At 64.5% G+C, this 55,072-nt stretch carries 55 protein-coding genes, 3 pseudogenes and 1 riboswitch (2 of these 59 running past the window's edge); of the genes and pseudogenes, 33 read left to right on the top strand and 25 right to left on the bottom strand.

Annotation, left to right across the window (positions count from 1 at the left end):
- Both LOY54_RS10770 and LOY54_RS10765 read left to right on the top strand, forming a co-directional pair.
- A protein-coding gene (locus tag LOY54_RS10770) for a hypothetical protein (RefSeq protein ID WP_045201278.1) crosses the window boundary here: on the top strand, positions 1 to 261 show its 3' portion. The gene continues 51 nt to the left of window position 1, outside the view; 261 of the gene's 312 nt are visible here — the last part of the coding sequence; the start codon falls outside the window, past its left edge; it ends in the stop codon at positions 259 to 261.
- A gap of 3 nt (positions 262 to 264) precedes the next feature.
- Complete coding sequence (locus LOY54_RS10765) at positions 265 to 447, top strand: DUF1289 domain-containing protein (RefSeq protein ID WP_045201277.1); 183 nt, start codon at positions 265 to 267, stop codon at positions 445 to 447.
- A 4-nt stretch (positions 448 to 451) separates the two neighbouring features.
- Here the strand turns inward: LOY54_RS10765 and LOY54_RS10760 are convergent.
- The 4 genes and pseudogenes from LOY54_RS10760 to LOY54_RS10745 all read right to left on the bottom strand — a co-directional run.
- A pseudogene (locus LOY54_RS10760) lies at positions 452 to 547 on the bottom strand (LysR family transcriptional regulator); the annotation flags it as partial.
- Positions 548 to 582: 35 nt separating this feature from the next.
- On the bottom strand, positions 583 to 1,677 hold the full coding sequence (locus LOY54_RS10755) for a carboxylate-amine ligase (protein WP_258610364.1): 1,095 nt from the start codon (positions 1,675 to 1,677) through the stop codon (positions 583 to 585).
- Positions 1,674 to 2,624 (bottom strand): class I SAM-dependent methyltransferase, encoded by a 951-nt coding sequence (locus LOY54_RS10750; RefSeq protein WP_258610363.1) that lies wholly within the window; start codon positions 2,622 to 2,624, stop codon positions 1,674 to 1,676. Before LOY54_RS10750 ends, LOY54_RS10755 begins: the two co-directional genes overlap by 4 nt.
- Positions 2,625 to 2,636: 12 nt before the next feature.
- Positions 2,637 to 3,980 (bottom strand): iron-containing redox enzyme family protein, encoded by a 1,344-nt coding sequence (locus LOY54_RS10745; RefSeq protein WP_408980572.1) that lies wholly within the window; start codon positions 3,978 to 3,980, stop codon positions 2,637 to 2,639.
- A 158-nt stretch (positions 3,981 to 4,138) separates the two neighbouring features.
- Between LOY54_RS10745 and LOY54_RS10740 the strand changes: the two genes are divergently transcribed.
- Positions 4,139 to 4,861, top strand: coding sequence for a GNAT family N-acetyltransferase (locus LOY54_RS10740; protein WP_258610362.1), 723 nt, complete (start codon positions 4,139 to 4,141; stop codon positions 4,859 to 4,861).
- On the opposite strand, the gene LOY54_RS10735 is transcribed toward LOY54_RS10740, so the two are convergent.
- Positions 4,858 to 5,745 carry a LysR family transcriptional regulator gene (locus LOY54_RS10735; RefSeq protein ID WP_213601704.1) on the bottom strand — a complete coding sequence of 296 codons (888 nt, stop codon included), beginning with the start codon at positions 5,743 to 5,745 and terminating at the stop codon, positions 4,858 to 4,860. The two genes, LOY54_RS10740 and LOY54_RS10735, sit on opposite strands and share 4 nt — an antisense overlap.
- 111 nt (positions 5,746 to 5,856) lie before the next feature.
- On the opposite strand from LOY54_RS10735, the gene argC reads away from it, so the two are divergent.
- On the top strand, positions 5,857 to 6,789 hold the full coding sequence (gene argC / locus LOY54_RS10730) for an N-acetyl-gamma-glutamyl-phosphate reductase (RefSeq protein ID WP_258610361.1): 933 nt from the start codon (positions 5,857 to 5,859) through the stop codon (positions 6,787 to 6,789).
- 62 nt (positions 6,790 to 6,851) lie between these two features.
- Here the strand turns inward: argC and LOY54_RS10725 are convergent.
- Positions 6,852 to 6,956: pseudogene (locus tag LOY54_RS10725) on the bottom strand (IS110 family transposase); the annotation flags it as partial.
- Between the two features lie 183 nt (positions 6,957 to 7,139).
- On the opposite strand from LOY54_RS10725, the gene LOY54_RS10720 reads away from it, so the two are divergent.
- On the top strand, positions 7,140 to 9,791 hold the full coding sequence (locus tag LOY54_RS10720; protein WP_258610360.1) for an excinuclease ABC subunit UvrA: 2,652 nt from the start codon (positions 7,140 to 7,142) through the stop codon (positions 9,789 to 9,791).
- A gap of 58 nt (positions 9,792 to 9,849) precedes the next feature.
- On the top strand, positions 9,850 to 11,292 hold the full coding sequence (locus tag LOY54_RS10715) for a SulP family inorganic anion transporter (protein WP_258610359.1): 1,443 nt from the start codon (positions 9,850 to 9,852) through the stop codon (positions 11,290 to 11,292).
- A gap of 6 nt (positions 11,293 to 11,298) precedes the next feature.
- On the opposite strand, the gene LOY54_RS10710 is transcribed toward LOY54_RS10715, so the two are convergent.
- Positions 11,299 to 12,150 carry a CAP domain-containing protein gene (locus LOY54_RS10710; protein WP_258610358.1) on the bottom strand — a complete coding sequence of 284 codons (852 nt, stop codon included), beginning with the start codon at positions 12,148 to 12,150 and terminating at the stop codon, positions 11,299 to 11,301.
- Between the two features lie 134 nt (positions 12,151 to 12,284).
- Between LOY54_RS10710 and LOY54_RS10705 the strand changes: the two genes are divergently transcribed.
- A complete protein-coding gene (locus LOY54_RS10705; RefSeq protein WP_045201268.1) occupies positions 12,285 to 12,899 on the top strand; it encodes a cell wall hydrolase in 615 nt (204 codons plus the stop codon).
- Between the two features lies 1 nt (position 12,900).
- On the opposite strand, the gene LOY54_RS10700 is transcribed toward LOY54_RS10705, so the two are convergent.
- Together LOY54_RS10700 and LOY54_RS10695 are read right to left on the bottom strand one after the other, a co-directional pair.
- Positions 12,901 to 13,596 (bottom strand): DUF1963 domain-containing protein, encoded by a 696-nt coding sequence (locus LOY54_RS10700; RefSeq protein ID WP_258610357.1) that lies wholly within the window; start codon positions 13,594 to 13,596, stop codon positions 12,901 to 12,903.
- A gap of 96 nt (positions 13,597 to 13,692) precedes the next feature.
- Entirely contained in the window at positions 13,693 to 14,283 is a 591-nt protein-coding gene (locus tag LOY54_RS10695) for a TetR/AcrR family transcriptional regulator (RefSeq protein WP_258610356.1), read from the bottom strand.
- 89 nt (positions 14,284 to 14,372) lie between these two features.
- Here LOY54_RS10695 and LOY54_RS10690 point away from each other — a divergent pair, with 89 nt between their 5' ends.
- The gene (locus LOY54_RS10690; protein WP_258610355.1) at positions 14,373 to 14,972 is read left to right on the top strand and encodes an NAD(P)H-dependent oxidoreductase; all 600 of its coding nucleotides are present in this window, start codon (positions 14,373 to 14,375) and stop codon (positions 14,970 to 14,972) included.
- 6 nt (positions 14,973 to 14,978) lie between these two features.
- Here LOY54_RS10690 and LOY54_RS10685 read toward each other — a convergent pair whose 3' ends face one another.
- Positions 14,979 to 15,488: an Rrf2 family transcriptional regulator gene (locus LOY54_RS10685; protein WP_045201334.1), complete on the bottom strand. Its 510-nt coding sequence runs from the start codon at positions 15,486 to 15,488 to the stop codon at positions 14,979 to 14,981.
- A gap of 192 nt (positions 15,489 to 15,680) precedes the next feature.
- On the opposite strand from LOY54_RS10685, the gene LOY54_RS10680 reads away from it, so the two are divergent.
- Positions 15,681 to 16,886, top strand: coding sequence for an NAD(P)/FAD-dependent oxidoreductase (locus LOY54_RS10680; RefSeq protein WP_258610354.1), 1,206 nt, complete (start codon positions 15,681 to 15,683; stop codon positions 16,884 to 16,886).
- A 5-nt stretch (positions 16,887 to 16,891) separates the two neighbouring features.
- On the opposite strand, the gene LOY54_RS10675 is transcribed toward LOY54_RS10680, so the two are convergent.
- On the bottom strand, positions 16,892 to 17,785 hold the full coding sequence (locus tag LOY54_RS10675; RefSeq protein ID WP_258610353.1) for a GNAT family N-acetyltransferase: 894 nt from the start codon (positions 17,783 to 17,785) through the stop codon (positions 16,892 to 16,894).
- Between the two features lie 164 nt (positions 17,786 to 17,949).
- On the opposite strand from LOY54_RS10675, the gene LOY54_RS10670 reads away from it, so the two are divergent.
- The 3 genes from LOY54_RS10670 to LOY54_RS10660 all read left to right on the top strand — a co-directional run bounded on the left by LOY54_RS10670 (position 17,950) and on the right by LOY54_RS10660 (position 21,973).
- Complete coding sequence (locus LOY54_RS10670) at positions 17,950 to 18,456, top strand: sigma-70 family RNA polymerase sigma factor (protein ID WP_045201262.1); 507 nt, start codon at positions 17,950 to 17,952, stop codon at positions 18,454 to 18,456.
- Positions 18,453 to 19,436 (top strand): FecR domain-containing protein, encoded by a 984-nt coding sequence (locus tag LOY54_RS10665; RefSeq protein ID WP_093384414.1) that lies wholly within the window; start codon positions 18,453 to 18,455, stop codon positions 19,434 to 19,436. Before LOY54_RS10670 ends, LOY54_RS10665 begins: the two co-directional genes overlap by 4 nt.
- An 86-nt stretch (positions 19,437 to 19,522) precedes the next feature.
- Positions 19,523 to 21,973 carry a TonB-dependent receptor gene (locus LOY54_RS10660; RefSeq protein WP_045201260.1) on the top strand — a complete coding sequence of 817 codons (2,451 nt, stop codon included), beginning with the start codon at positions 19,523 to 19,525 and terminating at the stop codon, positions 21,971 to 21,973.
- Positions 21,974 to 22,063: 90 nt separating this feature from the next.
- Here the strand turns inward: LOY54_RS10660 and thpR are convergent, their stop codons facing one another.
- A complete protein-coding gene (gene thpR, locus LOY54_RS10655) occupies positions 22,064 to 22,603 on the bottom strand; it encodes an RNA 2',3'-cyclic phosphodiesterase (RefSeq protein WP_258610352.1) in 540 nt (179 codons plus the stop codon).
- A gap of 245 nt (positions 22,604 to 22,848) precedes the next feature.
- On the opposite strand from thpR, the gene lpxO reads away from it, so the two are divergent.
- The 4 genes from lpxO to LOY54_RS10635 all read left to right on the top strand — a co-directional run bounded on the left by lpxO (position 22,849) and on the right by LOY54_RS10635 (position 27,442).
- Positions 22,849 to 23,748, top strand: coding sequence for a lipid A hydroxylase LpxO (gene lpxO / locus LOY54_RS10650; protein WP_045201333.1), 900 nt, complete (start codon positions 22,849 to 22,851; stop codon positions 23,746 to 23,748).
- Between the two features lie 166 nt (positions 23,749 to 23,914).
- Positions 23,915 to 24,259: a carboxymuconolactone decarboxylase family protein gene (locus LOY54_RS10645; RefSeq protein WP_045201258.1), complete on the top strand. Its 345-nt coding sequence runs from the start codon at positions 23,915 to 23,917 to the stop codon at positions 24,257 to 24,259.
- Positions 24,260 to 24,351: 92 nt separating this feature from the next.
- Positions 24,352 to 24,909 (top strand): GNAT family N-acetyltransferase, encoded by a 558-nt coding sequence (locus LOY54_RS10640; protein ID WP_258610351.1) that lies wholly within the window; start codon positions 24,352 to 24,354, stop codon positions 24,907 to 24,909.
- Between the two features lie 76 nt (positions 24,910 to 24,985).
- A riboswitch (cobalamin riboswitch) is annotated at positions 24,986 to 25,192 on the top strand.
- Between the two features lie 108 nt (positions 25,193 to 25,300).
- Entirely contained in the window at positions 25,301 to 27,442 is a 2,142-nt protein-coding gene (locus LOY54_RS10635; RefSeq protein WP_258610350.1) for a TonB-dependent siderophore receptor, read from the top strand.
- A gap of 60 nt (positions 27,443 to 27,502) precedes the next feature.
- Here LOY54_RS10635 and LOY54_RS10630 read toward each other — a convergent pair whose 3' ends face one another.
- Positions 27,503 to 28,414, bottom strand: coding sequence for a LysR substrate-binding domain-containing protein (locus LOY54_RS10630; RefSeq protein WP_045201255.1), 912 nt, complete (start codon positions 28,412 to 28,414; stop codon positions 27,503 to 27,505).
- A gap of 99 nt (positions 28,415 to 28,513) precedes the next feature.
- Between LOY54_RS10630 and LOY54_RS10625 the strand changes: the two genes are divergently transcribed.
- The 7 genes from LOY54_RS10625 (at position 28,514) to LOY54_RS10595 (ending at position 37,202) form a co-directional block, all read left to right on the top strand.
- On the top strand, positions 28,514 to 29,605 hold the full coding sequence (locus LOY54_RS10625) for a tartrate dehydrogenase (protein ID WP_045201254.1): 1,092 nt from the start codon (positions 28,514 to 28,516) through the stop codon (positions 29,603 to 29,605).
- A 196-nt stretch (positions 29,606 to 29,801) separates the two neighbouring features.
- Entirely contained in the window at positions 29,802 to 31,400 is a 1,599-nt protein-coding gene (locus tag LOY54_RS10620) for a BCCT family transporter (protein WP_052676557.1), read from the top strand.
- Positions 31,401 to 31,588: 188 nt separating this feature from the next.
- Entirely contained in the window at positions 31,589 to 32,710 is a 1,122-nt protein-coding gene (locus tag LOY54_RS10615; protein WP_045201252.1) for an aromatic ring-hydroxylating dioxygenase subunit alpha, read from the top strand.
- Between the two features lie 51 nt (positions 32,711 to 32,761).
- Positions 32,762 to 34,210: an NAD-dependent succinate-semialdehyde dehydrogenase gene (locus LOY54_RS10610; RefSeq protein ID WP_258610349.1), complete on the top strand. Its 1,449-nt coding sequence runs from the start codon at positions 32,762 to 32,764 to the stop codon at positions 34,208 to 34,210.
- Between the two features lie 57 nt (positions 34,211 to 34,267).
- Positions 34,268 to 35,239, top strand: coding sequence for a PDR/VanB family oxidoreductase (locus LOY54_RS10605; RefSeq protein WP_093384445.1), 972 nt, complete (start codon positions 34,268 to 34,270; stop codon positions 35,237 to 35,239).
- Positions 35,240 to 35,398: 159 nt separating this feature from the next.
- A complete protein-coding gene (locus LOY54_RS10600) occupies positions 35,399 to 36,481 on the top strand; it encodes a helix-turn-helix transcriptional regulator (protein ID WP_093384448.1) in 1,083 nt (360 codons plus the stop codon).
- Positions 36,482 to 36,512: 31 nt separating this feature from the next.
- Positions 36,513 to 37,202: a YoaK family protein gene (locus LOY54_RS10595; RefSeq protein ID WP_045201248.1), complete on the top strand. Its 690-nt coding sequence runs from the start codon at positions 36,513 to 36,515 to the stop codon at positions 37,200 to 37,202.
- Between the two features lie 6 nt (positions 37,203 to 37,208).
- Here the strand turns inward: LOY54_RS10595 and LOY54_RS10590 are convergent, their stop codons facing one another.
- A complete protein-coding gene (locus tag LOY54_RS10590) occupies positions 37,209 to 37,559 on the bottom strand; it encodes a DUF2322 family protein (protein WP_045201247.1) in 351 nt (116 codons plus the stop codon).
- Positions 37,560 to 37,778: 219 nt separating this feature from the next.
- Between LOY54_RS10590 and LOY54_RS10585 the strand changes: the two genes are divergently transcribed.
- The gene (locus tag LOY54_RS10585) at positions 37,779 to 37,934 is read left to right on the top strand and encodes a YceK/YidQ family lipoprotein (RefSeq protein ID WP_176794274.1); all 156 of its coding nucleotides are present in this window, start codon (positions 37,779 to 37,781) and stop codon (positions 37,932 to 37,934) included.
- Positions 37,935 to 37,946: 12 nt separating this feature from the next.
- Here LOY54_RS10585 and LOY54_RS10580 read toward each other — a convergent pair whose 3' ends face one another.
- The 3 genes from LOY54_RS10580 to LOY54_RS10570 are packed head-to-tail and all read right to left on the bottom strand — an operon-like array spanning position 37,947 to position 40,377.
- Complete coding sequence (locus tag LOY54_RS10580) at positions 37,947 to 38,771, bottom strand: methyltransferase domain-containing protein (protein ID WP_258610348.1); 825 nt, start codon at positions 38,769 to 38,771, stop codon at positions 37,947 to 37,949.
- Positions 38,772 to 38,797: 26 nt separating this feature from the next.
- Complete coding sequence (locus LOY54_RS10575; protein WP_195883694.1) at positions 38,798 to 39,160, bottom strand: DUF1641 domain-containing protein; 363 nt, start codon at positions 39,158 to 39,160, stop codon at positions 38,798 to 38,800.
- 26 nt (positions 39,161 to 39,186) lie between these two features.
- Positions 39,187 to 40,377 carry an FAD/NAD(P)-binding oxidoreductase gene (locus LOY54_RS10570; protein WP_258610347.1) on the bottom strand — a complete coding sequence of 397 codons (1,191 nt, stop codon included), beginning with the start codon at positions 40,375 to 40,377 and terminating at the stop codon, positions 39,187 to 39,189.
- 200 nt (positions 40,378 to 40,577) lie between these two features.
- Here LOY54_RS10570 and LOY54_RS10565 point away from each other — a divergent pair, with 200 nt between their 5' ends.
- A complete protein-coding gene (locus LOY54_RS10565; RefSeq protein WP_195883692.1) occupies positions 40,578 to 40,997 on the top strand; it encodes an RDD family protein in 420 nt (139 codons plus the stop codon).
- 1 nt (position 40,998) lies between these two features.
- Here the strand turns inward: LOY54_RS10565 and LOY54_RS10560 are convergent, their stop codons facing one another.
- A complete protein-coding gene (locus tag LOY54_RS10560; RefSeq protein WP_258610346.1) occupies positions 40,999 to 41,397 on the bottom strand; it encodes a hypothetical protein in 399 nt (132 codons plus the stop codon).
- Between the two features lie 139 nt (positions 41,398 to 41,536).
- Between LOY54_RS10560 and LOY54_RS10555 the strand changes: the two are divergent.
- A pseudogene (locus LOY54_RS10555) lies at positions 41,537 to 43,365 on the top strand (SLC13 family permease).
- Here LOY54_RS10555 and LOY54_RS10550 read toward each other — a convergent pair.
- Complete coding sequence (locus tag LOY54_RS10550; RefSeq protein ID WP_258610345.1) at positions 43,337 to 44,044, bottom strand: DUF3313 domain-containing protein; 708 nt, start codon at positions 44,042 to 44,044, stop codon at positions 43,337 to 43,339. The pseudogene LOY54_RS10555 and the gene LOY54_RS10550 sit on opposite strands and share 29 nt — an antisense overlap.
- Before the next feature lie 2 nt (positions 44,045 to 44,046).
- Positions 44,047 to 44,358 carry a hypothetical protein gene (locus LOY54_RS10545; RefSeq protein ID WP_258610344.1) on the bottom strand — a complete coding sequence of 104 codons (312 nt, stop codon included), beginning with the start codon at positions 44,356 to 44,358 and terminating at the stop codon, positions 44,047 to 44,049.
- 120 nt (positions 44,359 to 44,478) lie between these two features.
- Between LOY54_RS10545 and LOY54_RS10540 the strand changes: the two genes are divergently transcribed.
- Genes LOY54_RS10540 through LOY54_RS10530 form a run of 3 tightly spaced genes read left to right on the top strand, consistent with a single transcriptional unit; the run spans position 44,479 to position 46,981 of the window.
- Positions 44,479 to 45,231 (top strand): response regulator, encoded by a 753-nt coding sequence (locus tag LOY54_RS10540; RefSeq protein ID WP_093384480.1) that lies wholly within the window; start codon positions 44,479 to 44,481, stop codon positions 45,229 to 45,231.
- Positions 45,228 to 46,559 (top strand): cell wall metabolism sensor histidine kinase WalK, encoded by a 1,332-nt coding sequence (locus tag LOY54_RS10535; RefSeq protein ID WP_258610343.1) that lies wholly within the window; start codon positions 45,228 to 45,230, stop codon positions 46,557 to 46,559. Before LOY54_RS10540 ends, LOY54_RS10535 begins: the two co-directional genes overlap by 4 nt.
- Positions 46,556 to 46,981 carry a hypothetical protein gene (locus LOY54_RS10530; RefSeq protein ID WP_258610342.1) on the top strand — a complete coding sequence of 142 codons (426 nt, stop codon included), beginning with the start codon at positions 46,556 to 46,558 and terminating at the stop codon, positions 46,979 to 46,981. Before LOY54_RS10535 ends, LOY54_RS10530 begins: the two co-directional genes overlap by 4 nt.
- 216 nt (positions 46,982 to 47,197) lie before the next feature.
- Here LOY54_RS10530 and LOY54_RS10525 read toward each other — a convergent pair whose 3' ends face one another.
- From LOY54_RS10525 to LOY54_RS10515, 3 genes are all read right to left on the bottom strand, one after another.
- On the bottom strand, positions 47,198 to 48,463 hold the full coding sequence (locus LOY54_RS10525) for a DUF4303 domain-containing protein (protein ID WP_258610341.1): 1,266 nt from the start codon (positions 48,461 to 48,463) through the stop codon (positions 47,198 to 47,200).
- A gap of 3 nt (positions 48,464 to 48,466) precedes the next feature.
- Positions 48,467 to 48,595: a hypothetical protein gene (locus LOY54_RS10520; RefSeq protein ID WP_258610340.1), complete on the bottom strand. Its 129-nt coding sequence runs from the start codon at positions 48,593 to 48,595 to the stop codon at positions 48,467 to 48,469.
- A gap of 145 nt (positions 48,596 to 48,740) precedes the next feature.
- Positions 48,741 to 49,910 carry a PAS domain-containing sensor histidine kinase gene (locus tag LOY54_RS10515; RefSeq protein ID WP_258610339.1) on the bottom strand — a complete coding sequence of 390 codons (1,170 nt, stop codon included), beginning with the start codon at positions 49,908 to 49,910 and terminating at the stop codon, positions 48,741 to 48,743.
- A gap of 250 nt (positions 49,911 to 50,160) precedes the next feature.
- Here LOY54_RS10515 and LOY54_RS10510 point away from each other — a divergent pair, with 250 nt between their 5' ends.
- The gene (locus LOY54_RS10510) at positions 50,161 to 50,403 is read left to right on the top strand and encodes a hypothetical protein (RefSeq protein WP_052676555.1); all 243 of its coding nucleotides are present in this window, start codon (positions 50,161 to 50,163) and stop codon (positions 50,401 to 50,403) included.
- A gap of 46 nt (positions 50,404 to 50,449) precedes the next feature.
- Positions 50,450 to 50,866: a glycine zipper domain-containing protein gene (locus tag LOY54_RS10505; protein WP_093384495.1), complete on the top strand. Its 417-nt coding sequence runs from the start codon at positions 50,450 to 50,452 to the stop codon at positions 50,864 to 50,866.
- Between the two features lie 51 nt (positions 50,867 to 50,917).
- Here the strand turns inward: LOY54_RS10505 and LOY54_RS10500 are convergent, their stop codons facing one another.
- Positions 50,918 to 51,646, bottom strand: coding sequence for an aspartate/glutamate racemase family protein (locus LOY54_RS10500; protein ID WP_258610338.1), 729 nt, complete (start codon positions 51,644 to 51,646; stop codon positions 50,918 to 50,920).
- A 22-nt stretch (positions 51,647 to 51,668) separates the two neighbouring features.
- Positions 51,669 to 53,186 (bottom strand): NCS1 family nucleobase:cation symporter-1, encoded by a 1,518-nt coding sequence (locus LOY54_RS10495; RefSeq protein ID WP_258610337.1) that lies wholly within the window; start codon positions 53,184 to 53,186, stop codon positions 51,669 to 51,671.
- 515 nt (positions 53,187 to 53,701) lie between these two features.
- On the opposite strand from LOY54_RS10495, the gene LOY54_RS10490 reads away from it, so the two are divergent.
- Positions 53,702 to 54,388 (top strand): GntR family transcriptional regulator, encoded by a 687-nt coding sequence (locus tag LOY54_RS10490; RefSeq protein ID WP_045201229.1) that lies wholly within the window; start codon positions 53,702 to 53,704, stop codon positions 54,386 to 54,388.
- Between the two features lie 121 nt (positions 54,389 to 54,509).
- Positions 54,510 to 55,072: the beginning of an amidohydrolase family protein gene (locus LOY54_RS10485; protein ID WP_258610336.1), read on the top strand. It continues 637 nt past the right edge of the window; the window shows 563 of its 1,200 coding nt (coding positions 1-563); it begins with the start codon at positions 54,510 to 54,512; the stop codon falls past the right edge of the window.

The following is a 55,072-nucleotide window of genomic DNA, read 5'->3' as shown; positions in this document are numbered from 1 at the left end:
ACCCTGACCGAAGCTTGCGAGACCGCCAAGGCCGAAATCGTCGGTTTTGCCTGGCTCACCCACCTGGTCGATTACACACGCTTCCCTTCCAGTTTGCAGGTGATCTGGGTTTTCGAAACCCGGGCTGCCAAGGAACACGCCCTGGCCAGCGGACAAGGTGAGCGGATGATCGAGCTGACGGCCTTGGCTTTGCAAGAAGCCGACGTCGAATTGCATCCGCTCGCACCTCACGTGCAGTTCGACATCGAACAGCGCGGCTGACACATGGCCAAGGACATCGAAAACCCCTGCATCGCCGTGTGCCAGTTGAGCGGCGACCTGTGCCTGAGCTGCGGCCGCAGCAAGGACGACATCCGCAAATGGAAGCGCATGAAACGCCCGGAAAAAATGGCTGCCGTGCAGCGCGCCAAGCAGCGGATGAAAAGCCTGAAAAAAGCCAAGGGCTAGCGTTTCAGCCAGCCGCATCCTGAATCAGGAAATCAATAAAGGCCCGCACCCGCAGCGGCACATGCCGGGCGTGGGGGTAGAGCAAAATGAACGGCCGAGCGGCGGTGCGACGCCTCGACTTGACCCGCGATGGCGTCAACACGATTTGACCTCTTGCAACAACCCCTGCACCACCGCCAACATCCCCTGCTGCGCCATCGCCAATTGCCGGTCGGCACTGCTCCCCTGGGCAACAATCACCTGCGCCCGGGCAAAGCTGCGATCACCGTCAACCCCCTGCAGCGCATCGGCAAACACCGCTTGCGCCCGCGCCAGCCACTGCCCGGCGCTACCCTGCCCTTCATCCTCCAGGCAAATGAACTGCCCATGGCGGCCATGGCGCATGGCCCGCCAGTAGTTCTCCCGGGCAAGCCAGTGGGCCTCGCGGCTCAGGTGCACGGCGGTACGTGGATGCGCCAGATAATGCTCGACCATGCAGCGAAACAACCCGGCAATGCACAGCGCATCTTCAAGGTTCGGGCAAGCATCAGCGATGCGCAGCTCCACCGTCGGAAAGCGCCGCGACGGGCGGATCGCCCACCAGCCGTCATCTCCCTCGCGCAACGAACCGGTGCGTCGCAACAAGGCGAGGTAGCGCTGGTATCCCTGCCAGTCGCTCAAGCGTTCCGGCAGGCCCATGTGCGGCCATTCCCCGCAGGCTACCTGGCGATAGCTCATGTAGCCGGTCACCTGGCCTTCCCAGAACGGCGATGAAGTACTGAGCAGCAACAGCAGCGGCAACCAGGGTAGCAACTGGTTGATCAGCTGGATGCGGTCGTGCCCGGGCGGCACCCCGACGTGCACATGCAGGCCGCACAACAGGCTGCGCCGGGCCACCTGCTGGTAGTCGGCGAACAACTGGCGAAAGTGTTCGTCGTCAGCAGGCTGCTGCTTGCGCCAGCCGCCCAGGGGGTGACTGCCGGCGCTCAACAGGCCGATGCCTTCCTCGGCCAGTACCTGTGCCAGTTGCATGCGACTGCCGGCGAGAAACTCCCGGGCCTGGGCCAGGCTGCTGAACACTGGCGATGCCACCTCGATCTGGCCCTTGAACATCTCCTGGGCAAAGTGTGCGCCAAGCACCTGGCGGCACAGGTCGATCTGCGCCGCCGACGGCGCGGCGAGCATGTGCCCGCTGGCCAGCTCGACCAGCAGGTATTCTTCCTCGATGCCAAAGCCGCAGGGGCTGTTCATCGGCGGGTGACGCTCAAGGCCACTGCGCCGATGCGTTCGACCTGCTGGTAACCGGGCTCGAGCAGTTGTTCGCCGAACACGTCGGGGTCCAGTTCATGGTAGTGCCAGGCCCAGTCGGCGGACGCCAAAGGCGCTTGCAAAGCTGCCAGGAACGGGTCGCGACCCTCAACCATGGCCACCCCGGTGTACAGCAGCAAGGTGCCGCCAGGCGCCAGGCGTGGCAGTGCTTGTTCAACGATCCGCAACGACAGCCCGGCGCCCAGGGCGCCGCCACCATGCCGGTAGGCGCGCTCACTGGCATCAAGCATGTACGGCGGGTTGGCGACAATCAGGTCGAAGCTGCCGCTGATGCCCTGGAGCACATCGCTGTGCTCGACCGAGACGTTGGCCAGCTCCGCCAGGGCGACGTTGATAGCGGTCAGGCGCAGAGCCTGCGGGTTGATGTCCACGGCGCTGACCTGCGCATGCCGGCGGGCACGGGCGATCAACACGGCGCCGACCCCGGCACCGCAACCGATATCCACGGCGTGGTTGATGCTGGCGAAACTCTGCTGCAGGTGGGCTTCGATCAACTGGGCAAAGCGATAGCTGTCCGGGCCGAAAAACACCGCGTCCGTGCTGTCGGTGGGAAAACCGGAATGAACGAAGAGCAAATCATGCAGGCTCGACCAGCGTACCCGGCTGCGCAGCAGCTGTTCATGCTCGTCGAGGATCTGCGCCCGTTGCAGCTGCGCCAGCTCGTCCGCTGACAGCAGCGCGGGCGCAAAGGGCCGGTTCCAGCCGAAAATATCGCGCAGGGTATGAGACTGTTCTGCACCCTCGCGCTGGTTATTGCGCCACTGGGTCAAGGGCGTGACGCTGGTAAAGCGATAGCCATCGGCCAGCAGCCGCCGCCCCAGTTGCAGCAAGGCCTGATCGGCCTGGCGTTGCGCCTCGGTCAATTGCATGGTCAGCCTCCGTTACTGATTGAGCCCAGTCATCTGCGCGTATTTGCGCGTCGCCGCCAGGCCCTGGGGCAAGGCGTGACGAGCCCCGGCCATTTCGCTGATCAGGTAGGCGATCCGCGCCTGCGGCGGCAGGTCATGGAGCTCGCGCTCAAGCGCGCTCACCAGCGCCTCGTCGTGCATCGACACCTCGGCTTTGGCCGGCCCGTGACGAGGGCGGCGCGGCTGCCAGCTGAGCGCGATCCAGTCATGCAGCAGCTGCTTTTCATAGGGGCTGAAGACGCCGAACATCGCTGCTGCCGGGCCGTCGATCAGTTGCCAGAAACGGCTGTCGGCCGGGTCCTGGCCGCGTTTGATCCAGCCCTTTTCCTGCAGGGCGGCGAGAAACCCCGCAATGCTGCCGGGCTCGGCCAGCCACTGGTTGACCGTGCGTCCTTCGATACGGCAGTAATCGGAATGCATGTGCTGGCCAAAACTGCGCTTGCGCTCGAAGGCGACCACCAGCTCGGCTTCGAGGTCAAACTCGGCAATGATCGTCGCTGAGCCCGGGCCCAGGTCGTTGAGCCGATAGCCTCGCGCCACCCGCCGATAGAACTCGCTGGCACCCTGCGCCGGCCACAGTTGCATCAGTGCCTGCACCGCCTTGCAGGCGTGGCCGCTGCTGGCGTTGTCGATGGTCACGTGCAGGCGAAAGTACTGCGGGTCGATGCCCAGTTCGTCCAGCTCGTAAGCGCTGATCAGCAAATGCAGGGGCAGTTGCTCATAGCCCAGGTTGTAGCCGATCACTTCGGGCAGGAACGCCTCGGTGTTGAAGCCCAGCGCCAGTTGCAGCGCACCTTGCAGGTAGCGGTCGTCGCCCAGCGGCAGCTGCTCATGGCAACCCAGTTCGCTGAGCAGGCGCCGGTAGATCAGCACATGGTTGCAGGCCGGGTCGCCATCACCGAGCTCTTCCAGGTAGATGCGGATCAGGCCGTGGTAGCGCGGGTCGGCCCAGTGCCTGAGCATGCCGAACAGCCAGGCACCATCCACCGCCTTGGTCGGGGCGACGTGCTGGAGAAAATACAGCGCATGGGCGCGGTTGCTGAAGTAACGCCGGGCAGCGCCGGCTTTGCGCTCGGCCAGGTACTGGGCGTATTGCCCGGCCACGGCAGCAGCGCGCTCGGCAGTCCATTGGCTGAGTTCGACGGGGTTGGCCGGCAGTTCATCAGGCAAGGCCTCAGCCTGTTGCAATTGCTCGCCGAGCCAGGCGGCGCTGGCGCTCAGGTCGCCCTGCAGCAAGGCGTGGTACTGCGCCTCATGGCCTGCCCGGCTGTCGATGGCATAGGGGTCGAGCACGGGTGTGGCGGTCATCACAGTCATGGCGGCAGCCTTCGGCAGTCGGGCGAAAAGTGCCCTCTATGCAAGGGAGCGATACGCCGCAACTGAAGTTCAGATCATCTGCGCGGCGAAGGGACGGATGGCAGGCCGGCGCGGTAGAATCGCGCCATTGCCGTTTTTGCCTGGAGTCACCCCTGCCGATGCCCACCCTCCACCACTTCGTCGCGCCGCCCGCCGAGCCGATCAAAAGCCAGATCCTGCAGATGGTGGTCGACTACCTGACCGACATCAGCAGCGTCGCCCTGGCGCCGAGCAACCCGCTGTACAGCCTGTACCAGTACGGCATCGGCTTCGAAGTGCACCTGTACCTGCAGGCCATGGACGGCTCGCGCGGCATCCCGGTCGAACTGATCGTGGCCCTGGACCTCGACGACCCGGAGCTGGTGGTGGGCTTTTTGCTGTACCTGCCGCTCAAGGATGACCCGCAGGCCTGTTCTGTGGCCTACCTGGCCGTACACGCCAGCCACCGCCGCCAGGGGATTGCCCGGGCCATGCTGGCACAGATGACCGCGCGCTACCCGCAGGCCGAGCTCGGCTGCGTGGCCGCTAAAGTACCGGTATTCGAAGCCCTGGGCTTTCAGGTGACTGGCGCGCGCGGCCCGCAGGTGTTGATGAACACCCACGCCGAGCCCAGCGCCGGCATGGCGGCGGTGCTCGACGTGGCGCCGATCTACCGCACCCTGGAGGTGCAGCAGATCCACAGCTACCTGCTCAAGCAACACGGCAAGCGGGCGATGGTCGATGCCGAGAAACAGCGCGACCGCCACCTCGACCAGCTCAGCCGCAAAGCCCGGGCCCTGGCCCTCGAGCGCCTGGGTCAAGGGCCGTGGCTGGAGGGCGGGCGCGGGCTGCGGCTGGTCTAGTTTTTCACCGCCTGGCTCATCAGCACCTGCAGCACCAAGGCGGTGCCCTGCTCCACCTCGCCCTGGCGGCAGGCGATGCCCAGGTGCCGCCACAGCCCCGGGCGCAACGGGCGCATGCAGATCCGCGGGTCATGCTCCGGCGCTGCCGATTCATGGGGCAGCAAGGTCGCGCCATAGCCCGCCGCCACCAGGCTTTTTACCGCGTCGTTGTAGTTGAGCTGGATACGCGCTGGCGGCTGCAGGCCGGCGCTGGCAAACCATTCGCTGGTCACCCGCGACAGCTGGGTGCTGCTGTCGTTGAGAATCAGCGCCCGGCTGGCCAGCCACGCCGGGCTGATCCGCGCCGGCGGTGACCAGCTGGCGGGAATGAACGCCATGATCGGATCGCGCCGCCACGGGCGAATCTGCAGGCCCTTGATCGCTGCTTGCGGCAGCGCCACCAGGCCGATGTCGAGGCTGCCGTCGTGCAGGCGCGCCAGCGACTCGCTGGAGGTCAGCACCTGCACCTGCACATCGATGCCAGGGTGCTGCACGCCGAGGATATCCAGCGCCTGCGGCAGCAAATGGGCGATGGCACCGGTGGAAGCGCCCAGGCGCACCCGCCCGGCCAGGCCCTGGACCTGGCGCTGCACATCATCGAGTGCCTGTTCGGCATCGGCCAGCAGGCGCCGGGCGCGTTCGAGCAGGGTTTCACCGATGGCCGTGGGGCGGATCTGCCCGCGCTTGCGCGACAGCAGCGGCGCACCAATGCGCGCCTCGAGGTCGGCGACGTGCAGGCTAACTGTCGGCGGCGCCAGGTTGAGCGCCCGCGCCGCCTGGGCAAAGGAGCCGAGGTCGGCGATCACCACCAGGGTACGCAGCCGGTCGAGGCTGATCTCGCGCATGGGTTTATCGTTCAGAAAAAATGAAGTTGAGCATCATGATATTCAAATTTTCTTTCGTCCAGCCACAGGTGAAGATGGCTGCACATTTGTCACCTATGTACGAGAGCCCCCATGCACCAGCCCCTGGTTTTTATCGACGGCGACCAAGGCACCACCGGCCTGCAGATCCACGCCCGCCTCAACGCTCGCAGCGACCTGCGCCTGCTGACCCTGCCGGCGGGCGAGCGCAAGAACCTGCACCTGCGCGCCGAAGCCATCAACAGCGCCGACGTGGCGATCCTGTGCCTGCCCGACGACGCCGCCCGTGAAGCGGTGGCGGCCATCGTCAACCCGCAGGTGCGGGTGATCGACGCCAGCTCCGCGCACCGCACCACCCCGGGTTGGGTGTATGGCTTGCCGGAGCTGGATGAAGAGCAGGCCGAGCGCATTGCCCAGGCCAAGCGGGTCAGCAACCCAGGCTGCTACCCGACCGGCGCCATCGCCTTGTTGCGGCCATTGATTGGCGCAGGCCTGGTGCCGGCGGACTATCCGCTGACGGTGAACGCGGTGTCGGGTTATTCCGGTGGCGGCCGGGCGGCGGTCGAACGGCATGAAGGGCCCGATGCACACACAGCCCAGGGCGTGCTGGTGTATGGCTTGCACCTGGACCACAAGCATGTGCCGGAGATCCAGCAGCACGCCGGTTTGTCGCAGCGGCCGGTGTTTGTGCCCAGCTATGGCAGCTACCGCCAGGGCATCGTCCTGACCATCGCCCTGCAGACCCGGTTGCTGCCGGCGGGCGTGACTGCGGCGCGGTTGCAGAAGTGCCTGGCCGAGCACTACCACGGCGCCCGTTATGTACAGGTAGCGCCGCTGCAGTTGGGCGCCTCGGCAGTACAACTGGACCCGCAAGCAGTCAACGACAGCAACGACCTGCGCCTGGCGGTGTTTGCCAATGAAGAGCACGGCCAGGTATTGCTGACGGCAGTGTTCGACAACCTCGGCAAAGGTGCGTCGGGGGCAGCGGTGCAGAACCTGGAGCTGATGCTGGCGGCCATGGGTTGAGGGCCCAATCGCGGGGCAAGCCCGCTCCCACAGGGAGGTCCATGTGGGAGCAACTGTCTTGATCAGGCTGTTTGCACTCGCCAAGGGGTATTGTCCCGCAGCATTGCATTCAGCCTGACGATCAGCACCCGCATACAGGCTACGAGGGCGACTTTGGCGCACTTGCCACGCTCGCCGATGTGCAGTGTCGCGCCCCTGGCAAAAGTGATGGGCTCGGGGTACTCACTGCGGTGCGCTTCAATCACCATGAACATCACCAGATTTCACCTCCATTTGAAAAACCACGGCACTGGCGCCATGCTCGGCGGTCTGCCACTTACGCGGATCGCTCAGCAGGGAAGAATATCGTCATGTGTGCAAAACCAGTAGTCAGTGCCAACCCCGCCGGTTGTGTCCGGGTGCGCGGCGCCCGTGAGCACAACCTGAAGAATGTCGACGTCGACATTCCCCGCGATGCGCTGGTGGTGTTCACCGGGGTGTCGGGCTCGGGCAAGTCGTCGCTGGCGTTCTCCACCTTGTATGCCGAAGCCCAGCGCCGCTATTTCGAATCGGTAGCGCCCTATGCGCGGCGCTTGATCGATCAGGTCGGGGTGCCGGCAGTGGATTCCATCGAAGGCCTGCCGCCGGCGGTGGCCCTGCAGCAGCAACGCGGCACGCCCAGCGCGCGCTCGTCGGTCGGCAGCGTCACCACCCTGTCGAGCCTGATCCGTATGCTCTACTCGCGCGCCGGCAGCTACCCGGCCGAGCAGCCGATGCTGTTCGCCGAAGACTTCTCGGCCAATACCCCGCAAGGCGCCTGCGCCGAATGCCATGGCCTGGGCCGGGTGTTCGATGTCAGTGAGGCGTCGATGGTGCCCGACCCGTCGCTGAGCATCCGCGAACGGGCGGTGGCGTCCTGGCCCATGGCCTGGCAGGGGCAGAACCTGCGCGATATCCTCGTGACCCTCGGCTATGACGTCGACATCCCCTGGCGCGACCTGCCCCAGGCGCAGCGCGACTGGATTCTCTTCACCGAAGAAACCCCGACAGTGCCGGTGTACGCCGGCCTGACCCCGGCGCAAACCCGCCAGGCGCTCAAGCGCAAACTCGAACCCAGCTACCAGGGCACCTTCAGCGGTGCCCGGCGCTATGTGCTGCACACCTTCACCCATTCGCAAAGTGCGCTGATGCGCAAGCGCGTGTCCGCCTTCATGCGCGCCAGCCCCTGCCCGGCCTGCGCCGGCAAGCGTCTGAAAGCCGAGGCGCTGACGGTGACCTTTGCCGGCAAGGACATCACTGAGCTGTCGCGCCTGCCACTGCTTGACCTGGCCGAACTGCTCAAGACCGTCGCCAATACCGATTACCTCAAGCAGCCTGAAGAAGCCGGCGCTGTGCTGAGCCACGCGCAAACCCGACAGGCCCGCGAGCAACGCGCCGCCCGCGGCGACAACCCCCATGAAGGCGGTGCGGATGTGCGCCACACGCCCAACCTGTCGGTGGAAAAACGCCTGGCCGCGCAGCGCATCGCCGCCGAGTTGCTGGAGCGCATCAGCACCCTGATCGACCTGGGCCTGGGTTACCTGGACCTGGAACGCAGCACACCGACCTTGTCGTCGGGCGAGCTGCAACGCCTGCGCCTGGCCACCCAGCTCAACTCGCAGCTGTTCGGGGTGATCTACGTGCTCGACGAGCCCTCGGCCGGGCTGCATCCGGCTGATAGCGAAGCGCTGTTCACGGCCTTGCAGCGGCTCAAGCAGGCGGGCAACTCGGTGTATGTGGTCGAGCATGACCTGGACACCATGCGCCGCGCCGACTGGCTGGTGGACGTCGGCCCGGACGCCGGCGAGCACGGCGGCCAGGTGCTGTACAGCGGCCCGCCGGCAGGCCTGGCCAAGGTCGAGGCCTCGCGCACCCGCACTTACCTGTTCAACGAAAATCCCCCCCAGGTTCGCCCGCCGCGCACGCCCCAGGCATGGCTGCAACTTGAAGGCGTCACCCGCAACAACCTCGAGCAACTGGCGGTGGCCTTCCCGCTCGGCTGCTTCAGCGCGGTCACCGGGATTTCCGGCTCGGGCAAATCGAGCCTGGTCAGCCAGGCGCTGCTCGACCTGCTCGGCGAGCACCTGGGCCAGGCCCGCAGCCAGGAGGATGTCGCAGAACAGAGCCTGGAAGACCAACCCGAACAAACCAGCGACGGCTGGATCAGCGCCGGCCTTGAGCATATCCGCCGCCTGGTGCCGGTGGACCAGAAGCCCATCGGCCGCACGCCGCGCTCGAACCTGGCGACCTACACCGGCCTGTTCGATCACGTGCGCAAGCTGTTTGCGGCAACGCCCGATGCACAAGCGCAAGGCTTTGATGCCGGGCAGTTCTCGTTCAACGTCGCCAAGGGCCGCTGCGAGACCTGCGAAGGCGAAGGCTTTGTCAGCGTCGAGCTATTGTTCATGCCCAGTGTCTATGCGCCCTGCCCGACCTGCCATGGCGACCGCTACAACCCCCAGACCCTGGCCATCACCTGGCAAGACTTGAACATCGCCCAGGTACTGCAACTAACCGTCGACCAGGCCAGCCAGCGCTTTGCCCAGCAGCCAGCGATCAGCCGCGCCCTGCGGGTGCTGCAGGACATCGGCCTGGGTTATTTGCGCCTGGGCCAGCCGGCCACCGAGCTGTCGGGCGGCGAAGCCCAGCGCATCAAGCTGGCCACCGAGCTGCAACGCCTGGCCCGCGGCGCCACCCTCTACGTGCTGGACGAACCCACCACCGGCCTGCACCCGCAGGACATCGACCGCTTGCTGGTGCAACTGCAGCGCCTGGTCGAGGCCGGGCACACGGTGATCGTGGTCGAGCACGACATGCGCGTGGTGGCCCAGAGCGACTGGGTGATCGATATCGGCCCCGGGGCCGGTAGCTCCGGCGGCAAGGTGGTGGTCAGCGGGCCGCCAGCGCAGGTGGCGGCGTGCAAGGACAGCCACACGGCGGGATTCCTCGCCAGGGCGCTGGCGTGCGATCGGCAAATTACGTAGCATCCTGCGCTTTTTGCCCCGGCAGCACCCCGCTGCCGGGCCGCTCTTCAGGTAGGTCATGAGAACAACCCCGCTACGCGCCGATATCCTGGCAGGACTCACCACAGCCTTCGCCCTGGTGCCCGAGTGCATCGCTTTTGCCCTGGTGGCGCACCTCAACCCGCTGATGGGCCTGTATGGCGCCTTCATCATCTGCACCCTGACCGCCCTGCTCGGCGGGCGCCCGGGGATGATTTCCGGCGCGGCCGGGTCCATGGCCGTGGTCATCGTCGCCCTGGTGGTCACCCACGGCGTGCAGTACCTGCTGGCGACGGTGCTGCTCGGCGGGCTGATCATGATCGCCTTCGGCCTGCTGCGCCTGGGCAAACTGGTGCGGATGGTGCCGTATTCGGTGATGCTCGGCTTCGTCAACGGCCTGGCGATCATCATTGCCCTGGCCCAGCTTGAGCACTTCAAGGCCGATGGCGCCTGGCTCAGCGGTGCACCGCTGTACCTGATGCTGGGGCTGGTGGCACTGACCATGGCGATTGTCTACCTGTTGCCGCGCCTGACCCGCAGCGTGCCGCCGGCGTTGATCGCCATTCTCGGCGTCGGTGCCGGCGTCTACCTGCTCGACCTGCCGACCCGCACCCTCGGCGATCTTGCCCACATCGCCGGCGGCCTGCCGGCCTGGCGCTGGCCGCAGGTGCCGTGGAGCCTCGAGACTCTGCAGGTCATCGCCCCTTATGCGCTGCTCATGGCCCTGGTCGGCCTGCTGGAAACCCTGCTGACCCTGAACCTCACCGATGAAATCACCGAGACCCGCGGCCACCCCGACCGCGAATGCGTAGCCCTGGGTGTGGCCAACATGACCAGCGGGCTGTTCGGCGGCATGGGCGGTTGCGCGATGATCGGCCAGACCGCCATCAACCTGAGTTCCGGCGGCCGAGGGCGGCTGTCGGGGGTGGTCGCCGGGGTAATGATCTTGATGTTCGTGCTGTTCCTCTCGCCGCTGATCGAGCGCATTCCGCTGGCAGCGCTGGTCGGGGTGATGTTCGTGGTGGCCCAGCAGACCTTTTCGTGGGCGTCGTTGCGGGTGCTGCACAAGGTGCCGGTCAACGATGTGCTGGCGATCATCGCCGTGACCCTGGTCACGGTGTTTACCGACCTTGCCACTGCGGTGCTGTGCGGCATCGTCATCGCCGCGCTCAATTTTGCCTGGCAACAGGCCCGTGAGCTGTATGCCGACAGCCACGACGAAAGCGACGGCAGCAAGCTGTACAAGGTCCACGGCACCCTGTTCTTCGCCTCGACCACGCCGTTCCTCAACCAGTTCGACCCGGCCAATGACCCGGCCCAGGTGACCCTCGACTGCCGTCACCTGAACGTTGTCGACTACTCGGCGATCGCCGCGCTCAAGACCCTGCGCGAGCGCTACAGCAACAACGGCAAGCACCTGCGCGTGGTGCACCTGTCCGAGCGCTGCAAGCAGTTGCTCAAGCGCGCCGGGCTTGAGCACTAGGGCGGTTTACGGCGCGCCGAACATCGCTGTCCAGTAGATCCCGGCGTCGCTTTTGGGGTCGACCGCGTAAGCTGCGCCCAGCTCGCTGAACTGCGGGTTCATCAGGTTGGCGCAGTGGCCTGGGCTGGCCAGCCAGCCATCGACCACCTTGCGCGGGGTGTCCTGGCCGGCGGCGATGTTCTCGCCGACCTTCTGGCCGGCATACCCCGCAAGCTCGGCGCGATCCCCCGGAGTGCGACCGTCGCGGTCCTTGTGATCGAAGAAGTTGTTGTTGGCCATGGCCCGCGTGTGGCTTTCGGCGGCGCCGGCCAGGGTAGTGTTCCAGGCCAGCGCCGTGGTCGCATCGAACGCTTGGCCGCCGCACTGGCGGGCCTGGCTGCGCGCGGTGTTGATCATCTCCAGGACCTTCTGCCCTTCGGCCTGTACGTCGCCCAGGCGTCCGGCCAGCAGCGGCCGCGCCAGCACGATACGCCAGTCGCGGCCCTCGCGGCTGACGCCGACATCAACGAACTGCGGGTCGAGTACCACCTGGCAGAAGCTTTCGCGCACCGCCTGCATCGCCGCCTGCGGATCGCGCGGCCCGGACAGGCTGATCGCCTGGACGTTGACCATCGGGTAGCTGTTTTGCGCCAACGCCTCGCGCAGGTCGCCCATGCTGTTGGCCGGCAGCATCAGGCGCGGGTCGCTGGCCAGCGGCGGCAGCTCCATCGACCCCTGGCCTGCGCAACGCTGGGCCTGGCTGCGGTAGGCGTTGATCGACTCGATCAGCTGCGACTCGTCGCTGGCCTGGGCGCTCACGCTAAACGCCAGGCTCAGCGACAACAACGCCAGCGATGCAACAGGTGAAGTGACGCGCATGGAAATCTCCCTTGAACGGACTGCGTAGATGATGCCCGAAGTTGCCCGTCGTCTGACAGCGGGAATGTTTTGAGTTCCTTGCGGTCGATCCTGTAACGGGAAGTTCCACTCCCAGGCCAATCAAAGGTTCGAGCATGCGCCTGCTAACACTTGCAACTTGCCTGGTACTGACGTTTTCCAGCGCCCTGACATTGGCGGCCGACTCCAAGGCCCAGGTGGCCGAAGAAAAAGCCCAGGTGCTGGAGCAAAAAGCTGCCAGCCACCCCGATGCCCCACCCGCGCCCAAATCCCAAGCCATCACCAAGACCGAAGTCCAGGCCGTCGACCCGGCTGGTGCAGCCGCGCTGGATGATGCCATCACCTGCCTGGCGCGCAGCATCTACTGGGAGTCCAAGGGCGGTGAATCAGCCGACATGGAGGCGGTGGCCAATGTGGTGATGAACCGGGTTGGCCACGCGGGCTTTCCCGATTCGGTCTGCGGCGTGGTCAAGCAGGGCTCGGAGACCGGCGCCTGCCAGTTCTCCTGGTGGTGCGATGGCCGCTCGGACGCTGTTCAGGAAGAGGTGCGCTACACCCTGGCCAAGGAAATAGCGCGCAAGGCGCTTAACAAACAACTGCCGGATCGCACCGGTGGCGCCCTGTACTTTCACGACCGCCATGTGCGCCCCGACTGGTCGAAGACCTTTGCCCGAACAGCCGAGACCAGCGAGTTTCTGTTCTACAAGCCGCGCAACGGCGAGTCGCACTAGCTCAATAGAAGTCGTAGTAGATCGTCCACTCGCCGCTGTCGCGGTGCTTGAAGAACATCAGGCTGCCGCTGTCGATCACGTTGAGGTTGATCTTGGCATCGGATGACACCTGGAAGACGAACTCAAAGCCGTCGCCCGGGTCCACGCCCGACTGGCAGAACGACGGATAGCCGCCAATCTTGTGCTCGTAGGCGTGGGTGATGACCTCGTAGTAGCACTCGATGTCCCCTGCCTGTTCGAGCTTGACGATTTCCGTGACCAGCTCATCCGGCACACCGCCGCCGTCCCACAGCGGATAGTCCTCGGCGAGTTTTTCAGCGCGCAGCGGGAAGGCCTTGAGAAAGGAGTTGGCGACCGGCAGGTCCTTGCGCACCAGCTCGTCGTCGGCGCGGTATTCGCGGATCAGCCAGTTGTTGCCCATGGGCTCGAATTCATCCGGGAACGGGTAACCGACGAACAGGGTGAGAACGCGGATGTCCTTGAGCAGCGGGCTGCTGAACGGCAGGCTCGGCAGGTGGAACTGGGCCGCGGGCATCAGTTGCTCGCCAGCGGCGTTGGTCGGTACGCCCTCGTCGGGGCCGTAGAGGAATACCCGGCCGAGCCAGCTTTCTTCATCGCTGTTGGTCGGGCGAAAGCCGCCGGCGAAAAAGCGCGTGGCGGGTTTGGCCAGGCGTTGCTTGATTTCTTGAATGTCCATATTTCTCGTCCGCTTAATAAGGCCCTATCGCGGGTCAAGCCTGCTCCTACAGGGGGGTGAGCAGCCTGTGGGAGCGGGCTTGCCCCGCGATGTATTTTAACTGCGCACCACCATCGCCTTGATGGTCTCGAACAACTCCTGCTGCGCCTGCTCCGCCGTAATCTCACCGTTCGCCGCAGAATGAGACAACGCCTCCGCCGCGCCGATCATCGCCCGCAATCCGGCCACGGCAATCGCGCCGCTGGCACTGAACGGCGCCAGCAGCGCCCGGCATTTTTCCATGAACACTGCCTCGTACTCGCGCTTGATCTGTTCAAGTTCTGGCGAGCTGGCCAGCGCAGCAATCACTCCGGGTATCTCCCGGCCCTGGGTCAACACGCAGTCGACGTAGCAATTGGCAAGCACTGCAGCGCTGCTCTCAAGCGTCGGCTCGCAGGCGGCCAGGGCGGCGTCCATCACCACAGTCTGGCGCTCGTCGTAACACTGGTACAACGCCGCCAGCAAGCCTGAGCGGGTACCAAAATGGTCATACACCACCGGCTTTGTAACCCCGGCCAATTCCGCCAGTCGGCCCAGGGTCAGCGCCTCGGTACCCTCTTCGCGGACCAGGCGCCAAGCCACCTCCAGCAGTTGTTGCTGACGGTCTTCGCGCGACAGACGCCGACGAGGTTGCGGATCGCTTGACATGCTTACCTACCAAAAGTAACTTACCAAAGGTAACTTGTGCTCAGCTTACAAGCCTTATCCTTTCCCCGCAATCCGCAGGAGCCCTTGCCATGCACGCGCTTGTTGTTGTCGCCCATCATGACCCGCAGTCACTCACCCACAGCCTGGCCGCCAAGGTGATCGAAGGCCTGGCACAAAACGGCCATAGCGCCGAGCTCGCCGACCTGTTCGCCGAAGGTTTCAACCCGGTGTTCGCCGCCGCCGACCACGCGGTTCATCACCGCACCGCAGCACCTGGCGCCGATGTGCTGGCCGAGCAGGCGCGCATCGACCGCAGCGATGCGCTGGTGCTGGTCTTTCCGGTGTATTGGTGGTCGATGCCGGCGCTGCTCAAAGGCTGGATCGACCGGGTATTCAGCAATGGCTGGGCGTTCGACTTCAGCACCGAAGCGCCGATGGTAAAAATGCTGGGCCGCTTGAACGTGCACCTGTTGGGCATTGGCGGCGCCGATGCGGCAACCTTCAGCAAGCATGGCTACGGGCAGGCGATGAAGACCCAGATCGATCACGGCATCTTCGATTATTGCGGCGCCCGCGTGGTGAGCTCGACCCTGCTGCTGGAATCGGAAAGCGCCGACCCCGGCGCCCACCTGCAGCGCATGTTCGAGCACGGCCGCAGATTGTTCGCCGAGGTCGCCGAACCCGCCTGAAGCGCCTTACTTGCTGTCGCGGCGCTCGTTGATCCACTTCACCACCTGGGTGGAAAACTCCGCCGGTGCCTTGCGCCCCAGGCGCCGCGACAGGTCGAGGATAGTCTGCTGGGCCAGGGCTTCTTCCATGCGCTTTTGCGCGGTGAGCATCACCGCGTGAATGGCGCAGGTGCCATCGATGGCCCAGGCCGGCGGCGCGCCGTCGAACAAGGTGCAGCGGTCACGCACGTCGCGACAATCAAAGATCGCCTTGTGCCCATCGATGGCCGTGACGATATCCAGCACGGTGATTTCATCCGCCGGCCGGGCCAGCCGGAAACCACCCCGCACACCCTCGGTGGCCACCACCAGCCTGGCCTTGGCCAGCTTGGTAAAGACCTTGGCCAGGTATTCATGGGGCACCCCCTGCAACTCGGCCAGGTCACGCACACTGGCTTCCCGGCTTTCGCCCAGGTCGTCGACCAGAAACAGCAGGCAGTGCAAGCCGTACTCGACGCCGGCGCTATACAGGGACATGACCATCTCCGACTTGATTTGTCGCCAATACTAGCAGTTCATCCTGACCACCAGCAAATCCAAGGCTTAACGCATAGGCATTAAGAAAATGCTTGCACCATTTAACTACGACCAATACAGTCGCAGTTATCCGGTGCGGGCAACAACACCCTGCGTCCGGCAAACAACAGCCCTTTTTTCTCGGAGCAGAACATGAAACAGCACATCCTGATCATCGGCGCCGGCTTCGGCGGTATGTGGAGCGCCCTCAGCGCCAGCCGCCTGCTGGACCAGCACGGGCGCAACGATGTCACTGTCAGCGTGCTCGCACCGCAAGCCGAACTGCGCATCCGCCCGCGCTTCTACGAAACCGCTGTGCAGCAGTTGAAAGCGCCGCTGGCCGAGCTGTTTACCGCGGTGGGGGTGAACTTCATCCAGGGCGCGGCGGACCAGATCGATGTGGCCGAAAAGCGCGTCGGCTACCGCGACGGCCAGGGCCGCCCGCAGGTGCTGGGGTACGATCGGCTGGTCATGGCCAGCGGCAGCGGTGTGGTCCGCCCAGCGCTGGCCGGGCTTGAGCAGTACGCCTTCGACGTCGACCAGATCGAATCGGCCAGCCGCCTGGAGCAGCACATCGAAGCCCTGGCCCAGCGGCCTGCATCAAAGGCGCGCAATACCGTGGTAGTGGCCGGCGGCGGCTTCACCGGCATCGAGACCGCCACCGAAATGCCCGCCCGCCTGCGTGCGGTGCTCGGCGAAGATGCCCAGGTGCAGGTGATCATCGTCGATCGCGGCAACAAGATCGGCGCTGCCCTGGGCGAAGGCATCAGCCCGGCAATCATCGAAGCCTGCACGGCGCTGGGGGTGGAGTGGCGCCTGAATGCCTCGGTGGCTGGCGTCGATGCCGATGGCGTGACCCTCGCCGATGGCCAGCGCATCGAGGCCGCCACCGTGGTCTGGACCGTCGGCGTGCGCGCCAGCGCCCTCACCGCACAAGTCCCGGGGCAACGCGATGGCCATGGCCGCCTGCATGTCGATGACAACCTCAAGGTCATTGGCCAAGAGCATGTATTCGCCACCGGTGACGTGGCCTACGCCGCCACCGACGACCTGGGCAACCACGCCTTGATGACCTGCCAGCACGCCATCGCCCTGGGCCGCCACTCGGGCAACAACGTCGCCGCCGACCTGCTTGGCGTCGAGCCGACGCCATACCGCCAGCCCAAGTACGTCACCTGCCTGGACCTGGGGGCCTGGGGCGCGGTGTACACCGAGGGCTGGGAGCGTGAGGTGAAGCTGATCAAGGACGAAGCCAAAGCCCTCAAGCAGCAGATCAACTCGGTGTGGATCTACCCGCCCGCGGCCGATCGGGCGGTTGCTCTGGCGGCGGCCGATCCGCTGATTCCGGTTGTGGCCTGAACGGCTCAGGCGTGTGACAGCAACGGGAACATCAGCCGGGCGTCTTCGATGAATTGACCGGCCTGGCCGAGCACGAACAGGCTGTCATCCGACACCAGCGGCTGCGCCTCGAAGCCGCTGCTATCCAGCGGCGCAAACCCCAGCACCACCCGGGTGGTCTGGGGTGTGCTCAGTTCTGCAATCAGTGCCTGCAGGTCGAGCGCACGCCTTGCGAACACCTCATAGAGCGTCATCACCCCGTCGACGATTTCCATCACCACATAGGCCTGCAGCGCTGGCGAGTAGTGAACGCAGTCTTTGAAAAACGACGTGCAATAGAACATCGTCTGGTCAGGGTTGCTGCGCATCGCCAGGCGTGCAACGGGCACGGCACTGTCAACCGCGCTGATGAAGCGCTGGCGCTCGAGCAGGTCGTCCATGTCGACCCGGTTGAAGCTGCAAGGCCTATCCGCTGGGGTTAGCGCCGCGCTGTATTCATGTTCGAGCACCCGCGCAAAACCGAATTTCGGGTAGTAATCCAGCACCGTGTCGTTGGCAAACAGGTAGACCAGTTCGCACTGGCCCTGCCATCTGTCCAGCACCCGCTCCAGCAACACGCGGCTCAGGCCCTGGCCGCGATACTCCGGTGCGACCATCACCGTGCCCAACTGGATGCCACGCCTGGGTTCGCCGAGCACATCAAAATGCATCAGGTTTACCGAGATGTTGGCCACGATGCGCCCGTCATGGGCCAACGCCCACGGCTGGTAGCCTTCGCCCCAATAGCCGTCCTGGTACCACTGTTCGAAATCAAATTCGAAGGTCTGGTGGGTCAAGGCGTTGAAGCTGGCGCGCAGCCGGGTATCGTCCTTGAAGTTTTCCAGCAGGCTGAACTGCTGGCCTGCGATCGACAGGTCCATGCGCATTTCTCTTGGTTTTTGTCTGGCCGCCACCCTATTACTGCGGCCACGAACAATCTGTAGGTAAATTGTAAAGCGGGCCGGACGCGGGTGATTGCACCTTGCCTCTCCGCACAGGTAAGATTGAGAACGATTCACACTCACACCTTCGGGAACGCCAACCGGTGCCAACCTCTTCCACCCGCAAGCTGGGCTTTTTTTTCAGCGACCATCACCGGTGGCTCCTGCAGCATATCCATAAGCGCCTGCGCAACCGCGCCGACGCCGAAGACACCGCCGCCGAGACCTTCTGCCAGATGCTCGCCGCCCAGGTCGACCCGGCCAGCATCCAGCAGCCGCGCGCCTACCTGTCGACCATCGCCCGCCGGCTGATCTTCGACCGCCATCGTCGGCGCCAGCTGGAGCTGGCCTACCTGGAACGCTTGTCGGCGCTGCCCGAGCCCCTGGCGCCCTCCCCCGAAGAGCAACTGCTGCTGATCGAGGCGCTGGTGAGCATCGACCAGGTGCTCGACGGCCTGCCGATGATCGTCAAGGCCACCTTCCTCTACAGCCAGCTCGACGGCATGAGCTACGTCGATATCGCGCGCAAGCTCGACATCTCCGAGCGCACGGTCAGCCGCTACATGAAGCAAGCCCTGAGCCAGTGCTACCTCAGCGAGCTGGCGCCATGAGCCAGCGCCGCCTCGAGCCCAGCGCCGAAGCCGCTATCGATTGGATGGTGCGCCTGAGTTCGGGCAACACCGACGCCCAGGTGCACAGTGAGTTCAGCCAGTGGCTGGGCAGCGACCCGGCCCACGCCCAGGCCTGGGCGCGCTTGCAGGAGCGTCTGGGTGGCGCCTGCCAGACCGTGCGCAACTTCGAGCGGCGTGCCCCGGGCCAGGCCGGTGAGGCGCGCCAATTGCTGCTGCAAACCAACGGTTCGCGGCGCGAGCTACTGCGTGCCTTCGTCGGTATCGGTGTGCTCGGCGGCGGCCTGTGGCTGGGCGCGCGCAGCGAGGTCGGCCAAGAGCTGCTGGCCGATTTGCGCACCGCCAAGGGCGAGCGCCGCGACTTTACCCTCGCCGATGGCAGCCGCCTGAGCCTGAACGCCGGCAGCGCCGTCGACTTGCAGTTCGATGGCCAGCAGCGCTTGGTGATATTGCGCCGTGGCGAGCTGATCATCCAGGTCGCCGCCGACCCGCTACGGCCGTTACGGGTGCGCAGCGCTCAGGGCGAAATGCGCGCGCTGGGCACGCGCTTTCTGGTCAGCCAGCAAGCCCAGGCCACGCGCCTGGTGGTGCTTGAGCACTCAGTGCGCGCGCGGCTGTTCAACGGCAGCGAGCTGGACGTGCAGGAAGGCCAGGCCGCGCTGCTCGGTGGCGAACGCATCGAAGCCCTGGGCAACGGCGAACGCCAGCGCGCCGACTGGCTCAGTGGGCGCCTGAACGTGCTGGATGACTCCCTCGAGTCGGTGGTCGAGGCGCTGCGCCCTTACTACCGCGGCTTTGTCCGGGTCGAACCCGAGGTGCGCGGGCTGCGCGTGCAAGGGGTGTTCCCGCTGGACGAACCGCAACGGGCCTTCGCCGCACTGGCTGAAACCCTGCCGCTCAAGGTCGATCACTACAGCCCGTGGCTGACGTTGATTGGGGCGAAAACCCCGGCGCAAAAATAATTTATGCAAATCACTCGTATTTGTGTCCGGTTTTCATTTCTCATTGCACCTATCTCCTGACACGCCAACATAATCAGGAGAATTCCGTGCTCAACCCTTGGTCCCACGCCCTTCCTGTCGCCGTGGCCCTGGCCACGCTGGCCAGCGCCGCCCAGGCCCAGGAACAGGCCCTGAGCTTCAACCTGCCCGCCGCCGCCCTGGCCAGCACCGTCAATGCCATCGCCAGCCAGAGCGGGCGCATCGTGTCCCTGGACCCGGCGCTGGTACAAGGCAAGCAGGCACCGGCGATCGTCGGCCGGATGAGCGCCGTGCAGGCCATGCAAAAGGCCCTGGCCGGCAGCGGCCTGCAGTTGCTGGTTACCGAACAGGGCAACTTCAGCGTGCTGCCGAGCATCGACGCCGGCAACGCCCTGGAGCTGGGTGCGACCAATATCAACGGTATCGGCAGCGGTCTGGACCCAGCCACCACCGAGGGCACCGGCTCCTATGCGGCGCGGGCCACGACCATTGGCAAGGGCAGCCATACCCTGCGGGAAATCCCGCAGTCGGTCACGGTCATGACCCGCCAGCAGATGGACGACCAGAACATCGTCGACCTCAAGGACGCGGTCAACCAGACCACCGGCCTGGTCGGCCTGCAAGGCGTGGGCCCGGGCCTGATCATTACCTCGCGCGGTTTTCAGATCGACGACTGGCAATACGACGGCGTGGCGATCCCGCGCAACAACTATTCGCTGGGCAACTGGGCGACCCAGGACCTGATCTTCTTCGACCGCATGGAAGTACTGCGCGGCTCCTCCGGCCTGCTGCAAGGCACCGGCAGCCCGGGCGGCGCCGTCAACCTGGTGCGCAAGCGCGGCCAGGCGGCGCCCACCGTGACCGTCACCGGCAAGGCCGGCAGCTGGGACCACTATGGCCTGCAACTGGACGCCGGCGGCCCGTTGAACGATGCCGGCACCGTGCGCGGGCGCTTCGTCGCCGACGAGGACCAGAGCGATTCGTTCGTCGACTACGAATGGAGCAAGACCCACTCGCTGTACGGCGCGCTGGACTTTGACCTGAACGAGGCCACCACCCTGGGCCTGGCGATCAGCCAGTCCAATGCCGAGTCGCGGCCGATGCTGCGCGGCCTGCCGCGCTATGTCGATGGCAGCGGTCTGGATGTATCGCGCTCGACCTTCACCGGCTCGCGCTGGAACCACCTGGAGATCGACGTCACCACCCTGTACGCCGACCTCGAGCACCGCTTCAACGACGACTGGAAATTCCACGTTGGCGCCATTCGCATGAGCGAGACCAACAAGTCGACCCACCAGCGGGTACAAAGCACCGGCGACGGCATCAACCTTGACGGCAGCGGCCTCACCTATGCCGACTGGATCACCGATTTCGACTCCACCAAGGTCGGTGTCGACATGAACCTGGTGGGCAAGTTCGACGCCTTCAACTTCGAGCAGGAACTAACCCTGGGCGGCAACTACTCGAAACTGACCACCGATGACCGCTTTGCCCGCGCCTTCAATCCCACCAGCGACAGCATCTTCGGTATCGACCATCATCGCCCGGAAATCAGCACCGAAAGCCTGCTGGCACAACGCACCGGGCGGGGCCTGACCGGCGCCTACGACATTCGCCAGAAAGGCCTGTATGGCGCCTGGCGGGTCAAGCTGGCAGAGCCGTTGACCCTGGTACTCGGTTCGCGGGTCAGCTGGTTCGACTACCGCTATGATGCGAGCGACTACTTTGGCGGCACCGGTGTCGTCTCTGTCAACCCGACCAGCACCATGACCGAAAGCGGCGAGGTTACCCCGTACGCCGGCATCATCTACGACCTGAGTCGCGAATGGTCGCTGTATGCCAGCTACACCGACGTCTTCGTACCCCAGACCGAACGTGCAGTCGGCGGCGCGGCGCTCAAGCCGATCATTGGCAGCAACTATGAAATGGGCATCAAGGGCGAACTGCTCGATGGCCGCGTCAACACCTCGCTGGCGGTGTTCCGCTACGACCAGGAAAACCGCGCGATCACCGACGTTGCCTCAGGCTTTGCCTGCGATGACTGGTACTGCTCCACCGCCGCCGGCAAGGTGCGCAGCCAGGGTATCGAGGCCGAAGTCAGCGGCGAAGTGCTCAGCGGCCTGCAGCTGTTTGCCGGCTACACCTACAACACCACCACCTACCTCGACGACCCGGACAACAAGGGCAAGGTGTTCAGTACCTGGACGCCCAAGCACATGTTGCGCATGTGGGGTAACTACCAGCTGCCGGGTGACTGGAGCAAGGCCAGCGCCGGTCTGGGCTTTACCGCGCAAACCCATACCCTGGGCTACGAGCACACCTACGACGTGCCCGGCTACGCCGTGTGGAACGCGCGTCTGGCGTACCAGCTGACGCCGGAAGTGGGCCTGGCGCTGAACGCCAACAATCTGTTCGACAAGCACTACTACATCGCTGCCTACAACCAGCTCAACGGCAACAACAACTTCGGCGATCCGCGCAACTTCACCTTCAGCGTGAAGTACACGCCGCAGTTCTAGGTTGTCAGTGCTGGCCCTATCGCGGGTCAAGCCCGCTCCTACAGGTTTGAGGTGATCTGTGTGGGAGCGGGCATCAATCAGGCAACAGCGCTACAACGGCCACTGCGCCAGCGGCCAGTACTGCCCCTTGCGCGATTCGAACAAGCTGAAGTGCCGCGCGCGTAGCACAAATTCTGCCGGCACCAGCGCTTCGGGCTCACTGCCACGGTAGTCGCGGGCCAGTGTCAGGTGCGGGCGGTAGTCCCGTGGGTCCTCGGTAAAACCCAGCGCCAGCATCGCCTGCTGCAGGGCATACGCCAGCTGGCGCAACCCCGCCGGCGTCTGGCTGGGCACCAGCACCAGCGCCTTGGCCGGGCGCCACACCTGCAAACGGTCGAGCACCACTGTCAGGGGTTCGCCCGCCACCTTCACGCCCGCTGCGCCGGCCAGAATCGCCGGTAACTGCGCAGTGCCCGCCGCACCGACGAACATCAACGTCAGGTGAAAGTTCGCCGACGGCACCGGTCGCGCGCTTTTCAGTTCCAGCTCGCTGCGCCAGCGGGCAATCGCCCGACGCTGCTGCGGTGCGCAATCGAGGGCAAAAAACAGCCGTTTGAAAGGTTCACCGGTATCGCCAATGCCTGGGTCCATGCCTCGTCATCCTCTGCGTTTTGGGGTTGTTGAGACTCTACCGCCAGTTACGCCATGGCGGCGAGGACTGGAATTCTCACGAACTTATCTGCGTTAGCCACCCGCTGAATCGTTCATGCAAACACTTGCGCCTAGCACTATGGTCGGACACATAACCGGTAACAATTACTACAAACCGTGATCACGATTGTTTATGCTGGCCGGCTTATGCCATGGCGCATCGCCACATCGACAAGTATCCGCCCATGAAAATCTTCTTCGTTTTACTGTTTGTTTTCTCGATTGCCTACGTTCATTTCAGAGGCAAAGTCAGGCACAAAGTCACCCGCCAGTTGGGTGATCACTCAAGCTTCCTGGCCCCGGTCAACGTCTTTCTGTACCTGTTCTCCAAGCTGCCGGCCAAACCGTACCTGCCGGTAGAGTCGTTCCCCGAGCTCAAGCCGTTGCAGGACAACTGGCAGGAAATTCGCGCCGAAGCCCAGCAACTGCTGCACGTCGGCGAAATCAAGAGTTCGCAGAACTACGACGACGTCGGCTTCAACTCGTTCTTCAAAAGCGGCTGGAAGCGCTTCTACCTGAAGTGGTACGGCGAGAGCCACCCTTCGGCAATGAAGCTGTGCCCGCGCACCACCGAGCTGCTGCAGGGCATCGGCACGGTCAAGGCGGCGATGTTCGCCACCCTGCCGCCAGGCTCCAAGCTGGTGCGCCACCGCGACCCCTATGCCGGCTCGTACCGCTATCACCTGGGCCTGGATACGCCCAATGACGACGGCTGCTACATCTGCGTCGACGGCCAGAACTACGCCTGGCGCGATGGTGAAGGGGTGATTTTCGACGAGACCTACATCCACTACGCCTCGAACCAGACCGAGCACAACCGCATCATACTCTTCTGTGACGTCGAGCGCCCGCTCAAGTACCGCTGGGCCACGGCGTTCAACCGCTGGTTCAGCAAGAACGTGATGGCAGCCGCGGCGGCGCCGAACGATGCCGGCGACAAAACCGGCGGCATCAACCGCCTGTTCACCCGCATCTACAAGATCCGCGAACGCGGCAAGGCCCTGAAAAAACGCAACCGCACCCGCTACTACCTGGAGAAATGGGCAGTGGTGGCGGCGTTGGTGCTGGTGTTCATCTACATCTGATTCAGACCGCTGTCGCTGGCAAGCCAGCTCCTTGTAGGAGCGGGCTTGCCCCGCGATGGCACCCCTGCCAAAGTCCTGCCTTTTCCCGACCATCGACCAACGGCGCCCCGCCGGCAAAAAAACTAGCTTCACTGTTCTAGTTGCCAACCACACCAAGGTGAAGACAATGAGCATGATGGACTGGGATGCCTACCGTAAGCAGTTGATGGCCGGCATCGGCGATCTCAAGCAACTCTCTCCCGACACGGTCAACGGCTACATGACCGCCAGCGGCGCCGGGGCCAAGACCAACCACCTGGATGCCAAGACCCGCGAGCTGATCTCGCTGGCCGTGGCGGTCACCACCCGCTGCGACGGCTGCATCGCCGTGCATTCGGCCCAGGCGGTCAAGCACGGCGCGAGCCGCGAGGAAATCGCCGAAGCCCTGGGCGTGGCCGTGGCCATGAACGCCGGGGCGGCGCTGGTGTACTCGGCGCGGGCACTGGATGCCGTGGGCAAGGCCGGGCAGTAAGGCCGACCCTGAGTGCGCGGCCTGCGCCGCGCCTCACCCACTTCCTGGCGTTTTCGCATAAGCTAGCGGGCGAACCGTTTCCAGGACACCCCATGATCCACATCCGCCCCATGACCGCCGCTGACTTCGAGCTCTTCTGGCCGACCTTCCAGGCCATCGTCAGCGCCCGCGAAACCTACGCCTTCGACCCGGCGATGAGCCAGGAGCAAGCCCGCCAGCTGTGGCTCGACGCACCGTTGCAGACCCTGGTGGCCGAAGAAGATGGCGTGCTGCTCGGTTCCTACTTTCTCAAGGCCAATGCCGCCGGCCCCGGCAACCATGTCAGCAATTGCGGCTACATGGTCAGCGACGCCGCCCGTGGCCGCGGCGTGGCGCGCTTGATGTGCGAACACTCGCAGCGCCTGGCGCGGCAACTGGGTTTCCTGGCCATGCAGTTCAACTCGGTGGTGTCCAGCAACGAGGTGGCGGTGGCCTTGTGGCAGAAGCTCGGCTTTGCCATCGTCGGGCGCTTGCCCAACGCCTACCGGCATGCGCGCCTGGGGCTGGTGGACAGCCTGGTGATGTACAAGTGGCTTGAGGAGCCGAAGCAGCCAATGCTGATCGGGCGCAAGAACATCGAGGCGGTGGTGTCGCGCAAGCGCGGGCGTTGAATCGATAGTGGCGATACTCTGGCGAACTGACCTGCTCATTTGCCCAAGCCGTTGACTGCAAAGGTTTTCGGTGTTCAGATGCGCGCCAGTTTCAGGTGTCCTGCGCCGCCGTGCGCAGGGTGAAACGGGAAGCCGGTGCGTCATGCAAATGACTAGTCCGGCGCTGCCCCCGCAACGGTAAGCGAGCGAAGCCTTCGAAACACCACTGTGCCTTGGCATGGGAAGGTGAAGGCCTTCATGACCCTCGCAAGCCCGGAGACCGGCCTGAAGCTTCTGTTTGGCAACCCCGCGGTGGGCGGGCGCAGGCCGGTTGGCGTCCGCCTGCGCGTGCGCCATGCCTCCATGCGTTGTTCCCTCCGGGATTCATTCTTCCTGTTGACTGTGGAACGACATGTCCCGTATCTCCAAGCTTCACACCCTGGCGGCCAATGCCCTGGCCCCCTGCCTGGCCTTCTCTGCGCCAGCTTTCGCCGATGACCCCAGCCCCTCTGCGCTGGCGCTGCCCTCGACGGCCATCACCAGCAGCAGCGACAACGAATCCGTCAGCCTGGCCACCCCGCTGCCCGCCGGCTCGCGCCTGAACCTCAGCGCCATGGACACCCCGGCCAGCACCAGCAGCCTGGGCAGCGAGGCCATCGACGGGCGCAACAACCTCACCGTGCAGGATGCCGTGACGCGCTCGCCGGGCATCACCTCGGTGGCCACCCCGGGCAACGGCAACACGGCGCTGTCGGCCCGTGGCTTCAGTGGCCACGGTTCGGTGATGACCCTGTTCGACGGCGCGCGGATGTACACCGGCGCCGGCACCCAGAGCTTTCCGGTCGACCCGTGGATGATCGAGCGCATCGACGTGATCCGCGGCCCGGCCTCGGTGCTGTACGGCGAAGGCGCCACGGGTGCGGTGATCAACGTGATCCCGAAAAAACCCTTTGCCGGCGAGATCCGCAACCACCTGCGCCTGGGCTACGGCTCTTACGACCGCCAGCAACTGGGCCTGGACAGCGGCGGTTCGCTGAGCGAGCGGCTGAGCTACCGGGTGACCCTCAACCGCCAGCAAAGCAACGGCTGGATCGACCGTGGCGACTCGAAGAACCTGGCCATGAGCGCCGCCCTGCGATTCGACGCCAGCGACGACCTGAGCTTCACCCTGGCCCACGAGCGCGGCGACGCCGAGCCGATGAACTACTTCGGCACGCCGCTGATCGACGGCCACTACCGCGACAGCCTGAGCAAGAAGAACTACAACCTCAAGGATTCGTCCCAGCACTACCACGACGAGTGGACGCGCTTTAACACCGACTGGAGCATCAGCGACTCGATCAGCGCCAGCAACCAGCTCTACTACCTCAAAAGCCGCCGGCACTGGCGCAACGCCGAGGACTACAGCTGGAACAGCGGCGTTGGCCAGCTTGAGCGCGGCAGCTACCTGGAGATCAAGCACGACCAGGAACAGCTCGGCGATCGCCAGAGCTTCACCTTCGACCACTCGCTGTTTGGCCTGGCCAGCAAGACCGTGGTCGGCGCCGAGTACAACCGCATTCGTTTCGGCATCGACAGCAACTCGCCGTACAACGACATCGGCGGCGATTTCATCGACCCGTGGCAGCCGGCGCCGGGCTACTTCCACAGCGCCAGCCCGACCCGCGCGCAAACCGACAGCACCACCCGCACCTTCGCCCTGTTCGCCGAGAACCGCACCCAGTTGTCGGAGCGCTGGTCGCTGGTCACCGGCATTCGTCGCGACCAGAACCACATTGACCGCAACAACCTGGTCAACGACACCCGCAGCGACCGCAGCCTCAATGGCGGTAACTGGCGCGCCGGCCTGGTGTTCGCGGTGAATGAGCAACTGAGCCTGTACGGCCAGTACTCCACCAGCGAGGATGGCGTCAGCGACCTGGTGACCCTGAGCCCGACCCAGCAGCAGTTCGACCTGACCGAAGCCAAGCAGACCGAGTTCGGCCTCAAGCAGCTGTTCTGGGACGGCCGTGGCGAGTGGACCCTGGCGGCTTATCACATCGTCAAGAAGAAGCTGCTGGTCGACAACCCCGACACCCACCAGAAAGAACAGGCCGGCCAGCAGACCTCCGATGGCCTGGAAGCGACCCTGGAACTGGCCCTGGCCAACCAGTGGCATGTTTCGGCCAACGCCTCGGTGGTACGCGCCAAATACGACGACTTCGACCAGGTAGTGAACGGCCAGAGCGTTTCCCGCGCCGGCAACCGCCCAAGCAACGTGCCACGGCGCACCGCCAACCTGTGGGTCAGCAAGGGCTTTGGCGACGACGTCGATGCCGGCCTGGGCCTGCGTTATGTCGATGAGCGCTATGCCAACACCGCCAACTCCCAGAGCGTGCCGGGCTTTACCGTGGTCGATGCCAACCTGGGCTGGCAGGTGCTGCCGGATGTGCGCCTGGGCTTGCAGTTGAATAACCTGCTGGACCGGCGTTATGCGGCCACCGCGCATAGCGGCGAGCAGTGGTTGATGGGGCAGCCGCGGTCGTATTTTGCGACGCTGGATTACACGTTCTGAGGTGAGGCCATCGCGGGGCAAGCCCGCTCCTACACAGGCTGTGGGAGCGGGCTTGCACCGCTAATCCGGCAAGCTATAACGCTCGGCAAAGTACTGGCGAAAAAACTCCACCGCCACCCGCACCTTGGCCGAGCTGGCCAAGGGCGAGGTGTACACCGCCCAGATGTCCGCCGGCTGGTGATACTCCGCCAGCACCTGCACCAGGCGCCCGTCGGCCAGGCTGTCGTGCACATCCCACCACGAGCGCAGCAAAATCCCGCGGCCATCCAGGCACCACTGGTGCGCCACTTCGCCGTGGTTGCTTGACAGGCTGCCGGTCACCCGCACGCTCTCCTCGCCATTGGGCCCTTGCAGCTGCCAGACACCAAACGGGTGGTCGCGCTCTTTGATTACCAGGCAATCATGGCTGGCCAGCTCGGCCAGCACCCCGGGCGTGCCGCGCCGGGCCAGGTAGGCCGGCGAGGCACAGAGTACCCGGCGGTTCCGGGCCAGCGGCTTGGCAATCAGGTTGGGGGCGATGGCATTGCCGACGCGTATGTCCAGGTCGACGCCCTCTTCGATCAGGTCCACCAGGCGGTCATGCACGTCCAGGCGTACATCCAGGCGCGGGTAGCGCTCGGCCAGTTCCGACAGCGCCGGGGCGACGAAACGCCGGCCCAGGCCCAGGCTGCTGGCAATCCGCAGTTGGCCCACCGGCTCGCGGTGCTGGGCGCTGATGTCGTCGCCCATGCGCTGCACCGCATCGAAAATCTGCTGCGCCCACTGGTACACCCGCTCGCCCTCCTCGCTCACTGTCACCCGCCGGGTGGTGCGGTGCAGCAGGCGCACTTCAAGGGTTTGCTCAAGCACGCGGATGCGCTTGCTGATGAACGCGGCCGACATGCCGAGCTCTTCGGCCACCGCCGCGAAGCTGGCGCGCTTGGCCACCTGAAGGAAGATATTGAGGTCGTCGAGGCTGGGAAGATTATTCACGATGCGTGCACTAAGAATCCATGAATCACGAGATTATCTCTGAATCCTGCCCTTATAGCATGAGCCGCACCTGTTCCCTAGACAACGAGTGCGCCCCTCATGAGCAAGACTTTCAGAATCGCCGCAATTCCCGGTGACGGCATCGGCAACGAAGTCCTCCCCGAAGGCATCCGCGTGGTCGAAGCCGCCGCGCGCAAGCATGGCCTGGACATCAGCTTCGAGTTCTTCGAATGGGCCAGCTGCGACTACTACCTGGCCCACGGCAAGATGATGCCGGACGACTGGTTCGAGCAGCTCAAGGATTTCGACGCCCTGTATTTCGGTGCAGTGGGCTGGCCCGACAAAGTCCCGGACCACATCTCGCTGTGGGGCTCGCTGCTGAAGTTTCGCCGCGACTTCGACCAGTACGTGAACATCCGCCCGGTGCGCCTGTTCCCTGGCGTGCCCTGCCCGCTGGCTGGCCGTGAGCCGGGCGATATCGATTTCGTGGTGATCCGCGAGAACACCGAAGGCGAATACTCGTCCCTGGGCGGGCGCATGTTCGAAGGCACTGACAACGAGTTCGTGCTGCAGGAGTCGGTGTTCACCCGCCGTGGTGTCGACCGCATCCTCAAGTACGCCTTCGAGGTGGCACAAACCCGCGAGCGCAAGCACGTGACCTCGGCGACCAAGTCCAACGGCATGGCCGTGAGCATGCCCTACTGGGACGAGCGCACCGCAGCCATGGCGGCCAATTATCCGGACATCACCTGGGACAAGCAGCACATTGATATCCTCTGCGCCCGCTTCGTGCTGCAGCCGGATCGCTTCGACGTGGTGGTGGCCTCGAACCTGTTCGGCGACATCCTCTCCGACCTCGGCCCGGCCTGCGCCGGCACCATCGGCATCGCGCCATCGGCCAACCTCAACCCCGAGCGCAAATTCCCGTCGCTGTTCGAGCCGGTGCACGGTTCGGCCCCGGACATCTACGGCAAGAACATCGCCAACCCGATCGCGATGATCTGGTCGGGCGCGCTGATGCTCGAGTTCCTTGGCAACGACGGCGCCGACCCGCGCTACCGCGCCGCCCACGACGACATCCTCAAGGCCATCGAGCAGGTCATTGCCGCCGGCGACACCACCCGCGACATGGGCGGGCAGAAGTCGACCCAGCAAGTCGGCGAAGCCATCAGCGCGCTGATCGAAGGTTGAGGACCATGGGCCGATTGTCAGAATTGTCTGACAAAACGGCCCCTTGGCTCTTGCGGGTGAAGCGGATTATCTGCAGAATCTGTTAACCGAAAGATTCACGTTAACCATTAGTTAACATAGAAGCAGGGAGTGCTGCCGCAACACCCCGGATTGCCTGCCGGGTATAGCTAAGAACGCCAACGTCCAGGAGACGATGATGTCGCACAAAAATAAAAAGATAGATGTGTTCCTGATTACCGTGAGTTTGATTGCCGTGCTGCTCACTGTCATCGGCCTTGCAGCCTTCCCGGGCGAAGCCGAGCACGCGGCCAACCAGTTGTTCGAACTGTCGACCCGGACCTTCGGCACCAGTGTCCAGGTGCTGGTGTTCGGCAGCTCGCTGGCGGTGCTGTACCTGGCCTTCAGCAAGTACGGCAACATCCGCCTGGGCAGTGGCAAACCCGAGTACGCCACCGCCACCTGGGTGTTCATGTTCATCTGCGCCGGCATGGGTTCCTCGACCCTGTACTGGGGCGTGATGGAATGGGCCTACTACTACCAGACCCCGGGCCTGAACATCGCCGCCGCTACCCCCAAGGCGCTCGAGTACAGCATCAGCTACTCGTTCTTCCACTGGGGCGTCAGCGCCTGGTCGATCTATGCCCTGGCCTCGCTGGCCATGGCCTATCACTTTCATGTACGCAAGAAGAGCGGCCTGAACCTGGCCTCGATCGTTGAAGCGGTGACCGGCTTCAAGGCCACCGGCCCGGTCGGGCGCAGCGTCGACCTGATCTTTTTGCTGACCATGATGGGCGCACTGACCGTGTCGCTGGCGCTCACCGCCTCGACCCTGACCCGTGGCCTGCATGACCTGGCTGGCACCCCGGACACCTTCACCGTGCAACTGCTGGTGATCGGTGCGGTGGCGGTGATGTTCTCGCTCAGCTCCTACATCGGTATCGATGGCGGCCTGCAGCGCCTGAGCAAGATGGTCTGTATCGGCGCCCTGGTGTTTGCCCTGGTGGTGCTGCTGGTCGGCCCGACCCAGTTCACCATCAACAACACCGCCAACTCGATTGGCCTGATGATCCAGAACTACGTGCACATGAGCCTGTTCACCGACCCGGCCGGCGATGGTGCCTTTACCCGCAACTGGACGGTGTTCTACTGGCTCTGGTGGGTGTCCTACGCGCCAGGCGTGGCCATGTTCGTGACTCGCGTATCGCGCGGCCGGCAAATCAAGGAAGTGGTCATGGCCCTGCTGCTCGGTGGCAGCTTCGGTTGCTGGTTCTTCTTCGGTGCGCTGGAAAGCTACAGCATGCACCAGTTCATCACCGGCGCCGTCGACGTGCCGAAGATGCTCAGCGAACAAGGCGGCGAATCGGCGGTGACCCATCTGCTGCTGGCCTTGCCGTGGGGCCAGGTGTTCCTGGGCGTGTACCTGTTCATCATGGCGATCTTCTGCGCCTCGCACATGGACGCCGCCGCCTATGCCGTGGCCGCCACCAGCACCCGCAACCTGCGCGAAGGCGACGACCCGACGCCGACCCACCGCCTGTTCTGGTGCGTGGTGCTGACCCTGGTGCCGCTGGCCATGCTGTTCGCCAAGGCCTCGTTGTCGACCATGAAGACCGCCGTGGTGCTCACCGCCATCCCGTTCATGGTGATCCTGCTGGTGAAGATCTACGGCTTCTTCAAATGGATGATCGAAGACTACGGCCAGGTCCCGGCCTACCGCATCGAGGAAGAAGCGGCGCGCATGGCCGGTGAAGAACCGGCGCAAAAAGCCCCGCGCAGCGCCGCCGCAGTGCACTGATCACACACCTGTGGGAGCGGGCTTGCTGTGGGAGCGGGCTTGCCCCGCGATAGCGATCTGAGCCTCGTACAGGCCAGATCGCGGGGCAAGCCTGCTCCTACAACAGCAGTAAATTTTTTTGCCTGATTTGTTAACTGATAGATACGCGTTAACCAATAACTAAAAACCGTGCTTGTGAGACCCCGATCATGAATGACTTCAAACGCCTGCCCGCCGATTTCTGCGCCAACGCCGAAGAGGCGTTCACCATCCCAGCGAGCTTCTACACCCAGGCCGCGGTGTTCGAGCACGAGAAAGAAAACATCTTCGCCCGCAGCTGGATCTGCGTCGGCCACCGCAGTGAAGTGGCCGAGAACAACGCCTACATCACCCGTGAAGTGATCGGCGAAAGCATCATTGTCGTGCGCGGTCGCGACAGCATCCTGCGCGCCTTCTACAACGTCTGCCCGCACCGTGGCCACCAGTTGCTCAGCGGCAGCGGCAAGGCCAAGAACGTCATCACCTGCCCGTACCACGCCTGGACCTTCAAGCTCGACGGCGACCTGGCCCACGCCCGCAACTGCGACAACGTGGTCAACTTCGACAAAGAGAACTCGACCCTGGTGCAGCTGCGCGTCGAAGAATACGCAGGCTTCATCTTCATCAACATGGACATGCAAGCGGGTTCGGTCGAAGACCAGTTGCCCGGCCTGCAAGCGCGCATGCGTGAAGCCTGCGGCGTGATCGACGACCTGCACCTGGCCGCGCGCTTTGTCAGCGACACCCCGGCCAACTGGAAGTCGATCGTCGACAACTACCTCGAGTGCTACCACTGCGCCCCGGCCCACCCGGGCTTCTCCGACTCGGTCGACGTCGGCCAGTACAGCCACAGCATGCATGGCAACTGGACCCTGCAGTACGGCCTGGCGAAACCTTCGGAGCAGTCGTTCAAGTTCGACGAAAGCGTCAAGGACCCCTCCTTCGCAGGTTTCTGGGCCTGGCCGTGCACCATGTTCAACGTGCCGCCGGGAGCCAACTTCATGACCGTGATCTACGAGTTCCCGGTCGATGCCGAAACCACCCTGCAGCACTACGACATCTATTTCCTCAACAAGGACATCAGCGAAGAGCAGCAAAAGCTCATCGACTGGTACCGCGAAGTGTTCCGCCCCGAAGACCTGCGCCTGGTCGAGAGCGTGCAGAAAGGCCTCAAGTCGCGCGGCTACCGTGGCCAGGGCCGGATCATGGCCGACCGTGAGCGCAGCGGCATGAGCGAGCACGGCATTGCTCACTTCCACAACCTGATCGCCGTCGCCCACCTCAACGACTGATACCGCCCGCCGCAGGCCTGACCGCCTGCGGCGCGCTTCGGAGTGCCTTGCGTGAAACTCAATGACAACAAGCTGTTCCGCCAGCAGGCCTACATTGCCGGGCGCTGGTGCGACGCCGATGACCGGCGCAGCCTGCCAGTAACCGACCCGGCCACCGGCGAGCTGCTCGGCAGCGTGCCGCTGATGGCCGGCAACGAAGCGGTGCGCGCCATCGAAGCCGCCGAAGCGGCCCTGGCCGACTGGCGCGGGCGCACCGCCAAGGAGCGCGCCCAGGTGCTGCGTCGCTGGTTCGAACTGCTGCTCGAACACGAACAGGACCTCGCCCGGCTGATGACCTTCGAACAGGGCAAGCCGCTGCACGAAGCCCTGGGTGAAATCCGCTACGCCGCCTCCTTCGTCGAATGGTTCGCCGAAGAAGGCAAGCGCGTTTATGGCGACGTGATCCCCAGCCCGTCCAACGACAAACGCCTGCTGGTGATCAAACAAGGCATCGGCGTGTGCACCGCCATCACCCCGTGGAACTTCCCGGCGGCGATGATCACCCGCAAGGTCGCTCCGGCCCTGGCCGCCGGCTGCACCATGGTGGTCAAGCCGGCCAACGAAACACCGTTCTGCGCCCTGGCCCTGGCCGAGCTTGCCGAGCGCGCCGGGGTACCGGCCGGGGTGTTCAGCGTGGTCACCGGCGATGCCCCGGCGATTGGCGCGCAGTTCACCGGCCACCCGAGCGTGCGCAAGCTGAGCTTCACCGGCTCGACGCCTATCGGCCGCCTGCTGATGGGCCAGTGCGCCGAGACCATCAAGAAAGTCAGCCTGGAACTGGGCGGCAACGCGCCGTTCATTGTCTTCGCCGATGCCGACATCGACGCGGCGGTCGAAGGCGCCATCGTCGCCAAGTACCGCAACGCCGGGCAGACCTGCGTGTGCGTCAACCGCTTCTACGTGCACGACAGTGTGTATGAGCAGTTTGCCCAGCGCTTCGTCGAACGCGTACGCGCCCTGGAAGTCGGCCATGGCAGCGCCGCCAGCAGCCAGATCGGCCCGCTGATCAGCGACAAGGCGGTGGCCAAGGTCCGCAGCCTGATCGACGACGCGCTCGGCAAAGGCGCCGAGCTGGTGCTCGGCGGCAAGGCCCATGCCCTGGGCGGCAACTTCTTCGAACCCACCGTGCTGGCCAACATTGGCCCGGGCATGGAGCTGCTCGAAGAAGAAATCTTCGGCCCGGTGGCGGCGCTGGTGCGCTTTAGCAGCGACGAGCAGGTCATTGCCCTGGCCAACGCCACCCAGTACGGCCTCGCCGCCTACTTCTACAGCCGCGATATCGCCCGGGTGTTCAAGGTCGCCGAGCAGCTGGAGTACGGCATGGTCGGGGTCAACACCGGGCTGATCTCCAACGAGGTCGCGCCGTTCGGTGGCATCAAGCAATCGGGCCTGGGCCGTGAAGGCTCCAAGTACGGCATCGAGGATTATCTGGAAATCAAATACCTGTGCCTGGCGGTCTGAGCACAGGTTCCGACACGCGGCAGGGCCTGCCGCGTGCTGTTGCAGTCGAGGTGAAACATGGCCAACAAGTATGAAATGTTCAGCGTGCAGGTAACCGAAGTCGAACAGGCAACGCCGCTGATCAAGCGCTTCACCCTGGCCCGCGAAGACGGCGCGCCGATGCCCGCCTTCACCGGCGGCAGCCATGTCATCGTGCAGATGCAGGGCGCCGATGGCAGCCAGTTCAGCAACGCCTACTCGCTGATGAGCGACCCGCGCGACACCCGCAGCTACCAGATCGGCGTGCGCCTTGAAGAGCAGTCCAAGGGCGGCTCGGCGTTCATGCACCAGCAGGTGCAGGTTGGCAGCCGCCTGACCATCTCCTCGCCGAACAACCTGTTCGCCCTCGACCCCAGCGCCGGGCGCCATGTGCTGATTGCCGGCGGCATCGGCATCACACCGTTCCTGGCCCAGTTGCACGAGCTGGAAGGTGGCGCCACTGATTACGAGCTGCACTACGCCTTCCGCGCCCCGGAGCACGGTGCCTTCCAGCAGCAACTGGAAAGCGGCCCGCATGCCGGCAACACCCGTTTCTACATCGACAGCCTCGAGCGCAAGCTCGACCTCGCCGCGCTGTGCGCCGGCCTGGCGGACGATGCCCACCTGTATGTGTGCGGGCCCAAGCCGCTGATCGATGCGGTGATCGCCACCGCCGCCAAGGCCGGCATCGGCGAGCAGCGCGTGCACTGGGAGCAGTTCGCCGCCGCCCCGGTGACCGGCGCCGCCTTCACCGTGGTGCTGGCCCGTTCCGGCACCGAACTGCAGGTCGAGGAAGGCATGACCATCCTCCAGGCCATCGAGAAGTCCAAGGCCGCCAAGGTCGAATGCCTGTGCCGCGAAGGCGTGTGCGGCACCTGCGAGACGGCGATCCTTGAAGGCGAGGCCGAGCACTTTGACCAATACCTGAGCGATGACGAAAAGGCCGCGCAGCAGAGCATGATGCTCTGTGTCTCGCGGGCCCGCTCGGCGCGCTTGGTGTTGGATCTGTAGGCATCAAGCTCCAAGTTTCAAGCCTCAAGCTGCAAGACAGGTACGCTCAGGCTCCTCTTGCAGCTTGAAGCTTGAAGCTTGCAGCTCGAAGCTTGAAGCTTGAAGCTGCCCCACAGGTATACTGGCAGGCTCTTGGCCCCCGATAAGGACACCCTGCCGATGATGGAAAACAGTTTCGCCTTTCGCCTCAAGGAACTGCTCGAGCATCACAAGCTGACGTTGCAAGCCGTCGGCACGGCCCTGGGGATCTCGCGCACGGCGGTACACAAATGGACCCGTGGCGGCGAAATCGACTACGACAACCTGCGCAAGCTGGCCGATTTTCTCAAGGTCAACTGGATCTGGCTGCGCTACGGCGAGGAAGCCCTGCAGAACATCCAGCAGCCGCAGGTGGTCGAGCTGCCGATGACCGACCTGCGCCGGCGCTACACCGCCCAGATCATGGAAAGCGAAACGCGCATGAAACTGGCCCAGGAAGGTGCGCGCATCGTCACCTGGGAGTGGAACCTGATCAGCGACGAAGTTACCTACTCGCCCAACGTCGAGCAGGTCTATGGCTGGCCGGTGCATCGCAACGAAGACTTCTGGGCCCACCTGCCGGCCGAAGACGTCGAGCACATGCAGGCCATGTACGCCCAGGCGGTGGCCGACGGCAGTGGCTGCGAATGCGATTTTCGCATCACCCGCCCCGACGGCGAGGTGCGCTGGATTGCTTCCCGGGCCACGGTGCTGCGCGACAGTGCCGGGCGTTCGGTGAAGATGGTCGGCATCAGCATGGACAACACCGAGCGCAAGGTCGCCGAAGAAGAACTGCGCAACAGTGAAGAGCGCTTCCGGGCGATCTTTGAACTTGCCTGGGGCGCCCTCGCCTACATCGACCCCGACGGCAGCTGGCAGCGGGTCAACAACAGCCTCTGCGAGCTGCTCGGCTACCGCGCCGAAGAACTCTACGGCATGACCTTCCAGCAGATCACCCACCCCGATGACCTGGCCGCCAACCTGCAGTTGCTGCAGGCCATGCTCGCGGGCCAGAGCGAGCGCTACGAGGTGGAAAAACGCGTGCGCCGCAAGAACGGCGAGTACCTCTGGGTGCGCGCGCGCACCTCGCTGCAGCGCCGCCGGGACGGTGCGCCGGAGCACCTGATCAGCGTGTTCGAGGACATCAGCGCCGAGCGCTGCGAGCACGAGCGCCTGCAGGCGCATATCGCCGGGCTCGAAGCACGGCTGACAGAGAAACCCTAAGCCCACTCATCGCTTATCGGGAGCGCCAAGGATGCTGCCAGGTTCCACCTCCACTTCTGCCCGGGTCGCGCGCCTGCGCGGCAGGGTCGGCTTGTATTTTGTCGCCGCACTGTCGGTGCTGGCCGGCATGACCGACGCCATCGGCTTCATGGCCACCGGCGATTTCGTCTCGTTCATGAGCGGCAACACCACGCGCCTGGCGGTATCCCTAGGTGCAGGTGAGCTGGCGCCGATCCTGCGCATTGGCGCGGTGCTGCTGGCCTTTGTCGTCGGCAATGCCCTGGGCGTGGTGATCGCGCGCCTGAGCGGCCGCCGCCCGTGCCCGCTGCTGCTGATCATCGCCGCGCTGCTGGGGTTGGCGGCACTATTGCCCAGCACCCTGCAACTGCCGGCACTGGTCTCGGCCGTCACCGCCATGGGCATGATCAACGCCGTGGTTGAAGAGGTGAACGGCCTGCCGATCGGCCTCACCTATGTCACCGGCGCGCTGTCGCGCTTTGGCCGGGGCCTGGGCCGGGCGCTGCTGGGCGAGCGCCGGCAAGGCTGGCGGGTGCAGTTGATTCCGTGGACCGGGATGTTCGTCGGCGCCGTGCTCGGGGTGCTGCTGGAGCAGGCCTTCGATCTGGCCGCACTGCTGTTCAGCGCCCTGCTGGCCGCCGCGCTGGGTTTGATCTCGCTGAAGATCCCGCGGCGCTGGCAGCTCAGGTACATGCCGCGCTAGGCAGATTTACAGGCAGGTGGCCAGGGCCGCCATGCGCCGCAGGGCGACGTTGTCGTTGTGCTTGGCGTAGTAACTGACCGCAGTGCTGGCGCCCTGGGCCTTGATGTCGGCAAAGGACTCCGCCTCACGGGTGTAGACGGTGAAGCCGCCTTGCTTGCCAGGCTCGAGGTAGCCGCTGGCATCGACCCCGAAGACGTCCTCGTCCTGCCAGCCGAACTGGATGCACTGGGCAACCACATCCGCCGCCTTGGTCGAGGTGAAGGCCTTGGTCGGCGCCTGGCCGCGCGCCGCCTCCATGGCCGAAGACGCACACCCGGCCAACAACGCTGCAGCGACCATCGCCATTACTACCCGCATGACTCATCCTCGTCAGAAAAAAGACGTGACTGTAGCATTGCCCGGGCGTCAAAGAGACAACCCGCGTGCATAAAGCACCGGTTTCATCTGCCAAGGAAGCGCACCATCAGAACCCTCGCCTGCCTGCTGCTCAGCAGCACCCTCGCCCTCTCTGCCTGCGGCTCGATCATGGGCCGGGGCTCGGGCTACTACTCTGAGCGCCCCTCCGATGGCGCCTTCATGGGCAGCCGCTCGAATGTGGCGATGCTGTTCGCCCCGACCTACCTGCAGTACTGCTGGCCAACCCTGGTCTGCCCGGCGGCCTTTATCGTCTCGCTGCCGGTGGACGTGACCCTGGACGTGGTGCTGCTGCCCTACGACATCGCCCGGCGCTGACACCGGGCAACCTCACAGGGTGGCAACGATAAAGGTGCGCTTGAACGGGAACAGCGTGCGACCGTCTTCCTCCTGCGGGTAGTGCGCGTGCAAGAGCTTCAGGTACTTGTCGAGAAAGGCCTGGCGTTCGACCTCGTCCAGGGCAGTGAGCACCGGGCGCAGGGCCGAGACCTTGACCCAGTCGAAGATCGGCGAATTGCCCTCGACCACCTGCAGGTGCTCGGTCTCCCAGATGTCCAGCTCGCGGGTCAGCGGCGCCAGCAAGCGGTAGTAGCTGTCCAGCGTCAGCACATTGCGCGCGGCCATGAACTTGCGCAGTTCCAGGGTCCCTAACGGCCGGCCACTGGGCCCGGGCTCGCTGAGGGCCCGCAGCATCAACTGGTACCAGGGCGCATCGCGCCAGTTGGGCATGTGCGCAGCCAGGCAGCCGCCCGCCTGCAACTGCCCGAGCAAGCGCGGCAACAGGCTTTCGTGGTCTTCGATAAAGTGCAGCACGGCGGCAGCGAACAGCAGGTTAGCCGGTTTTTGCGCCTGCCACTGGCTGACATCGACATGCAGCCAGTTGACGCTGATCGGCAGTGCCAGCGCCTCCTGGAGCATCTCGACCGAACTGTCGACGCCGAACAGCTCGGCCCGTGGCCAGCGCTCGGCGAGCAGGCGCGTGGCGATGCCGGTGCCGCAGCCCAGGTCATAGATGCATTCGGGTGAGTCCAGGTGCAGGTGGTCGAGCAATTCCAGCACCGGGCGTTCGCGCAGGCGGGCAAACTGCAGGTAGCTTTGGGGGTCCCAGGCGCTGTTGGCGCCGGGTGCGGTGGTGCGTTTACGCGGTTCGAGCATGACGGTGGTCCTCTAGCTCCGTGCGATCAATCCTGTCGTCCAATGACATTCAATACTCTGAGTACCAGGGCAAGCCCTCGACGGGTGTGCGGGTCTCGTAGCAGCAACAGCAGGCCATACAGGCTGGGGGTGGGTTGGTTGCGGGTTTGCGCCGAGGCCATGCGCAAGGCATTGCCCAGGTTCCAGCTCAGGGCCGTGGCCTCCTCGAACAACCCCGAGAGTTTCTCGACCATGGCCGCATCGAGCAGGTCGACAAGGTCGGCGCTCAGTGACAGCAGGTCGACGACGTTGTCCAGGCGGCCACTGTCGAGCAGCGGCTGGAGTTTGCGCAGCAGGGCGTCCAGGCCCGGGTTGGCGCTCACTACGGCGGGTGAATCGATAGCATCCATGACACTCGGCTCCTCCCGTTGTCGGGTCAAAGCACTCCACGGGCCACGGCCCAGTACAGGCCGCGGTTGAATCCATTGCGCAACAGGCTGCCAAGCTTGGTCGGCGGCGTCGGCAGCACGTCGTGAAGGTAGTCGTAGCACAGCGGCATGCCCATCCCCAGGCCCATCTGCGCCGCAGCCTGGACCTTGCCGTCGTACACCGCGCAGGTGCTGCCCAGGCGGATTTCGCCGGCGATGTTGTTGGCGATTATCGGTGCCTGGTTGTGGCAGGCGCCGCCGGCCTTGCTGATCGGCAGGTCGACGCTGTCGCCGATCACATACACGCCGTCCAGGCCATAGACCTGCAGGGTTTCGTGGTTGGTCGGCAGCCAGCCTTCGTTGTTCGGCGCGCGCGAGGCGCCGCTGTGCAACACGGCATCCACCGCGCGGATTGGCGGCGTGGCCATGAGAATGTCGAACGGCTGCGCGTCACCCTCTTCGGAGTAGGCAATGCGCTGTGCGGGGTCGACCTTGCTGAGGGTGAAGCCGCGCTGGAAGCGGATGTTCTTCTGCGCGAAAATGCCCGGCAGGATCTCGCCGGTGGGCCGCTGCAAGAACAGGCAATTGCGCAGCAGCTGCGCGGTGCTCGGGTAGGTGTAGATGATCTCGACCTTGTCGCGCACCCCGCGCTGGCGCAGGTAGTCGTCGAGCATCAGGGTGGTTTCCACCGGAGCGATGCCGCATTGGTGCGGCACGTTGGGGGTTTGCGGAAACGACACGGTGATGAAAATCCGCCCCTTCTCGATGCTCGCCAGGCGCCGCGCCAGTTGCCGCGCCGGCTCGTACTGGTAGAAGTGGTCACCGGCCTCCTGCAGGCCCTCGATACGCTCCGGGGCGGGCACGCAGCCGGTGGCGATCACCAGAAAGTCATAGCCATAGCGCTTGCCTGAGCGGGTATGCAGGGTTTGCCCGGCGAAATCGAAGTGGGTGACTTCCTGCACCTGGAAGTCGATTTCCGGGCGCAGCAACGAGCGCTGCGGGCGCTTGAGCTCGTTTTCGAAGAACTGATTGAAGGCCACGTACATGAACGCGGGCTTGTAGTAGTGATGAGCGGAATTGGACAGCAGGGTTACGCGCACCTGCTCGCTGAGCACTTCCGGGTAGAGCTTGCTTACCAGTTGATTGGCCAGCATCGTACCGCCGACGCCGCCACCCACAATGACAATATGCCTGGCCATTGAGTCGCATCCCTGCTGTGGATCCAATCCACATGGTTAAAGCACCGGCGACAATAAGCAAATACTCCTTGGCTATAAGTGTTAATCCGTTGGTGCAAGAATTTGCGAGCGCATCAGGGGGTTGCTGCCAATCCAGGCCGTGCGTTAAAGCGCCAGGAATGCGACCATCGCCCCACCTCGCAAGGATCAGCGCCATCACCATGCACGTCTCCCGCACCACCCTGATCATCCGCCGCATCGGCGCCTGGCTGCTCGATACCCTGCTCGCCCTTGGCGCCTGGTTTGTGCTGGCCGTGCTCGGCTATGGCCGTGGCGAAGACGGCATGCTGCTGATGCAGCTGCTGTACTTCCCGGTATTTGAATACCTGATGCGCGGGCGAACCCCGGGCAAGCTGCTGCTGGGGCTGATGGTGATCAACCGCGCCGGCCAGCCGCCGAACCTGTTGCAGGCGCTGGTGCGCGGTATCACCCGGCCGTTCGAGGCCGCCTTTGGCCTGATCGTCATCTGGCTGTGCGCCGAGTCGCGCCATTGCCAGCGGCCCGGCGACTGGCTGGCGCGCACCTATGTGATCGACAGCCGCGACCTCAGGGTGCTGCGCCAGCAGGCAGGCACCGGCTAACTTACAAAGCCTCGTCGGCGTCCTCGTCTGCTTCGACTTCACGCTTGTTGGCCATGCCGTTCATCAGCCCTATCACCCCCGCCACGTAAAGCCCGGCCAGGCACATGATCACCGAGGGCTCGACGCCGAAAATCATCTGCGAGATACCCGCTATCGCCAACACCAGCAGGCCGCCGAAGACGTTGGTGTCGATGTTGTGGTGATTGAGCAAAAACGTGCCCAGCAACGCCAGGGCCACCAGGCTGAAGCAGATGGCGATGTAGGAGTAGGCCTTGAAATCCCAGATCAGAAAGACATTGATCGTCGAGGTGTAGTTGATGATGTAGCCGATCAGCGTGATGCAGCCAATGAAACCGAGGGCCACGGCGGTGCCCTTCCAGTTGCTGGTGTTGTGGTCCAAAACGTTCTTCCTTGAATGAGCAAAAATCGGCGGCCACTCTACCACCGATCCGCGGCAATGCCCCGCACGCTGCAGCACATCAACGAACTGGCGCTGGTTTTCTGCCAAACTTGCAGCCTTCAGGTATCAGGATGACTGCATGAACCACGATCTGCTCTGGGTACTCGGCCTGCTGTTCAGCGCCGTGGCCCTGTTCATCGCCAACCGGCCACGCATGGACGTGGTCGCCCTGCTGGTGATCGTCGCCCTGCCGCTGCTGGGCATCATCAGCGTGCAGGAAGCCCTGGCCGGTTTCAGCGACCCCAACGTGGTGCTGATCGCCGCCCTGTTCGTGATCGGCGAAGGCCTGGTGCGTACCGGCATCGCCTACCGCATCGGCGAGTGGATGGCCGACCGCGCCGGCAACAGCGAAGCGCGGCTGATTGTCTTGCTGATGGTCTGCGTCGCCGGCCTGGGCTCGGTGATGAGCTCCACCGGGGTGGTGGCGATCTTCATTCCGGTGGTGTTGAGCATTGCCGCGCGCATGCAGGTCTCGCCCAGCCGGCTGATGATGCCGCTGGCCTTCGCCGGCTTGATCAGCGGCATGCTCAGCCTGGTGGCAACCCCGCCCAACGTGGTGGTGCACAGTGAACTGGTGCGCCATGGCGAAAGCGGTTTCAGCTTCTTCAGCTTTACCCCGTTCGGCCTGGTGGTGCTGTTGCTGGGGTTGGCTACATGCTCCTGACCCGCCACTGGCTGGGCGGCGAAGTGCGCAAGGACGGCAGCGCGCAAACCCGCCGCACCCTGCTCGACCTGATCATCGACTACAAGCTCGCCGGCCGCGAACGGCGCCTGCGCGTGCGCCCCGGTTCGCCCTTGATCGGCCACAGCCTGAGCGAACTGAAACTGCGCACCGAACACGGCGCCAGCGTGGTCGGCATCGAGCGCCAGCACAAGTTCACCACCCGCGTGCTCAGCCCCGATTCGAGCACCACGGTGCACGAAGGCGACGTGTTGCTGCTCGACCTGTTCGCGCCCAAGGACGACCTGCGCCGCCTGTGCCAGAGCATGCAGCTGGAACCGCTGCACTTCAAGGCCGCCTACTTCATCGACCAGTCCCAGGAAGTGGGCATGGCCGAAGTGGCGGTGCCGCCGGGCTCGCAATTGATCGGCAAGAGCCTGCTGGAGCTGACCTTCCGCAGCCGCTGGGGCCTCAACGTGGTAGGCCTGCGCCGCGACCAGAACGCCATCGAAGATCAACTGGTGGAAGAAAAACTCAAGCTCGGCGATACCCTGCTGGTGATCGGCACCTGGAAAGCCATTCGCCAGTTGCAGACCCAGCCGCGGGACTTCCTGGTACTGAGCCTGCCAGCGGAAATCGACAACGTCGCCCCGGCCGGCAACCGCGCGCCCTATGCGCTGATCAGCCTGGCGGTGATGGTCGGGCTGATGGTCAGCGGCGTGGTGCCCAACGTGATTGCCGCGCTGATCGGCTGCCTGCTGATGGGCGCCGGGCGTTGCATCGACATGAACAGCGCCTACCGCGCCATCCACTGGCAGAGCCTGGTGCTGATCGTCGGCATGCTGCCGTTCGCCCTGGCCCTGCAGAAAACCGGCGGCATCGCCCTGGCCGTGCACGGCCTGGTGCAGATGCTCGGCAGCGCCGGGCCCTACGTGATCCTCGCCAGCCTGTTCGCCATCACCGCGATCATCGGCCTGTTCATCTCCAACACCGCCACCGCGGTACTGATGGCGCCGGTGGCGGTGACCACCGCCGAGCAACTGGGCGCCTCGCCCTACCCCTTTGCGATGATCGTCGCCCTGGCCGCCTCGGCGGCGTTCATGACCCCGGTATCGTCGCCGGTCAACACCCTGGTGCTCGGCCCCGGCCAGTATCGCTTCGGCGATTTCGTCAAGGTCGGGGTGCCGTTCACCCTGCTGGTGATGGTGGTCAGCGTGATCATGGTGCCTTGGCTGTTTGCCCTGTGACGGCGCCGCGCTTCTGCGCCTGGAGGGTTTCGGCGGCCTGGCGCCAGTCCCGCGCCCAGCCATCAAGGACCACCTTGAGGTTGTCGGCGGTCATCACCTGATCGTCGTTCTCCAGCGGCAGGCCGGTGCCCTTGCGCACAACCTCGGCAACCACCGCGCGGCTGCCGCCGTCGAGGAACGCTGCTTCGGTGGCGATCACGCTGTCCAGATCGCGAATACCGACGGCGCTGCTGACCCCGGCGGCCACCAGGGTCACCGGCAGGTATTCATAAAAATGCAGCGCCTGGGTATGGGCGCCCACCGAGGTGATCGCCGGGCGCACGATCAAGGTGTGCGGGCCGGGCTGCTCGACCAGGTTGAGGACCTTGCCCAGTTCGCGCTTGAGCGCCGCATCGTAGTAACGGGTTACCGCCTGCAGGGTGCTCGCCGGGATCTGCGCACTGGCCTTGGGCATCGGGTAGAACTGGCTCGGGGCAATGTACACCTGGCTGTAGCGCTCCATGCGCAGCTTGGGGCTGACCCAGCGCAGCACGGCGTCGCCGGAAGCGGTCTTGTGTTCGCTCAGCTGGTCGTAGTTGCGCAAAAAGCCCGAGTACTCCTTGGGGCTGACCTTGTTCTGGCTGCAACCGGCCAGCAGCAGCGAGGCGCTCAACAGCGGTACGATCAATTGCTTGCGCATGCTCAGCCTCCGAAGCCGTCATTGGCCGGGCGCGGCGTGCTGGTCGAGCGGTCCACGTGCAGCTCGCCGTGGCTCATGATCCAGTGCACCAGTTCGCCCACGGGGATCTTGTAGCTGTACTCCATCCACTGGTTGCTGGTCGGGCTGTAGCGCTCGAAATAATGGCTGAGGAGCATGTGCCTGCCGTCGCTGGACAAACCCAGGCGCGAGTCCTGGTAGCTGAGCAGCGCGTTGCGCCAGAGCTCCTGGGTGCGCAGGTTGAGGGTCAGCGACTGGTTGCTGTCAAAGTCTTGGGTCGGGTGGGTGACCGGCATGGAAAACTCTCTTGAGTGAACTGGCCACAGCCTGCCCCAGGGCTTTTGCTGGCTGATGTCCGCTTTGTGTCGGCCTTGCAGGAATGTTACGAGATTGAAATAAATGACCGGCAGCGCAGAATGGTTTTAGATACGCACTTTTCACGGCCCGTGGACCACAACGTGAGCAGACTGCTGATCGTCGATGACGACCTGGAAATTTGTGCCCTGCTGAAGAAGTTCTTTGTCCGCCACGGCTATGACGTCGACCTGGCCGGCAACGGCGAGGCCATGTGGGCGGCGATCGAACAGCAGCGCCCGGACATCATCATCCTCGACCTGATGCTGCCCGGCGAAGGCGGCCTGAGCCTGTGCCAGAAACTGCGCGCCAACACCGGCATCCCGATCATCATGCTCACTGCCATGGACGAGCTCAGCGACCGCATCGTCGGCCTGGAGCTGGGCGCCGACGACTACCTGGGCAAGCCCTTCGACGCCCGCGAACTGCTCGCCCGCCTGCGCGCGGTGCAGCGCCGGGCCGGTGAGCAACTGCGCCCGACAACCGAGGAAAGCCGCCCGCTGATTCATTTCGACCACTGGCAACTGGACGTCACCCGCCGCGAACTGCGCACCCCCGACGGGGTGATGGTGCCGCTGTCGGCCGGTGAGTTCGACCTGTTGCTGGTATTCCTCGAACACCCGCAGCGCATCCTCACCCGCGAGCAACTGATCGACCTCGCCCGCGGCCAGGGCCACGAGGCGTTCGACCGCAGCATCGACGTGCAGGTCAGCCGCCTGCGGCGCAAGATCGAGCCCGACAGCAAGCGCCCGGAGCTGATCCGCACCGTGCGCAATGGCGGTTACCTGTTCAGCGCCAAGGTCAGCCGCTCGTGATCCGCCTCGACCTGCGCCGCGACAGCATCAGCCGGCGCATCGCCCTGACCATCATCGCGGCGATGCTGACCTCGGTGGCGCTCAATGTGCTGTTCGTGCAAATGGCCGGGGTCTGGGCGCGCCCGCCGTTGACCCAGACCGGCCTGCTGGAACAGATCGCCGTCACCACCCGCACCCTCGAAGCGGCGCCACCGGAACTGCGCGCGACCCTGGCCAAGGCCGCCAGCAACCCGCTGCTCGAGGTGCAGTGGAGCCGCCAGCGCGCCGACCTGCAGCTGCCCGGGCCGGGCGCACGGATTACCCTCGAAGAAGCCCCGCCGCTGCAGCGCCTGCTGGCCGACAGCCCACGCCAGCTTGAGGGATTCCAGCCCAGCGACTGGCCGGTGGACAGCGCCGACGCCCATTACAAGCTGGTCATGCAGATCAGCGACGGCAGCTGGCTGGCCTTCACCCCGCCATATCGCAGCTGGGGCCTGAGCTCGGCCATGCGCTTTACCATCATCGGCGTGCTGGCCCTGGTTGCCGCGCTGCTGGTGGCCTGGGTCGGCACCCGCCAGCTGGCCGGCCCGCTGCAGCGCTTCGCCCGTGCGGCGCGGCGCTTTGGCAGTGATTTTCGCGCACCGCCCATCCGCCTCGAAGGCCCGCACGAATGGCGCCAGGCGATCACCGCCTTCAACACCATGCAGGCGCAGATCCAGCACTTCGTCGCCGAGCGTACGCAGATGCTCGCCGCCATCTCCCACGACTTGCGCGCGCCCTTGACGCGCATGCGCCTGCGCGGCGAGTTCATCGACGACCCCGAGCAACAGCGCAAGCTGTTCCGTGACGTTGATGAGATGCAAAGCATGATCAATGCCGCGCTGGGGTTTTTCCGCGACGAAACCCGGCTGGAAGAAACCACCCCGTTCGACCTGGCCGAACTGCTGCAAACCCTGATCGACGACTACCGCGACCAGCAGATCGGCATCGCTTTCGAAGGCCCGGCCAACCTGGTGTTCCATGGCCGGCCACTGGGTTTGAAGCGCGCCGTGACCAATCTTCTGGAAAATGCCCTGAAGTACGCCCGCGAGCCCGAAGTGCAGTTGAGCAGCGCCGCCCAGGCCGTCGTCATCGAAATCCGCGACCGCGGCCCGGGCATTGCCGAGGCCTCGCTGGAACAGGTGTTCATGCCGTTCTTTCGCCTGGAGTCCTCGCGCAACCGTGATACCGGTGGGGTTGGCCTGGGGCTGTCGTCGGCGCGCTCGGCAGTGCGTGAACAAGGCGGCGAACTGCTCCTGAGCAACCGCCAGGGCGGTGGCCTGGTGGCGCGCATCGAGTTGCCACGATGAGAAAATTGCGCCTGCCTCGGCTGCAATGGCGTCACCTGGCTCTTGCTCTGTACCTGCTGAGCCTGGTGCTCCCGGCGGTGCACAGCGAGGAGCACAACTGGCTGCGCGAGGTGTACAGCCACACCACCAATTCCGGCTTCATTGCTTGCATCCTGGGCTTGCCGGCGATGCTGTTCGGCTACTTCGCCTGGCTGGCGAACCCCTTGTTCCTGGCGGCCTACCGCACCCGTAGCGACAGGCGCCGGTTGATCTATGCCCTGCTGGCGTTGCTGGCCGGGTTGTCGCTGCAGTGGCAACGGGTGAGCCTGTATGACGAGGACGGTCAGTTCACCGTTACCGGGTACACCTATGGGTATTACGTCTGGTTGCTGTCCTTTGTATGGTTGAGTGTTTGCGGCGCCAGGCGAGCAGGCGCCAGGTGATGTGCTAACAGCCTGATCAAGACAGTTGCTCCCACAATAGATCTGCATACACCGGACCTGTAGGAGCGGGCCTTGCCCCGCGATCGAGCGCGAAGCGGTCGCAATCCAGACACCACCTTATGTGCCGCCTGCACTGGCCTCATCGCTGGCAAAGCCCCACAGTGGAGCTGTGTCCGCTGGACCAGTGGCTGCCAAGACAGAGGCAGGTTGCCCGTCTCAGCGCTGCAGCGACTCCAGGGTCAGGCCGGCCAGGTACACCACTTTTGGGTCTGGATCATCGAGACACTGGCGCAGCGCAACCAGCACCGGTGCCAGTTTGCGTTTGCCCAGCCGACGGTTGTCGAGCACACAGGCGGCATGGCGGCGAATGGCGACATGCTCGCACCCCAGGCCGCGCAGCGCTTCGTCGATATCGCTGTTGCTGATGGTGCAGTAGCTGGAGCCCGGCTTGATCACCTCCTCGGCGTCCGCTGCGCACTGCGGGTAACGCTGCAGCAGGGTTTCCAGCGGCCGGTAGTCAAGTACCGACGCCTGCGCGCCCTGATCCCGAAAGGCCCGAAGATTGGCGCAGCAACCCGCCACCGCCAAGCTCGCCAGCGCTGCGTCATCAGCCTGCGCCAGCAACCAGTCGAAATCACCCAGGTAACCCAGCGCGTTGGCGCTCCACCTGCGCGTGCTCGGCTCTGTGCCGCTGGCCACTTGCAAGCGCAGCGCCGCGATTGCCGCCGGGTCGGCGACCCCGGCAAGCCCCAGGAGCATCGCCGCCCGCCAGCGCTCCGGGCCCTTGTGCAGCATCTGCACCAGCGCTGCCGTGGCGCTGGCACCCCGGGCAATCAGCCAGCGGCAGGCCTCTTCAGCGTCAATCGGCATAGGACGGACAAGGCAGCGCAGGTAATAACTCACCTGCTCTTGCTCTGCCAGCGCGGCTACCCGGCGACGCTCCTGGCCGGTGGCGTCCTGCTCGGGGAAGTGCAGCAGAAACTGGCGTGGCGTCAGGCTTTTGGCCGCAAGCTGCGGCCCGCCGCATTCATCATGGAAGAACACGATGAAGTCCTTGGCCAGCCGTGGGTCTTTAGCGTAAATGCGGTTAAGCGCCTTGGCAGCGCGCGCCACGGTCTGCACAAACCGCTGCTCGGCCGCCGTCCAGGCATCCGGCCCGGCGCGATTGGCGTAGGCTTGCATCGGCGCTTCGAGGGCACTCAGGGTGGGGTTGGCGTAATCGTCCAGCATCCAGTCCCAGCGCCAGTCCGCCGGGTTCCACTGCACGCCCCAGAAGCCCTCCTGCTTGCGCCGCGGATGATCCTCCTCCAGCGCCGCCAGGCTGTTGGCGGCAAACGACGGCAGGTCGATGACCCGCTCCTCTTCGCGGTAGCTGGCATGGAAGGCGGCGCCATACAGCGGCCCGACACCTTCAGCGAGCAGCACCTCCAGGGTGGCCCGGGCCGACTCGACCAGGCTGTTTTCCAGGGCTTTCCAGTCCATGGCTCAGCGCACCACTTGCCGCGGGCGTTGCGGGCGCAAAAAATAGCCCATGAAGAACGCGATCATCACCAGCATCGCGCCCAGGTCAGTATTGCCGCCAGGCCCGACGAACTGGAACAATCCGGTACCCATAACAATCCCGGAGGTAACACACAGGACAAACCACACGGCTTTCTTGAGAAACTTCACGATCGATCGACATCCCTGCCAGAAAAAACAAAAGCCCGACCGAGGTCAGGCTTGAAGGCGGCCAACTTGGCGCAGATGCGCGCGCCTGTCAACTTCGGGTAAAGGTCGCGGTAAACGTGGTGCCGGCTTTCTTCGATGAACTGACCACCACCTCGCCACCATGGGCGCGGACGATCTCGCGCACAATGAACAGCCCCAGGCCGACGCTGCGCAGCTCGGCATTGTCGTGGCTGCCACGGATCATCGGCTCGAACAGGTTGTCCAGCAGCTCCGGCGGGATCGGTGTGCCAAGGTTGTGCACCGCCAGTACCACCCTGTCATCCTCGAAACGCGAGGTCACACTGACTTCGCTGCCCGGCGCCCCGTAAGCCATGGCGTTGGCCACCAGGTTGCCGACCAGTTGGTAGAGCCGGTCGCTGTCGGCGATGAACTCGCCGTCGCCCACCACCTGATGAACCAGGCGATGGTCGGGAAACACCAGGCGCAGCTCTTCAAGGCACTGGCTAATCAGTTCGTGCAGGCGCACCGGCTGCACGCTCACGGCGATGCCGCGCCCGACCTGCACCAGGGTGAAATCGAGCAAGTCGGCCACCAGGCGCTGCGCGCGATCGGCCGAATGGGTGATATGGCCCAGCACCTGGGTCTGCTTGGCATCCAGCAGGCCACGCCCGAGCAGGTCGGCGGCCATCTTGATCGCCGCCAGGGGGTTGCGCAGGTCGTGGCTGACGATGCCGACCATCTGTTCGGCAAACAGCGCACGGTTTTCGGTGGCGGCATGCATGACCCGCAACTTGCCCTGGGCGATGTCCAGCGCCCGGCGGGTTTTCAGGTGCTTGGCCAGGTGCTGCTCGGCGAGCATCCGCGCGTTGAGCAGCGCCCGCTCGTAACGCGGCCGGCCTTCGGCCTTGAACAGCGCCAGTTCATGGAAGACGCCAGTGTCGTGCTCGCAACTGATGGCGCTGAGCATCATCGGCAAGGTGTAGCCGTCATGGTGCAGCAGGTCGAATTTGACATCGACCACCGAGCCCTGGATTTGCAGCAGCGGCAACCAGTAGGCCTGGTGGAAGGTGCGCGCATCCAGGCTCATCAGGCTTTGAATGGGGCGGCCCAGCAGTTCGTCGCGGCGATAGCCGATCCAGCGACAGAAGGTCAGGTTGACCCGCTCGATCTGGCCGTTTTCGGCGGTCAGCAACAAACCGCAATCAGCATCGTCGAAGAGGATCTGCGACGCGGGTAGCGGCTGGTTCTCTGCAGGCATGGCGGCACCGACCCGAAGCGGGATGTGGAGGGCAAGACGGGCAACGCGAAAAAATTATAGACCCGGCCCCGCCTTAACGACGGCTTAACCGCCGCGGATTTATCCTCCAATTCCTCCCTTCAGAACGTTTGGCCCACCTCGGTGGGCCTTTTTTGTTGCGGCAAATTACAACGCTCATGGGGAAACAAAATCCCGAAAACACAGTCTGAGTTTGTACCTTCCCTACCGCCCTGCGGATCAAGGACCCTCAGTGCTGAAACAGCTGACGCAAATCGCCGTGATCACCAGCGTACTGGCCGCCTCCGGCTGCTATTACCACGATTACGACCGCGACGATTACCGCCGTGGCGACCGTGACCATCGCTACTCCCGCGACTGGGACGACCGCGACGATCACGACCATCGCAACTACAAGCGCTACCGCGATGACGACCGCTACCGCAACTACGACCATGACCGGCGTCGCGACCGTGACGACGATGATGACGACTGAGCTGCCCGCTGTTCCCATAACCCCCGTATTTCCTGAGGCTAACAACATGCGTATCTCATTACCTGCATTGACGCTGGGTATCCTGCTCTCCCAGGGCGCCATGGCTGCCGGCGACGGCACCGCCGCCATTGGTGGTGGCCTGGGCGGGGCGTTGGGTAACGTGGTCGGCCAGCAGATCGGCGGCAGCACCGGCGCAGCCATTGGCGCCGGCGTCGGTGGCGCCGCCGGTAGCGCGGTCGGCGCACGCAAGGGCAACCGCACGGAAGCTGCGATCGGCGGCGGCCTGGGTTCGGCTGGTGGCTCGGTGATCGGCAACCAGGTGGGCGGGCGCACCGGCTCGACCATCGGTGCCGGCCTCGGTGGCGCGGCCGGCGGCGCCCTGGGCAACAACATCGCCGACGATAACCGTCACGATTCCAGCGGGCATAAACACAAGCACAAGCGTAAGCACAAACACCGCTGAGTAAGAAAGGCCCGCACAATGCGGGCCTTTTTCATAAGTGGACCAGGCCATTCATTCCAACATCGCCCGAGGCCAGCCCAGAATCTGCTTCTGCCGCGGCTTGGCGTAGGTGCGCACCTTCGAGGTACTCAGCTTCAGGCGCACCAGCGACTCCGCCAGCGCCACCGCCGCCGTCACCCCATCGACCACCGGCACCCCGGTACGCGCCTGGATCCGCTCCTCCAGCCCGACCATGCCGCCACAACCCAGGCAAATCACCTCGGCCTTGTCGACATTAACCGCCTCCTCGGCTTCGCGTACCACCGACTCGATGGCCCGCTGCGGATCTTCTTCAAGCTCCAGCACCGCCAGGCCACTGGCGCGCACCGAGGCGCAGCGGCTGTCCAGCCCGGCCAGCTTCAGGCGGTCTTCGATCAGCGGCACGGTACGGTCCAGGGTGGTCACCACCGAATAGCGATGGCCGAGCAGCATCGCCACGCTGGCTGCCGCCTCGGTGATGTCCACCACCGGTACATTGAGCAGCTCCTGCAGGCCTTCGCGGCCATGTTCGCCGTAACCGGCCTGGATCACCGCATCGAACGGCTGGTCGTAGCTGAGCACCCGCTCCATCACGGCCACCGCCGCCAGGTAACTTTCAAAATTGCCCTCCACCGATTCGGCGCCAAAGCGCGGGGTCAGGCCGACGATCTCGGTGCCCGACGAGGCCACGCTGCGCGCCTGGCGGGCGATGGCGTCGGTGATCGACTGCGTGGTGTTGACGTTTACGACCAGAATTCTCATTGCGGTATTCCTTGTGCAGAACTCAGTGCTGGGCGCTGTCGACGGCAAAGTGCTCGCCGGAACAGTCCACGTAATGTTTGTTGCGATCAGAGATCAGGTAGTACACGCCGCCGGCAATGGCGGCGCCGAAGAACCAGGAGAACGGCGTCAGGGCGCTGAAGGCCGGTACCAGCGACAGCACCACGGCGGCAATGGCCGAGGGCACCAGGGCGGCGACTGCCTTGTAGTTGACCCCGCGGGTGTAGTGATAGGTGCCGCTGGCCGCTTCGCTGTAGAGGTCGGGCACGTGCACCTGGGCTTTGCGGATCAGCCAGTAGTCGACCATGATGATCCCGTACAGCGGCCCCAGCAGCGCGCCCAGGCCGGAAAGGAAGTAGACGATCACCAGTGGGCTGTTGTAGAGGTTCCAGGGCAGGATCAGCACCGCCAGGGTCGCGCTGATCAAGCCTGCGCGGCGAAAGTTCAGGCGGCTTGGCGCCAGGCTCGAGAGCACGAAGGCCGGGGCGACGAAGTTGGCCATGATGTTCACCGCCACGGTGACGATCAGGAACGCCAGGCAACCAAGCACCAGGAAGACCTTGTCGGGGATCGCCGCGACGATCTGGGTCGGGCTGTCGATCACCCGGCCATCGATGCTGAACTGCGCCCCGGCCAGCACGAAGCTGATCACCGCGAACACCAGGATGTTCACCGGCAGGCCCCAGAAGTTGCCAACGCGGATGGTCTTGCGGCACGGCGCGGAACGGGCGAAGTCGCAAAAGTTGAGGATCAGCGTGCCGTAAATCGCCAGCCACAACGCGCCACCGGCAAACACCTGGGTCCACATCGTCCAGCCGGTCAGCGGCTCGCCGACCGACCAGGCCAGGTTGCCATCGACCCGCAGGTACATCCACACCGCCAGGATCAGCACGGTGGAAAGAATCACCGGCCCGGCGAAGGATTCGTACTTGCGCACCATCTCCATGCCGAAGGTGAGGATCACCAGCTGCACCAGCCAGATGGCGATAAAACTCACCCAGCCAAGGCTCGACAGGCCGAGGATCGCGTCCTGATCGAAGCGTGCGAGGTCCGGCGACACCGCCACCAGCAGCACCCGCAGCACCACCGAGGCCAGGTAGGTCTGGATGCCGAACCAGGCGATGGCGATCACCGCGCGGATGATCGCCGGCAACTGCGCGCCATAAATGCCGAAACTCATGCGGCTGATCACCGGGAACGGCACACCGGTTTTCTGCCCCATGTAGCCCGAAAGGTTCATGAAGAAATACACCAGCACGGCGCCGATGCTCAGCGCCGCAAGCATCTGCCAACCGGACAACCCGAGGGCAAACAGGCCCATGGCGAAGGAATAGTTGGCGATGTTGTGCACATCGTTGGTCCACAAGGCAAAGATGCTGTAGCCGCCCCAACGCCGTCCTTCGGCCTTGGTTGGCGCGAGGTCGGCATTGTGCAGCCTGGGGCTCAGCGCCCCCGGCTCGAGCGGCGCGGCCTGCGGCGGCAGGTAGGCGGTTTGCAGCGGGTTGGAAGTATCCAGTTGCATGTTCCCCGGGCTCCTTCTGCAGCCCCTGAGTCAGGGTGTTGCAGCGAATTATTGTTGGATTTGAAGAGTGGGACCGCAGTGTTGGCGCTGCCCTGCGCCGATGCATACAAAGATTGCATACAATTTTTGTCTAACGATTTTCGACGAACAATATGTGTGCCAGATGGGTGGCGAAGGGGTTGAGAGCGCATCCTGAAAGCGCAATTAAGCTATTGATTTTTATAGATTTAATTTTTCACCTGAACACTTGAAAAGCGAATAAACCTGATCAAGTGGTCAATCGCCTACAGCGTTACGGTGAGAAAACCAGTAACGCTAGGGTTAGTTTTTGTATCCATAAATTTGCTACTCAAGTACACACTTGTGTATTCAGGAACTGTCGCGGGTCAAGCCCGCTCCTACAGCTCGATGCGATTTCTGTAGGTACGGGCTTGACCCGCGATGAGGTCATCAGTGGTGCACAGCAGCCCTCATTTACGGCATGCTTATAAGGTCAAGGCATATCGGAGCTGGTAATGACGGAAAAACACCCCGCATCGACGGTAGAGCGCGTCTACCAAGGGGTTCACGAGGCCATCAGAAAACGCACCCTGCGCCCCGGCATGAAGCTGGGCGAGTCGTCGTTGGCCGAGCTGTTCAAGGTCAGCCGCACCTCGGTGCGCGCCGCCCTCAAGCAACTGGAAGCCGACGGCCTGGTGTCCACCGAGCTGAACAAGGGCGCCTGGGTCTCGCTGCCCAGCGACGATGACATCCGCTCGGTGTTCGAAACCCGCCGGCTGATCGAAATCGGCATCGTCACCGAGCTGTGCCGCCGCGCAGATCCCGCCATCCTCGCCCCGCTGCACCAGCATGTGGCCGCCGAAGAAGCCGCCGCCGACGCCGGCGACCATGGCCGCTACGTCCACCTGCTGGGCGAATTCCACCTGCGCCTGGCCGAGGTGCTCGACAACCCGGTATTGCTCGACTGGTTCCGCAAGCTGATCGAGCGCGGCTCGCTGTACGCCTCGACCCTGGATGACGAGCGCCACGAAGCCTGTCGCGGCAACGAGCACCTGCGCCTGCTGGGCTTTATCGAGGCCGGTGACCAGGCCGCCGCCATCGAGCTGGTGTGCACCCACCTGCGCGGCATCGAAGAGGCGATTCTCAAAGCCACGCAAACGCTCAAGGCCGACTATCACCCGCTCAAGCACCTGCTGGGCTGAGCCCGCCTCAAGCCCGGGGTTCGCATTCAGAAAACCACTGCAACCGATTCCAATATTTAATTTGTGGATAGGTGCGGTCTTTCTATAGGGTGTGAATCAGTAGCAGGCAAAGGGCTGGAAAATGATCGATCGAGTATTCGTCAACGCTGTTGCTGCCGATGGCAGCCCGCTCAACCTTGCGGTTGCCGACGGGCGCATTGTCAGCCTGGGCAGCGAACGTGCGCCCAGCGCAGGTGCCGAGGTCGTCGACCTGGCCGGCCACCTGGTGCTGCCCGGCCTGATCGACGGCCACATTCACCTGGACAAGAGTTATGTCGGCGATCGCTGGCACCCGCATCAAGCGGTGGGCAGCCTGCGTGAACGCCTGGCCATCGAAAAACGCGAACTGGCCGCTGCCCCACCGATGCTCGAACGTGCCGAGGCGCTGATCCGCCAGGCAGTAGCGTTCGGTACCGTGGCCATGCGCAGCCATGTCGACGTCGACGCCACCACCGGCCTGCGCAACCTGCAGGCGGTGCTGGAGGCGCGGGAGAAATGGCGCGGCATCGTCGATATCGAGCTGGTGGCCTTCCCGCAAGCCGGGGTGATGTCCTGCCCTGGCACTGCGCAGGTGCTGGAAGCGGCAATTCGTGAAGGCGCCGACGTGATCGGCGGCATCGACCCGACCACCCTCGACGGCGACGC

It is taken from the genome of Pseudomonas sp. B21-032 (genome assembly GCF_024748965.1).
Lineage (GTDB): Bacteria > Pseudomonadota > Gammaproteobacteria > Pseudomonadales > Pseudomonadaceae > Aquipseudomonas.
This window is presented reverse-complemented; position numbering and strand designations above follow the sequence as displayed.

Coding starts and splice junctions, on each gene's coding strand:
- LOY54_RS10765 (WP_045201277.1), top strand. CDS start 265: ATGGCCAAGGACATCGAAAACCCCTGCATCGCCGTGTGCCAGTTGAGC.
- LOY54_RS10755 (WP_258610364.1), bottom strand. CDS start 1,677: ATGAACAGCCCCTGCGGCTTTGGCATCGAGGAAGAATACCTGCTGGTC.
- LOY54_RS10750 (WP_258610363.1), bottom strand. CDS start 2,624: ATGCAATTGACCGAGGCGCAACGCCAGGCCGATCAGGCCTTGCTGCAA.
- LOY54_RS10745 (WP_408980572.1), bottom strand. CDS start 3,980: ATGACTGTGATGACCGCCACACCCGTGCTCGACCCCTATGCCATCGAC.
- LOY54_RS10740 (WP_258610362.1), top strand. CDS start 4,139: ATGCCCACCCTCCACCACTTCGTCGCGCCGCCCGCCGAGCCGATCAAA.
- LOY54_RS10735 (WP_213601704.1), bottom strand. CDS start 5,745: ATGCGCGAGATCAGCCTCGACCGGCTGCGTACCCTGGTGGTGATCGCC.
- argC (WP_258610361.1), top strand. CDS start 5,857: ATGCACCAGCCCCTGGTTTTTATCGACGGCGACCAAGGCACCACCGGC.
- LOY54_RS10720 (WP_258610360.1), top strand. CDS start 7,140: ATGTGTGCAAAACCAGTAGTCAGTGCCAACCCCGCCGGTTGTGTCCGG.
- LOY54_RS10715 (WP_258610359.1), top strand. CDS start 9,850: ATGAGAACAACCCCGCTACGCGCCGATATCCTGGCAGGACTCACCACA.
- LOY54_RS10710 (WP_258610358.1), bottom strand. CDS start 12,150: ATGCGCGTCACTTCACCTGTTGCATCGCTGGCGTTGTTGTCGCTGAGC.
- LOY54_RS10705 (WP_045201268.1), top strand. CDS start 12,285: ATGCGCCTGCTAACACTTGCAACTTGCCTGGTACTGACGTTTTCCAGC.
- LOY54_RS10700 (WP_258610357.1), bottom strand. CDS start 13,596: ATGGACATTCAAGAAATCAAGCAACGCCTGGCCAAACCCGCCACGCGC.
- LOY54_RS10695 (WP_258610356.1), bottom strand. CDS start 14,283: ATGTCAAGCGATCCGCAACCTCGTCGGCGTCTGTCGCGCGAAGACCGT.
- LOY54_RS10690 (WP_258610355.1), top strand. CDS start 14,373: ATGCACGCGCTTGTTGTTGTCGCCCATCATGACCCGCAGTCACTCACC.
- LOY54_RS10685 (WP_045201334.1), bottom strand. CDS start 15,488: ATGTCCCTGTATAGCGCCGGCGTCGAGTACGGCTTGCACTGCCTGCTG.
- LOY54_RS10680 (WP_258610354.1), top strand. CDS start 15,681: ATGAAACAGCACATCCTGATCATCGGCGCCGGCTTCGGCGGTATGTGG.
- LOY54_RS10675 (WP_258610353.1), bottom strand. CDS start 17,785: ATGGACCTGTCGATCGCAGGCCAGCAGTTCAGCCTGCTGGAAAACTTC.
- LOY54_RS10665 (WP_093384414.1), top strand. CDS start 18,453: ATGAGCCAGCGCCGCCTCGAGCCCAGCGCCGAAGCCGCTATCGATTGG.
- thpR (WP_258610352.1), bottom strand. CDS start 22,603: ATGGACCCAGGCATTGGCGATACCGGTGAACCTTTCAAACGGCTGTTT.
- lpxO (WP_045201333.1), top strand. CDS start 22,849: ATGAAAATCTTCTTCGTTTTACTGTTTGTTTTCTCGATTGCCTACGTT.
- LOY54_RS10645 (WP_045201258.1), top strand. CDS start 23,915: ATGAGCATGATGGACTGGGATGCCTACCGTAAGCAGTTGATGGCCGGC.
- LOY54_RS10640 (WP_258610351.1), top strand. CDS start 24,352: ATGATCCACATCCGCCCCATGACCGCCGCTGACTTCGAGCTCTTCTGG.
- LOY54_RS10635 (WP_258610350.1), top strand. CDS start 25,301: ATGTCCCGTATCTCCAAGCTTCACACCCTGGCGGCCAATGCCCTGGCC.
- LOY54_RS10625 (WP_045201254.1), top strand. CDS start 28,514: ATGAGCAAGACTTTCAGAATCGCCGCAATTCCCGGTGACGGCATCGGC.
- LOY54_RS10620 (WP_052676557.1), top strand. CDS start 29,802: ATGTCGCACAAAAATAAAAAGATAGATGTGTTCCTGATTACCGTGAGT.
- LOY54_RS10615 (WP_045201252.1), top strand. CDS start 31,589: ATGAATGACTTCAAACGCCTGCCCGCCGATTTCTGCGCCAACGCCGAA.
- LOY54_RS10605 (WP_093384445.1), top strand. CDS start 34,268: ATGGCCAACAAGTATGAAATGTTCAGCGTGCAGGTAACCGAAGTCGAA.
- LOY54_RS10600 (WP_093384448.1), top strand. CDS start 35,399: ATGATGGAAAACAGTTTCGCCTTTCGCCTCAAGGAACTGCTCGAGCAT.
- LOY54_RS10595 (WP_045201248.1), top strand. CDS start 36,513: ATGCTGCCAGGTTCCACCTCCACTTCTGCCCGGGTCGCGCGCCTGCGC.
- LOY54_RS10590 (WP_045201247.1), bottom strand. CDS start 37,559: ATGCGGGTAGTAATGGCGATGGTCGCTGCAGCGTTGTTGGCCGGGTGT.
- LOY54_RS10585 (WP_176794274.1), top strand. CDS start 37,779: ATGGGCAGCCGCTCGAATGTGGCGATGCTGTTCGCCCCGACCTACCTG.
- LOY54_RS10580 (WP_258610348.1), bottom strand. CDS start 38,771: ATGCTCGAACCGCGTAAACGCACCACCGCACCCGGCGCCAACAGCGCC.
- LOY54_RS10575 (WP_195883694.1), bottom strand. CDS start 39,160: ATGGATGCTATCGATTCACCCGCCGTAGTGAGCGCCAACCCGGGCCTG.
- LOY54_RS10570 (WP_258610347.1), bottom strand. CDS start 40,377: ATGGCCAGGCATATTGTCATTGTGGGTGGCGGCGTCGGCGGTACGATG.
- LOY54_RS10565 (WP_195883692.1), top strand. CDS start 40,578: ATGCACGTCTCCCGCACCACCCTGATCATCCGCCGCATCGGCGCCTGG.
- LOY54_RS10550 (WP_258610345.1), bottom strand. CDS start 44,044: ATGCGCAAGCAATTGATCGTACCGCTGTTGAGCGCCTCGCTGCTGCTG.
- LOY54_RS10545 (WP_258610344.1), bottom strand. CDS start 44,358: ATGCCGGTCACCCACCCGACCCAAGACTTTGACAGCAACCAGTCGCTG.
- LOY54_RS10540 (WP_093384480.1), top strand. CDS start 44,479: ATGGTTTTAGATACGCACTTTTCACGGCCCGTGGACCACAACGTGAGC.
- LOY54_RS10530 (WP_258610342.1), top strand. CDS start 46,556: ATGAGAAAATTGCGCCTGCCTCGGCTGCAATGGCGTCACCTGGCTCTT.
- LOY54_RS10525 (WP_258610341.1), bottom strand. CDS start 48,463: ATGGACTGGAAAGCCCTGGAAAACAGCCTGGTCGAGTCGGCCCGGGCC.
- LOY54_RS10520 (WP_258610340.1), bottom strand. CDS start 48,595: ATGGGTACCGGATTGTTCCAGTTCGTCGGGCCTGGCGGCAATACTGAC.
- LOY54_RS10515 (WP_258610339.1), bottom strand. CDS start 49,910: ATGCCTGCAGAGAACCAGCCGCTACCCGCGTCGCAGATCCTCTTCGAC.
- LOY54_RS10505 (WP_093384495.1), top strand. CDS start 50,450: ATGCGTATCTCATTACCTGCATTGACGCTGGGTATCCTGCTCTCCCAG.
- LOY54_RS10500 (WP_258610338.1), bottom strand. CDS start 51,646: ATGAGAATTCTGGTCGTAAACGTCAACACCACGCAGTCGATCACCGAC.
- LOY54_RS10495 (WP_258610337.1), bottom strand. CDS start 53,186: ATGCAACTGGATACTTCCAACCCGCTGCAAACCGCCTACCTGCCGCCG.
- LOY54_RS10490 (WP_045201229.1), top strand. CDS start 53,702: ATGACGGAAAAACACCCCGCATCGACGGTAGAGCGCGTCTACCAAGGG.